Annotated in this window: 51 protein-coding genes and 1 pseudogene; 18 read left to right on the forward strand and 34 right to left on the reverse strand. The window is 66.2% G+C overall.

The window, feature by feature from the left end:
• Nucleotides 1-404 precede the first annotated feature (404 nt).
• Both LGN19_RS14685 and LGN19_RS14690 read right to left on the reverse strand, forming a co-directional pair.
• On the reverse strand, nt 405-611 hold the full coding sequence (locus tag LGN19_RS14685; protein ID WP_226215490.1) for a hypothetical protein: 207 nt from the start codon (nt 609-611) through the stop codon (nt 405-407).
• Nucleotides 612-648: 37 nt separating this feature from the next.
• Nucleotides 649-1,320 (reverse strand): epoxyqueuosine reductase QueH, encoded by a 672-nt coding sequence (locus LGN19_RS14690; protein WP_226215492.1) that lies wholly within the window; start codon nt 1,318-1,320, stop codon nt 649-651.
• Nucleotides 1,321-1,607: 287 nt separating this feature from the next.
• Between LGN19_RS14690 and LGN19_RS14700 the strand changes: the two are divergent.
• Nucleotides 1,608-1,793, forward strand: a pseudogene (locus tag LGN19_RS14700) (IS30 family transposase); the annotation flags it as partial.
• Nucleotides 1,794-1,820: 27 nt separating this feature from the next.
• Here LGN19_RS14700 and LGN19_RS14705 read toward each other — a convergent pair.
• Entirely contained in the window at nt 1,821-2,714 is an 894-nt protein-coding gene (locus tag LGN19_RS14705; RefSeq protein ID WP_226215493.1) for a LysR family transcriptional regulator, read from the reverse strand.
• Nucleotides 2,715-2,820: 106 nt separating this feature from the next.
• On the opposite strand from LGN19_RS14705, the gene LGN19_RS14710 reads away from it, so the two are divergent.
• Nucleotides 2,821-3,429: a short chain dehydrogenase gene (locus tag LGN19_RS14710; RefSeq protein ID WP_226215495.1), complete on the forward strand. Its 609-nt coding sequence runs from the start codon at nt 2,821-2,823 to the stop codon at nt 3,427-3,429.
• A 391-nt stretch (nt 3,430-3,820) separates the two neighbouring features.
• Here LGN19_RS14710 and LGN19_RS14715 read toward each other — a convergent pair whose 3' ends face one another.
• Nucleotides 3,821-4,903: a porin gene (locus tag LGN19_RS14715; RefSeq protein ID WP_413227209.1), complete on the reverse strand. Its 1,083-nt coding sequence runs from the start codon at nt 4,901-4,903 to the stop codon at nt 3,821-3,823.
• A 376-nt stretch (nt 4,904-5,279) separates the two neighbouring features.
• Nucleotides 5,280-5,993 carry a hypothetical protein gene (locus tag LGN19_RS14720; RefSeq protein ID WP_226215499.1) on the reverse strand — a complete coding sequence of 238 codons (714 nt, stop codon included), beginning with the start codon at nt 5,991-5,993 and terminating at the stop codon, nt 5,280-5,282.
• A gap of 236 nt (nt 5,994-6,229) precedes the next feature.
• Between LGN19_RS14720 and LGN19_RS14725 the strand changes: the two genes are divergently transcribed.
• Nucleotides 6,230-6,766 carry a TetR/AcrR family transcriptional regulator gene (locus LGN19_RS14725; protein ID WP_226215501.1) on the forward strand — a complete coding sequence of 179 codons (537 nt, stop codon included), beginning with the start codon at nt 6,230-6,232 and terminating at the stop codon, nt 6,764-6,766.
• A 430-nt stretch (nt 6,767-7,196) separates the two neighbouring features.
• On the opposite strand, the gene LGN19_RS14730 is transcribed toward LGN19_RS14725, so the two are convergent.
• Nucleotides 7,197-8,807: an MFS transporter gene (locus LGN19_RS14730; protein WP_226215502.1), complete on the reverse strand. Its 1,611-nt coding sequence runs from the start codon at nt 8,805-8,807 to the stop codon at nt 7,197-7,199.
• On the opposite strand from LGN19_RS14730, the gene LGN19_RS14735 reads away from it, so the two are divergent.
• Complete coding sequence (locus LGN19_RS14735; RefSeq protein ID WP_226215504.1) at nt 8,718-9,590, forward strand: LysR family transcriptional regulator; 873 nt, start codon at nt 8,718-8,720, stop codon at nt 9,588-9,590. The two genes, LGN19_RS14730 and LGN19_RS14735, sit on opposite strands and share 90 nt — an antisense overlap.
• A gap of 150 nt (nt 9,591-9,740) precedes the next feature.
• Here LGN19_RS14735 and LGN19_RS14740 read toward each other — a convergent pair whose 3' ends face one another.
• Nucleotides 9,741-10,664, reverse strand: coding sequence for a LysR family transcriptional regulator (locus LGN19_RS14740; RefSeq protein ID WP_175221007.1), 924 nt, complete (start codon nt 10,662-10,664; stop codon nt 9,741-9,743).
• Nucleotides 10,665-10,731: 67 nt separating this feature from the next.
• Between LGN19_RS14740 and LGN19_RS14745 the strand changes: the two genes are divergently transcribed.
• Nucleotides 10,732-11,349 (forward strand): LysE family translocator, encoded by a 618-nt coding sequence (locus LGN19_RS14745; protein ID WP_226215506.1) that lies wholly within the window; start codon nt 10,732-10,734, stop codon nt 11,347-11,349.
• A 64-nt stretch (nt 11,350-11,413) separates the two neighbouring features.
• Here the strand turns inward: LGN19_RS14745 and LGN19_RS14750 are convergent, their stop codons facing one another.
• A complete protein-coding gene (locus tag LGN19_RS14750) occupies nt 11,414-12,889 on the reverse strand; it encodes a coniferyl aldehyde dehydrogenase (RefSeq protein ID WP_226215508.1) in 1,476 nt (491 codons plus the stop codon).
• A 99-nt stretch (nt 12,890-12,988) separates the two neighbouring features.
• On the opposite strand from LGN19_RS14750, the gene LGN19_RS14755 reads away from it, so the two are divergent.
• Together LGN19_RS14755 and LGN19_RS14760 are read left to right on the forward strand one after the other, a co-directional pair.
• Nucleotides 12,989-13,642, forward strand: a complete 654-nt coding sequence (locus LGN19_RS14755; protein ID WP_226215510.1) for a TetR/AcrR family transcriptional regulator — start codon at nt 12,989-12,991, stop codon at nt 13,640-13,642.
• 132 nt (nt 13,643-13,774) lie between these two features.
• Nucleotides 13,775-14,458, forward strand: coding sequence for a type 1 glutamine amidotransferase domain-containing protein (locus tag LGN19_RS14760; RefSeq protein WP_174957694.1), 684 nt, complete (start codon nt 13,775-13,777; stop codon nt 14,456-14,458).
• Between the two features lie 255 nt (nt 14,459-14,713).
• On the opposite strand, the gene LGN19_RS14765 is transcribed toward LGN19_RS14760, so the two are convergent.
• The 3 genes from LGN19_RS14765 to LGN19_RS14775 form a co-directional block, all read right to left on the reverse strand.
• Nucleotides 14,714-15,958 carry a saccharopine dehydrogenase family protein gene (locus LGN19_RS14765; protein ID WP_226215512.1) on the reverse strand — a complete coding sequence of 415 codons (1,245 nt, stop codon included), beginning with the start codon at nt 15,956-15,958 and terminating at the stop codon, nt 14,714-14,716.
• 43 nt (nt 15,959-16,001) lie between these two features.
• The gene (locus LGN19_RS14770; protein WP_226215514.1) at nt 16,002-16,919 is read right to left on the reverse strand and encodes an acetoacetate decarboxylase family protein; all 918 of its coding nucleotides are present in this window, start codon (nt 16,917-16,919) and stop codon (nt 16,002-16,004) included.
• A gap of 173 nt (nt 16,920-17,092) precedes the next feature.
• Entirely contained in the window at nt 17,093-17,755 is a 663-nt protein-coding gene (locus LGN19_RS14775) for a glutathione S-transferase family protein (RefSeq protein WP_226215515.1), read from the reverse strand.
• 109 nt (nt 17,756-17,864) lie between these two features.
• On the opposite strand from LGN19_RS14775, the gene LGN19_RS14780 reads away from it, so the two are divergent.
• Nucleotides 17,865-18,845 (forward strand): helix-turn-helix transcriptional regulator, encoded by a 981-nt coding sequence (locus tag LGN19_RS14780; RefSeq protein WP_226215523.1) that lies wholly within the window; start codon nt 17,865-17,867, stop codon nt 18,843-18,845.
• A 169-nt stretch (nt 18,846-19,014) separates the two neighbouring features.
• Here LGN19_RS14780 and LGN19_RS14785 read toward each other — a convergent pair whose 3' ends face one another.
• Nucleotides 19,015-19,659, reverse strand: coding sequence for an HD domain-containing protein (locus tag LGN19_RS14785; protein ID WP_226215525.1), 645 nt, complete (start codon nt 19,657-19,659; stop codon nt 19,015-19,017).
• 169 nt (nt 19,660-19,828) lie between these two features.
• Here LGN19_RS14785 and LGN19_RS14790 point away from each other — a divergent pair, with 169 nt between their 5' ends.
• Nucleotides 19,829-20,236, forward strand: coding sequence for a DUF3224 domain-containing protein (locus tag LGN19_RS14790; RefSeq protein ID WP_226215527.1), 408 nt, complete (start codon nt 19,829-19,831; stop codon nt 20,234-20,236).
• Between the two features lie 210 nt (nt 20,237-20,446).
• Here the strand turns inward: LGN19_RS14790 and LGN19_RS14795 are convergent, their stop codons facing one another.
• Nucleotides 20,447-21,685 carry an SfnB family sulfur acquisition oxidoreductase gene (locus LGN19_RS14795; RefSeq protein ID WP_226215530.1) on the reverse strand — a complete coding sequence of 413 codons (1,239 nt, stop codon included), beginning with the start codon at nt 21,683-21,685 and terminating at the stop codon, nt 20,447-20,449.
• A 291-nt stretch (nt 21,686-21,976) separates the two neighbouring features.
• Here LGN19_RS14795 and LGN19_RS14800 point away from each other — a divergent pair, with 291 nt between their 5' ends.
• The 3 genes from LGN19_RS14800 (at nt 21,977) to LGN19_RS14810 (ending at nt 25,542) form a co-directional block, all read left to right on the forward strand.
• Nucleotides 21,977-23,248: an acyl-CoA dehydrogenase family protein gene (locus tag LGN19_RS14800; RefSeq protein WP_226215532.1), complete on the forward strand. Its 1,272-nt coding sequence runs from the start codon at nt 21,977-21,979 to the stop codon at nt 23,246-23,248.
• Nucleotides 23,245-24,645 carry an LLM class flavin-dependent oxidoreductase gene (locus tag LGN19_RS14805; RefSeq protein WP_226215534.1) on the forward strand — a complete coding sequence of 467 codons (1,401 nt, stop codon included), beginning with the start codon at nt 23,245-23,247 and terminating at the stop codon, nt 24,643-24,645. The genes LGN19_RS14800 and LGN19_RS14805 overlap by 4 nt, the downstream gene beginning before the upstream one ends.
• 387 nt (nt 24,646-25,032) lie before the next feature.
• Nucleotides 25,033-25,542, forward strand: coding sequence for an AAA family ATPase (locus tag LGN19_RS14810; RefSeq protein WP_226215536.1), 510 nt, complete (start codon nt 25,033-25,035; stop codon nt 25,540-25,542).
• Nucleotides 25,543-25,618: 76 nt separating this feature from the next.
• Here the strand turns inward: LGN19_RS14810 and LGN19_RS14815 are convergent, their stop codons facing one another.
• Nucleotides 25,619-27,049, reverse strand: a complete 1,431-nt coding sequence (locus LGN19_RS14815; protein WP_226215538.1) for an MFS transporter — start codon at nt 27,047-27,049, stop codon at nt 25,619-25,621.
• Nucleotides 27,050-27,393: 344 nt separating this feature from the next.
• On the opposite strand from LGN19_RS14815, the gene LGN19_RS14820 reads away from it, so the two are divergent.
• Genes LGN19_RS14820 through LGN19_RS14830 form a run of 3 tightly spaced genes read left to right on the forward strand, consistent with a single transcriptional unit; the run spans nt 27,394 to nt 30,082 of the window.
• On the forward strand, nt 27,394-28,386 hold the full coding sequence (locus LGN19_RS14820; protein ID WP_226215540.1) for an aliphatic sulfonate ABC transporter substrate-binding protein: 993 nt from the start codon (nt 27,394-27,396) through the stop codon (nt 28,384-28,386).
• A gap of 11 nt (nt 28,387-28,397) precedes the next feature.
• A complete protein-coding gene (locus tag LGN19_RS14825; RefSeq protein ID WP_175220978.1) occupies nt 28,398-29,249 on the forward strand; it encodes an ABC transporter permease in 852 nt (283 codons plus the stop codon).
• Nucleotides 29,246-30,082, forward strand: a complete 837-nt coding sequence (locus LGN19_RS14830) for an ABC transporter ATP-binding protein (protein ID WP_226215542.1) — start codon at nt 29,246-29,248, stop codon at nt 30,080-30,082. The genes LGN19_RS14825 and LGN19_RS14830 overlap by 4 nt, the downstream gene beginning before the upstream one ends.
• 198 nt (nt 30,083-30,280) lie before the next feature.
• Here the strand turns inward: LGN19_RS14830 and LGN19_RS14835 are convergent, their stop codons facing one another.
• The 20 genes from LGN19_RS14835 to LGN19_RS14935 form a co-directional block, all read right to left on the reverse strand.
• Entirely contained in the window at nt 30,281-30,811 is a 531-nt protein-coding gene (locus LGN19_RS14835; RefSeq protein WP_122950015.1) for an OsmC family protein, read from the reverse strand.
• Nucleotides 30,812-31,214: 403 nt separating this feature from the next.
• Entirely contained in the window at nt 31,215-32,558 is a 1,344-nt protein-coding gene (locus LGN19_RS14840) for an LLM class flavin-dependent oxidoreductase (RefSeq protein WP_226215544.1), read from the reverse strand.
• Nucleotides 32,559-32,605: 47 nt separating this feature from the next.
• Nucleotides 32,606-33,037, reverse strand: coding sequence for an ExbD/TolR family protein (locus LGN19_RS14845; protein WP_122950016.1), 432 nt, complete (start codon nt 33,035-33,037; stop codon nt 32,606-32,608).
• Nucleotides 33,038-33,049: 12 nt separating this feature from the next.
• Nucleotides 33,050-33,472 carry an ExbD/TolR family protein gene (locus tag LGN19_RS14850; RefSeq protein WP_174957679.1) on the reverse strand — a complete coding sequence of 141 codons (423 nt, stop codon included), beginning with the start codon at nt 33,470-33,472 and terminating at the stop codon, nt 33,050-33,052.
• 12 nt (nt 33,473-33,484) lie between these two features.
• Nucleotides 33,485-34,420, reverse strand: a complete 936-nt coding sequence (locus LGN19_RS14855) for a MotA/TolQ/ExbB proton channel family protein (RefSeq protein WP_226215546.1) — start codon at nt 34,418-34,420, stop codon at nt 33,485-33,487.
• A gap of 68 nt (nt 34,421-34,488) precedes the next feature.
• Nucleotides 34,489-35,184, reverse strand: coding sequence for an energy transducer TonB (locus LGN19_RS14860; protein ID WP_122950019.1), 696 nt, complete (start codon nt 35,182-35,184; stop codon nt 34,489-34,491).
• 74 nt (nt 35,185-35,258) lie between these two features.
• Complete coding sequence (locus tag LGN19_RS14865) at nt 35,259-36,299, reverse strand: LLM class flavin-dependent oxidoreductase (RefSeq protein ID WP_226215548.1); 1,041 nt, start codon at nt 36,297-36,299, stop codon at nt 35,259-35,261.
• 34 nt (nt 36,300-36,333) lie between these two features.
• Nucleotides 36,334-38,145 (reverse strand): amino acid ABC transporter permease/ATP-binding protein, encoded by a 1,812-nt coding sequence (locus LGN19_RS39585; RefSeq protein WP_264173044.1) that lies wholly within the window; start codon nt 38,143-38,145, stop codon nt 36,334-36,336.
• Between the two features lie 108 nt (nt 38,146-38,253).
• On the reverse strand, nt 38,254-39,255 hold the full coding sequence (locus LGN19_RS14880) for an LLM class flavin-dependent oxidoreductase (protein WP_226215550.1): 1,002 nt from the start codon (nt 39,253-39,255) through the stop codon (nt 38,254-38,256).
• A 151-nt stretch (nt 39,256-39,406) separates the two neighbouring features.
• Entirely contained in the window at nt 39,407-41,884 is a 2,478-nt protein-coding gene (locus LGN19_RS14885; protein ID WP_226215552.1) for a TonB-dependent receptor plug domain-containing protein, read from the reverse strand.
• Between the two features lie 119 nt (nt 41,885-42,003).
• Entirely contained in the window at nt 42,004-42,945 is a 942-nt protein-coding gene (locus tag LGN19_RS14890) for an ABC transporter substrate-binding protein (protein WP_226215554.1), read from the reverse strand.
• A gap of 36 nt (nt 42,946-42,981) precedes the next feature.
• Nucleotides 42,982-43,482, reverse strand: coding sequence for a GNAT family N-acetyltransferase (locus tag LGN19_RS14895; protein ID WP_226215594.1), 501 nt, complete (start codon nt 43,480-43,482; stop codon nt 42,982-42,984).
• Nucleotides 43,483-43,638: 156 nt separating this feature from the next.
• Nucleotides 43,639-44,007: a hypothetical protein gene (locus tag LGN19_RS14900; protein WP_226215556.1), complete on the reverse strand. Its 369-nt coding sequence runs from the start codon at nt 44,005-44,007 to the stop codon at nt 43,639-43,641.
• Between the two features lie 109 nt (nt 44,008-44,116).
• A complete protein-coding gene (locus LGN19_RS14905; protein ID WP_226215558.1) occupies nt 44,117-44,662 on the reverse strand; it encodes a GNAT family N-acetyltransferase in 546 nt (181 codons plus the stop codon).
• Between the two features lie 237 nt (nt 44,663-44,899).
• Nucleotides 44,900-45,781, reverse strand: coding sequence for an alpha/beta fold hydrolase (locus LGN19_RS14910; protein ID WP_122950058.1), 882 nt, complete (start codon nt 45,779-45,781; stop codon nt 44,900-44,902).
• A complete protein-coding gene (locus tag LGN19_RS14915) occupies nt 45,778-47,466 on the reverse strand; it encodes a dipeptide ABC transporter ATP-binding protein (RefSeq protein ID WP_226215560.1) in 1,689 nt (562 codons plus the stop codon). Before LGN19_RS14915 ends, LGN19_RS14910 begins: the two co-directional genes overlap by 4 nt.
• On the reverse strand, nt 47,463-48,296 hold the full coding sequence (locus LGN19_RS14920) for an ABC transporter permease (RefSeq protein ID WP_226215561.1): 834 nt from the start codon (nt 48,294-48,296) through the stop codon (nt 47,463-47,465). The genes LGN19_RS14915 and LGN19_RS14920 overlap by 4 nt, the downstream gene beginning before the upstream one ends.
• Complete coding sequence (locus tag LGN19_RS14925) at nt 48,293-49,294, reverse strand: ABC transporter permease (RefSeq protein ID WP_226215563.1); 1,002 nt, start codon at nt 49,292-49,294, stop codon at nt 48,293-48,295. Before LGN19_RS14925 ends, LGN19_RS14920 begins: the two co-directional genes overlap by 4 nt.
• A gap of 4 nt (nt 49,295-49,298) precedes the next feature.
• Entirely contained in the window at nt 49,299-50,927 is a 1,629-nt protein-coding gene (locus LGN19_RS14930; RefSeq protein WP_226215565.1) for an ABC transporter substrate-binding protein, read from the reverse strand.
• Entirely contained in the window at nt 50,927-52,168 is a 1,242-nt protein-coding gene (locus tag LGN19_RS14935; RefSeq protein WP_175220947.1) for an SfnB family sulfur acquisition oxidoreductase, read from the reverse strand. The genes LGN19_RS14930 and LGN19_RS14935 overlap by 1 nt, the downstream gene beginning before the upstream one ends.
• Before the next feature lie 390 nt (nt 52,169-52,558).
• Between LGN19_RS14935 and LGN19_RS14940 the strand changes: the two genes are divergently transcribed.
• The 3 genes from LGN19_RS14940 to LGN19_RS14950 all read left to right on the forward strand — a co-directional run.
• Nucleotides 52,559-54,850, forward strand: coding sequence for a TonB-dependent receptor (locus LGN19_RS14940; RefSeq protein WP_174957668.1), 2,292 nt, complete (start codon nt 52,559-52,561; stop codon nt 54,848-54,850).
• Nucleotides 54,851-54,860: 10 nt separating this feature from the next.
• Entirely contained in the window at nt 54,861-56,234 is a 1,374-nt protein-coding gene (locus LGN19_RS14945; protein ID WP_226215567.1) for an LLM class flavin-dependent oxidoreductase, read from the forward strand.
• A partial coding sequence (locus LGN19_RS14950) for an LLM class flavin-dependent oxidoreductase (RefSeq protein WP_226215569.1) occupies nt 56,231-57,200 on the forward strand: 970 nt, incomplete at its 3' end. The genes LGN19_RS14945 and LGN19_RS14950, both read left to right, overlap by 4 nt.

Here is a 57,200-nt window from a genome sequence, read left to right on the forward strand (position 1 = left end):
CTCAGAAATCTTTGAGATATCGGCATTCAAGACAAATTTTATGTCGAGCCATCCATGAATAAAAGTGAATATATTTCATCAAACCATTAATCATGTTCATGGTCCGGTGTGCAGGGTGGCCCGCTCGCCAACTCGCTCGTTTCGCACCTTCGCCGCCCGATGAAGGCCGGTACGCGGTCATACGACGCTTCATGCCCCAACGCTCTCGAGTCCAGGTGCATCTGCGTCAGGGGCCTTCCTTGCTTGCGGGGTTTGACCGCCCGGCGCTCAGCCAGGCAGAAAACCTGATGGCGCAGTCATGGAGCGAGCTTGCCGAACGCCCTGCGAGACAAGGAGGGTTCGCTTGCTTCGGATCGAAGCGAACGGCGAACCGCGAAATGACGCGCGCGTGAAAGCGGCGTCCCTCACTGCGGGGCCAAGGAACGACGAATGGCATGGCCGAAAACCGGTTCGACCGTGTGCTGAATCGCAGCAGATAAGGGGCGCAGGTCGTTTTCGAGTCGCTTCCGATGCGCCGGCGGAATGCCAAGTGCCTGCGCCATGGCGATCTGTGACTTGCGTCGGACGGCACGCGGCGTGACCAGGGTTGTGCGCGAGAATGGGATCTTCAAGCCGTTCTGCTTGTTGATCCGGGAACGGATGGCGAGCTCAGGATTCGATTGCGGAGTCGTCGTCGCCGTAGAACTTCACGCCCAGCTGAATGCGTTCCCGGCCGCTTTCCAGGCGATGCCGATTGGTGTCGCGTAGCGAGTAGACGCAGCCGCAATATTCTTGCTGGTAGAAGTTTTCTCGCTTGCTGATCTCGATCATGCGCGCCGAGCCGCCGCCTTTGCGCCAGTTGTATTCCCAGTACAGCATGTCGGGATAGTGCGAGGCCGCGCGCACACCGCAATCGTTGATCTGTTGCATGTTCTTCCACCGCGAGATGCCCAATGAACTGGTGATGACAGGGAAACCGTGCTCATGGGCATGCAATGCCGTGCGCTCGAAACGCATATCGAAGCACATGGTGCAGCGGATGCCGCGCTCCGGTTCGTTTTCCATTCCCTTGGAGCGCTCGAACCAGTTGTCACGGTCGTAGTCGGCATCGATAAATGGAATACCGAATTTCTCTGCAAACCGGATATTTTCCTGCTTGCGCAGTTCGTATTCCTTCAGCGGATGGATATTCGGGTTGTAGAAGAAGATCGTGAAGTCGATGCCGGACGCCTGCATGGCTTCCATGACTTCGCCCGAGCAAGGCGCGCAGCAGGAATGAAGCAGCACTTTCTTGTGCCCGCCTGGTAACGCCAATGGCGTGCGTTCGATTGTGGATGCCATGAGAAGTCTCGATGAAATACGCCCGCGTTCGCCGGACTGCGGAACCTAGAATTATGGTCGCCGGCCAAGGGAAATAAAAATGGAGATATTTCATGTTCCCATGAACGACGTTCATGGATCCCGCCAGGCCTTTTCGCTTGTTCGATAAATGCACGCAGGTAATCGATACCCCCGTCCGCCTCGCGAGCACCCTGAAAGATGTGTTTGCCAATGCCGTTCTCGCCCAGCCGTACCGGCACCACATCGAACCGGAATTTCTGTTTTACGTCTACGCCCGCATCCGGGCACGCGGCACGAACGAAAACACGAACGGGCTTCCGGGACAGCCCCTCCCGAAAGGAACCGATCTCTCTGCCTGCTCGCAAGCCACGCTCAACGCCATTGCCAGACGGCGCAACGAACGTCCACGCAAGACACTCAACCTCGATACACCGGCTGAACGGTGCCATCAAGCTGTTGCATCGTCCGGTTGAATCCACCGTCGACTACGCCCCCACCCGCTAGGACGCGTCCCGCGCCGCCACATGCTCTAGCAAATGCGCGACAAAGCGCGTCAGCTTCGGCAATGGCCGCCGATCATGCCGATACACGATATGAATCGGATGGGGCTCGGGCAAGTAGGCTTGCAACACCGGCACCAGCGCGCCACTCGCCAGATCGTGTGCCACCAGCACTTCAGGCTGCAACAACAACCCCGCACCCGCGATAGCCGCCATGCGCAGGCCATGACCATCGTCGCACGTAAAAACCGGATCCTTCGAAACCTGCGGCCCATCCCAGCCTTTGAGCTTCCACCCGTTACGGCCATTCCACACCGAGTGAGACAGGCAGTGATGCGCGCCCAGGTCCTGCGGCGTCTCCGGACGCCCATGCCGCGCGAGGTAACCGGGCGACGCACAGATCACCATCCGATACATGGCCAGCGGCTTCGCGATCAGATCGACATCGCCCAGCTCGCCAATACGAATCGCCAGATCGAACCCCTCGTCAACCAGATCGACGACGCGATTGCTCAACGCCAGCTCGATGCGCACGAGCGGGTACATCTGCTGGAAAGTCGCCGCCAAAGGCGCGATGACACAGGACCCGAAGGTAATCGGCGCACTGATCCGCAACGTGCCGGACGGCGATGCGCGCAACCGTTCGACCGACGTCTCGGCGATGCGCACATGTTCAAGCGCACGCCGGGCATCTTCGTAGAACACGCGCCCCGCATCCGTCAGGCTTTGCCGTCGCGTGGTGCGCTCCAGCATGCGCGCACCGAGGCGCTCCTCGAGTTCGCGCACATACTTGCCGACCATGACCGCCGATATGCCAAGCCGCTGCGCCGCCTCGGTGAAGTTGCCGCCTTCCACGACGGCAACGAAGGTTTCCATTGAACGCAGCTTGTCCATATTCCGAACTGGCGATTAGTAGTGTCGGAAATTAGAGCACATTTATCGCAATATTGGTTCGATGAACAATGGCTGCTCCAACCTGAAATCGAGAAGGAGTGGCTCCATGAAGATCGTTGTAATCGGCGCCGGTGGCGACGTAGGCCGTGCCGTGGCGGATGAGCTCGCGCGTGACGGAAAACACCACATCATTCGCGTGGGTCGCACGTCGGGTGACCATCAGGTCGACATCGCCCGTGACGAGAGCGTGAGCGCGCTGTTCGGAAAGATCGGGCAAGTCGACGCGATCATCGTGGCCGCGGGCAATGTCATCCTGGCTCCGATCGAAAAGATGACGGCGGCCGAATTCCACAAGGGATTGCAGGACAAGCTGCTGAGTCAGGTGCGCGTCGCGCTGGTTGGCCAGCACGCCCTGTCCGATGGCGGGTCGATCACGCTGACCTCGGGCATCGCGGTCGATGATCCGATTGCGCAAGGTGCCAATGCCGCAACGTCGAATGCCGGGATTGAAGGCTTCGTACGCGCTGCCGCATGCGATTTTCCACGCGGCATCCGGATCAATGCCGTGAGCCCGGCCATGCTGACGGAATCCATCGACCGGTTCGGTCCGTTTTTCCCCGGCTGTGAGAGCGTGCCGGCGGCACGCGTAGCAATGGCCTATCGACGCAGCGTGGAGGGGGTGCATAGCGGTCGCGTCTATCGGGTGGGTCACTGACGTAGACGGCTCGTGGCGCTTCGCGCTGCGTCTCAACCGATGGGTAAGCAGACATTGTGGGGGGGCCACAACTTCCAGCGTGGTGATCTGCCGGGAAGCGACACCGTCTCTGGCCCGTCAGCGGGTGAAGCCGATGTGTTGATCGAACGCGCTGCAGGCGTTGCGCCACCCGTGGACATCGGCAACGGTGAAAGCCGCGCTTTCCGCAACCGGCCAGCGAGACAATGCGACGATCACGTGCGTGGTTCTCGCACGTTGAAGCGCACCGTCAGTGGACTCGCGGTGTCCGCGCACCTTGCCTGAACGCCACGCGATGCCAGGACGCATTCGTGACATCGCCGCCAGCGTGATCGACTGGCGGCGATGTCACGGCATGTGTTTTCCGGACACGCTAGAAGAGGTGACGAACACCCGCGACGATGCCCACACTGCTGCCGGTTGGCTCATACAGCGCGCCATTCACCGTGAATCCGGTATGCATCAGCCCGTGGTTGTTCACACAGGCCGCGGCGCCATACAAGGTCGTGCGTTTCGACAGAAAGTAGTCCAGTCCGGCAGACGCCAGCAAAGAATGGTTCGCAGCGTCGTTGCTGTCCCGCATGTACCAAACGCCCACATCGGCGGACAGTGCCGGCGTGATCAGATATTCGCCCCCCGCCGAGTACACTTTCTCGTTGAAGGAGCCAGCGATCTTGTAGCTTGTGTACGATCCCTTGAGTGTTGCGCCACCCCAGCGATAGCTCGCGCCGAGCGTTCGACCGCTGAATTCGATCGTCGATGGAAATGGCGTCGACACGCTGGCTGACCCGCCGGGGTTTCCACTGAAGAGGGCCGCGTTCACGACCAGGTCTTTCCATTCGTATCGCACGCGAGCCGCATATTGGCGCCCTTTCTGAAATCCCTTCGGGTCGCCGCCCAGCGCAAGCAAGGCACTCGCCTGTATGCCGGCGATTGTCGGGCTCGTATAGGACACGGCATTGGCGACGAAAATGCCGGTCGCAAAAAAATTGCCCATGTAAATGCCTGCCTGACTCCCGAAGAACGACGCATGCCGCGCGTCCGTGTCGACGATCGCGAGTCCGAACGGCGAGTACTGCTGGCCGGCCTTGACGGTGCCGAAGTTTCCGGAGAGCCCCACGAACGCTTGCCGTCCGAAGAGATTCCCGTTCGAGTTGCCCAGCGCCCCATTGTTCGTGGTGAAACCGCTTTCCAGCGTGAAGATCGCCTTTGTACCGCCCCCCAGATCCTCGGTACCGGTGATGCCGAAGAGAGAACCCGAGATCCCGCCATCCGTTGCCGATACCTGATGCGGGCCGCTCGTCCCCCTTCCAGCGTCGAAGGTACGGCTCACGTACATGACGCCGGAGTCCACGACACCATACAGTGTGACGTTGCTTTGCGCATGCACTTCTGACGGCAGGCCCACTACTGCGATCGAGAGAGGGATCAGCAGCATTGGACGGAATGCTTGCATCTTGCTCATGTTTTAATGTCTCCTCCATTCATGCAGGACTACAAAATAATTGACTAACCATTGGCTCCCACGCGACGCTCGATGTATTGCGATCAAATGAGGTCGGACTGACAACCGCTTCGGCTGGCGTCCCCCGCGTGCTGCCAGGCATGCACGCCGACCGTCGGTTTTTCTCGACCCGCGGCGGATCTGGAACAGATGTCCGTCGCGACGCTGCCAGGGAATCGAATCGCCAATGGGTCGCGCATCGGCCGCGATCGGTTCACGGCATCCATGTCGCGGCGAGGCGGGAGCCAGTTTCCGCTGCTTTCCGATGCGCCACACGCGCGGCTCGCGCCGCACTTGCCCCCTCGGCGTGCGCGAACGGATGGGGTGGTCAGGTATTCACCGAAAGCGCCAACGGCATCAAGTCGTTGGCTTGCGTCCGCGAGAGAACGTATAGCTCAAACCAGTTGCACCACTCGACCATCAAGTGGTCCGAGTGGCCATGAACGAGCGCTTCCGGCGCGGTCGAGGGCCAAAAGATCTCCAGCCGCGCATCGAAGCCAGGAAGCGTATCCCTGAACTGGTGCAGCAAGTAACCCACGGTCACGCCATCGGACGTCTCGACTCGGCCCATCATGCGATGCGGCATATCGGGTGCCAGCTCGATCGGGATCCCGCTCCAGTCATCCAAATGACGGAGCTTCAAGAGGGCCGGCAACTTTGTATGGCCGGGTACTTCGAGAATGCCCACTCGCCCGTCCGGGAGCGGTAGCGCACCGAGATGCTCGGGGTGAGCACGGAGCATGGCAGGGCTGTTCGATCCGCCATAGCCCTCCCAGAACCAACTGATGAACTCCGCGCTGGTTCCCACCGAGACGTGCGCTTCGGCAACTGACGAACTGAAGCGACCTTGTGCACGCAGCGACCAATCCTTCTCGTTCGATTCGTGCTCCGCGATCTCCTTCGCGAACAGGCTGACCATGCCGTCTGCCCCGAGTTTCTCCATCAACAAGGCCATCATGTGGCGAGCCCTTTTTACCTCCATTCTGAGGATGTGCTCGCTGGCCACCTCCGTACCGGACTCGAAAAACGTCACTGCTTTCACTTGAACCTCCATAGCGTGGGTGAACGAGTTGCTATGTTTCCCGACTCGCCCCACTAACGCAAGTAAACTTGCGTTAGTGTTTACCGCATGCCTGCCGACCGTCGCCCGTCGTCGAGAGCGGACGGCCATGGCAAAGCGGGCCGTCGCCGAACGATGTGTAAAATCCGCTCATGCCAAAGTCAGCCGAACAAGAATCGCCGTCGCCACGTCGCCGCCTTGGCGGTCGCAGCGCACGCGTGCGCGAAGCCGTGGTCGCCGCCACGATTGCCCAATTGCAGGCATCGGGTTTCGAGGGGCTCAACATCGGCGCCATCGCCGCGCTCGCGGGCGTGCATGAGAGTTCGATCTATCGCCGCTGGAAGAGTAAGGAAGGGCTGATGATGGAGGCCGTCTTCGAGCTTTTCGCCGAGCACATCGCGATACCCGATCGGGGCTCGCTGCAGGCGGATCTCGTCGCGTTGCTGTCGGCAACCGTGCGCTACTTGCAAACGGGCGTCGGCAGGTCCGCGATTCAGTTTGTGCTGGCCACTTACAACGATGCGGCCGTGACGAGTGAACTGCACCGGCTTTGGACGAACCGCTTTGCGGCGGTTCAACAGGTGTTCGATCGCGCCGCGCAAGCGGGCGAGTGGCCGCAGGGGGCAGATCCGATGCCCCTGCTGCATTGCCTGATCGGCGCCGTTTATCTACGCACCCTGATCCTGCACGAGCGCGTCACGACCGATCAGATTCGAGAACTGACGCGTTGGATGCTTCGCGAGCGGAATGCCTGAGCATCGGGCACTCACCAAGGCCCGAGCATCCGGTTCATGCGAGCGCGCGGCGACACGCCCTCCGGTTTGATCGCGCGGGAATTGACCGCCGAAGGTTCAGCAATGGACACGTAACGCCGAAGCCGACCGCAGAGGTCTCGCAGCATTGAATGGCGAATCGGGTCGTCTACCGTCCTCGCGCAGGACGCAAAACGGTGAACCGACGTCACGCAGGCCGGACAACTGTCGAGCCACCACCGGCGGGCCTTGGCCGGCTTCGACCTGACGATCGCTTCCGCCCAGCATCCGACGGCAAACATGCCCGTGCAGATCCCCGTCCTGGCCCGGTCGCCGGCATCGAAGCGGCCCTGAGCCGCGTGATGGTCGAGGGTCGGCACATCGGATATCAACCGGCCCGAACCCGCCCCTGCTCCCCACTGCCTCACCCCCCTCAACGCTCCACTTCGGACAAGCGCGTGACCGTACTCGCCGCTCGCGCTCGAGTCCGCCCCGCCCCTCCCGCCCCCAGATTCCGCCAGGCCATCACCGCACCGACCACCAGCAGCAGAACCGACACGATCAGCGCCCGCGCCATCCCGTGAACGAACGCCACACCCCCTGCCTCGCGAACGAAGAAGCCAAACAACGCGACGCCCATCACGCCGCCCACCTGCCGGGCCGTGTTCAGCAACCCCGACGCCACACCTGACTGCGCACCGCTCACCGCCGCGAGCGCCGCATCCGTGATGGTCGGTATCGTCAGCGCGATGCCGCTGCCGGCCAGCAGCATCGGTATCGCGAGCAGCGCGTTGGAGTGCGCGGCGATGGCCGGCCACATCGCCAGATAGCCGACCGCGGAAATCGACAATCCGGCCGTCGCAAGCGTGCGCGCACCCAACCTCCCGGTCAGCCGCCCGGCAACGATGCTCATGGCCATCAGCACGCCCATCATCGGCAGAAACGCCACGCCCGTGCGCACGGGCGTCATATGCCAGACCGACTGAAACAGCAGGCTCAACGTAAAAACGATGCCGTAGAACACCAGATTCGCGATCGCACCGATCACGATCGAACTGCGGACGATCCGGTCCTGCCACAACGTGGCCGGCAACATCGCGTCCGGATTGCGCGCTTCCAGCCGGACGAACGCAATGCCCAACCCGACGCACAACGCGAACACACACACGATGATCGGACTGCGCCACCCCAGCGCACTGACCTCGGTCGACGCGAACGTAAGCGCCGCCAGCGCAAACGCACCGGTCAGTTGCCCGGGAAGATCCAGGTGCCGGCCGCGCTGCGCTGGCGTGTCGGGCGCAAACCGCCAGGTCATCCAGATACCGGCCATGCCGATCGGCACGTTGACCAGGAAAATGCTGCGCCAGCCGACTGCCGCGATGAGCAACCCGCCGGCCAGGGGCCCCGCCGCCAGCGCGATACCGCCGCCGGCGCCCCACCAGCCGATCGCGCGGCTGCGCGCCGCCGCGTCGTCGAATGCCAGGCGCAGCACGGCCAGCGAGTTCGGCACCAGCAGCGACGCGCCGATCCCCTGTACGAGACGCCACGCGATCAACGCGCCCATCGAATGCGCCATGCCGCAGCCGATCGACGACAGCGTGAAGATCGTGTAACCGGCCATGAATACGCGCTTTGCCCCCAGCCGGTCGCCGAGGGCACCTGCCATCAGCAGGGTCGCCGCGAACACGAGCGCATACGCGTTGACGACCCATTGCAGGTCGGTGACCGCTGCACCAAAGGCCGTTCGCAATGCATCGAGCGCGACATTGACGACGCTGACGTCGATCAGGACGACAGCAAAACCGAGGCACGCCGCCGTTTGAACCAGCCGCGGGTGAGGGGTGGAAGAGGTCTGCATCGGCAATCCTTCGCATTCGGAGGATTGAAGCGTAGAGGATTGCCTTCTGTGCGAATATTCCGCAAAACAGCACAGCAACCTGGAGAAAATGCACCGATGTTCGACTGGGAAAACCTGCGTTACTTTGTTGCCGTCGCACAGGCCGGGAGTCTTTCGGCGGCGGCCAGGCGGTTGAATGTCGACCATGCGACGGTCAGCCGTCGCTTGGGCGCACTCGAAACCGAATTGAAGGTGCGCGTGATCGACCGGTTGCCACGTGCGTGCCGGCCGACCGCCGCGGGCCGGCAGATGCTCGAATTCGCCGAGAAAATGGAGGAGCACGCATTTGCGATCGAGCGCCTCGCGCTCACGGAGCACCTGCCGATGCACGGCACCGTGACGATCAGCGTGCCGCCCGTACTCGCCAACAATTTCTTCGCGAATCATCTCCATGAATTCGCGCAATTGCATCCGGGCATTCGACTGTCGATGGCCAGCCAGGCGCAAAGCGTATCGCTCGCCCGTCGTGAAGCGGATATCGCCGTGCGCCTGTTCCGCCCCGAGGAACCGCAAAACGTGACGCGCAAGCTGGGCGAGATGGCTTTCGGGCTCTATGCGAGTCGCGACTATGCGCACGCGTCGACGCCCGACGATTGGCGCTTTATCTGCTACGACGCGCAATTCGCGGACATGCCGCATCAGAAGTGGCTCGCGTCGATCGCTCGAGGCCGCCGCATCGCCTGCGAAGTCAGCGATATCACGACGCAGCAGGTCGCGGCCCGCACGGGAATCGGCGTGGCAGGGCTTCCCGTGTTCATGGGCGACCGCGATCCCGGGTTGCGGCGCCTGCCGTTCGACGGGGAACCGTACTGCCGCGAAATCTGGCTGGTCGTGCATGCCGATCTCCGTCATTCGCCGTCGATTCGAGCGGCAATCGACTTCATCGGAGACGTGACGGGCAGGACCTTCGCACCGGCTTCCGCGCAGTAGCGACGGCCGTCACGGCCGCCCGCGATACCGGGCGCGGGCGCCCGATTGCCCGATCAGGCGCGCAGCGACGGCTCGTACCTGAAGTAACACAGGTTGAAGTACCAGTAAGGATCGGTTGTCGGAAGATCGTCGTTCGGCCGCCCCGCTCCTTCAAACCATCGTCCTCAACCATCCCAGCAAATCCGCCTGCGCACTCCCGGCCGCCACCGGTTCCGGCGTCAACAAGCAGTAATGCGAACCATCCTCGACGAACCCCAGCGGCGCGACCAGCACACCGCTTTCGAGGTCGTCGCGAACGAGGTGCCACGGGCCGATGGCGACACCGAGCCCCGCGACAGCCGCCTGCAGGCTGAAGTAGAAATGGTCGAACGTCTGCCCGCGCCCGCCTGCGACGGGCCGATTCGCCGCGACCGACCATTCCTGCCATGCGTCCGGCCGTGTCCGCGTATGCAATTGCGGCACGTCCGCCTTCAACGTCCGATTGCCGCGTCGCGCGGAAAACCACGCATCGACTTTATCCGGCCGGCACACCGGCCCCACCCGCTCTGCGAACAGACGCTCCGCGCGATACCCCGCCGGCCACGCAAAGTCATTGCGTCGAATCGCCATGTCGATGCCGCTGTCGAATGAAAACGGGCCGCCCGCGGCAGCCAGATGGATGTCGACGCCCGTATGTCGCGCCTGAAAATCCGGCCAGCGCGGAATCAGCCAGCGCATCAGCAGCGTCGGCTCGCACGACAGGACCCAGCGCCGCGCCCGGGCGGCCTCGGTGCGCAATTCGTGCGCGGCGTGACGCATCAGGCCCAGCCCGTCATGGACGGCCTGCGCCAGCTTGCGGCCCGCATCGGTCAGGAACACACGACGGCTGCGCCGCTGGAACAACGCGACACCCAGGTCGTCCTCGAGCAGTCGCACCGCGCGGCTGACCGCGCCATGAGTCAGGCACAGCTCGTCGGCGGCACGGCTGAAATTCTCGTGACGCGCCGCCGCCTCGAAGCAACGCAAGGCCATCAGCGACGGCAGGTTGGCGCGAACGGATTGTGAGTCAATCTCACCATTCTGGTCAGAAATCATCGCTTTTCCCGATGAAACATGACCCATAAGATTGCGTCATCCAGCCACCAATCGCAAGGACAAGACGATGACCGAACTGATAGTTGTAGTCACCATCACGCTGCTGGCCGTGATCAGCCCGGGCCCGGACTTCGCGATGGTCACGCGCAACAGCCTGATGCTGTCGCGCCGCTCGGGCGTGCTCACCGCGCTGGGGATCGGGCTGGGCGTGACGGTTCACGTGAGCTACACGCTGCTGGGCGTCGGCCTGCTGATCCGCCAGTCCCTGTGGCTCTTCAATGCTGTCAAGCTGATCGGCGCGATCTACCTGATCTACCTGGGTGTGAAGATGCTCATGACGAAGGCCGGCAACGGGCAACCCGACCCGCGTGTCGCACCGTTGTCCGACCTGGCCGCGCTGCGCACCGGCTTCCTGACCAATGCGCTGAACCCCAAGACCACGGTGTTCATCGTCAGCCTGTTCATGCAGGCCGTGCGGCCCGACACGCCGTTGCTCGTGCAGATCGGCTACGGCGCGTTCATCGCCGTCGCGCATGCCGGCTGGTTCAGCCTGGTGGCCCTGTGCTTTTCCGCGACGGCTGTCCGCGATCGCCTGCTGGCGCTGCGGCACTGGATCGACCGCACGTTCGGATGCCTGCTCGTGGGCTTCGGCATCGCGCTGGCCATCGCGCGCGGCGGGCGCTGATTCGGGCCGCCGCGCCGCGTGCCACTGAAACCGCCTTACGCGCTGACCCGCGCCACCGCCCGGCTCAGCGCTTCGCGCTCAATCCCGCACGCACGCCCTCGGGCTCCCGGCTGCGCCCGAGCAGCGCCGCGAGCGACAGATCCGCGAGCTTGCCGAACGGCGCGCGCAGCAGGCTCGGCAGGTTCCAGCGCCCGAGCACGAACACGCCCTTCGCATGGCTCATCGCGCGGAATCCCTCGATGCCGTGATACGCGCCCATCCCGCTCGGGCCAACCCCGCCGAACGGCAAGTCTTCCTGCGCGACGTGCAGGAGCGTGTTGTTGATACCGACATTGCCCGACGTGGTGCGTGCGAGCAACGACGCGCAGTCGCTGTCCCGCGCGCCGAAGTAATACAGCGCAAGCGGCCGCGGACGCGCATTCACGTAGTTGACGACTTCGTCGATCGTGCGATACGTGCGCACCGGCAGGATCGGCCCGAAGATCTCTTCCTGCATGACGGTCGTATCGTCGCCGGCCCCGACGATCAGCGTGGGCGCGAGCGTCCGCTTGCGGGTGGCCGCCTGCTGCGGATTCACGCCGGCCTCGATCACGCGCGCGCCTTTGCTGCGCGCTTCGTCGACGAGACTTTTCAGGCGATCGTAATGCCGGTCGCTGACGATCGACGTGTAGTCCGGGCTGGTCGGCCCGCCCGGATAGAAGCGCGCGACGGCCGCATCGTATTGCGTGACGAACGCATCGAGGTCGTCTTCATGCACCAGCGCATAGTCGGGCGCCACGCAGGTCTGCCCGCCGTTCGACAGCTTGCCGAACACGATGCTGGACATCGTCCGGTCATCGACGTGCCCCCTCGCGACGATCGCCGGGCTCTTGCCGCCGAGTTCGAGCGTCACCGGCACCAGATTGTCGCTGGCCGCCTTCATGACCTTGCGGCCCACCTGCGTGCTGCCGGTAAACAGCAGATGATCGAACGGCAAGCCGCTGAACGCGGCGCCGACTTCCGGGCCGCCGAGCACGACCGCGACTTCTTCGATCGGGAAAGTCTCCGCGAGCATCCGGCGCATCACCTCGCTGGTGCGCGGCGTCAGTTCCGACGGCTTGAGCATCGCGCGATTGCCTGCGGCCAGCGCGGTGGCCAGCGGGATGAACGTGAGCGAGAACGGGTAATTCCACGGCGCCATCACGCCGATGACACCCAACGGCTGGTATTCCACGTGCGCCTGCCCGGCGCGATAGAAGATGCCGACGTGCCGACGCTGCGGCTTCATGAAGCGCCGCAGGTTGCGCGTCAGGTAGTCGATCGCCTGGATCACGCCGACCAGTTCCATGATCGCGGTCTCGTGTCGCGAGCGATGCCCGAAATCGACGCTGACCGCCTCCTCCACTTCGCGCCGATACGCGAGCACCACGGCGCGCAGCCGCGCGAGCCGGGCCTTGCGCTGCTGCATGCTCGGCGGCCCTTCGCTGACAAACGCGTTGCGCTGGCGGGCCAGCAACACCGCCGGGTCGAAGCTCGAACTGGATTCTGCGGAAACGGCCATGGTGCACCTCACGAGGTTGCGTCGATGTTGACACTGTCAACTTGCATGCGACGGATCATAGGACCACAATGTGTTCCCTGTCAACATAGGAGCAACACGATGTCGTCGGTTGGGGATGCGGATGCCGGGCAAAAGGCTTATCACCACGGGGATCTGCGTCGCGCGATCATCGAAACCGCGCTCGACACGCTGCAGGAGCAGCAGGGCTGGCAGTTCACGCTGCGTGAAATCGCGCGGCGCGCGAACGTCAGCCACTCCGCGCCGTACCGGCATTTCCCGGACAAGGCCGCGTTGCTGCACGAGCTCGCGCTGATCGGCTTCGATCGCTTGCGCGACGATCTCGCCGCGTCCGTCGATCCCGCGGCGGATGCACCGGACGTGCTGCTCGCACTCGCGTATGCCCATCTCGCGTTCGGGCAGCGCAACCCGGATCTCTATCGACTGATGTTTGCCGCGGATGCCGGGGAACCGTCGGACATCCATCTCGATCCGCGCGTGCAGGCGCCCTTCCTGCTGGTGGTCGACATCCTGGAACACGGCCAGCGCGCCGGCACGATCCGCCCGCGTCCGGCGCTCGGCCAGGCGACCGCCTGCTGGGCGCATCTGCATGGCCTGACGATGCTGGCGATCGACGGGCGGCTGGTGCGCGAGAAGGTCGGCGATCACGCGATCGAAGATGCGCTGACCACCTTGCTGGACGGACTCGTGCTGCCCGCCAACCCTGCACGGCCGGCCAGGACAAAAAGGCCTTGACCTTCGACTTTGCTTAAAGGTTATGGTTTGCCTCGGCAGCGTATCGAGGTCATGGGTATGCGCAATGCCATCCGACAATCCGGCGGCGCGCCGACGACGTCCGCCCGTGGCCGATGAAAGGGAAACCGCATCATGAGCAAGCGCATCCTTCACGTCGTGAGCAACGTCGCGCACTACGCCGATCCGTCGCAACCGACCGGCCTGTGGCTGTCCGAACTGACCCATGCCCATCACATCTTCGCGGCGCGAGGCTATGAGCAGCAGCTCGTGAGCCCCAAGGGCGGCGTGTCCCCGCTGGAGCCGCGCTCGCTCAAATGGCCGCATGCCGACGCCGCCGCGAAAGCGTGGCGCGCCGACAAGGCCAACGCGGCGCTGCTGGCCACCACCGCACGCCCCGACGAGATCGATCCCGCCGATTTCGATGCGATCTACTTCACCGGCGGCCATGCGGTGATGTGGGACTACCCGGACGATGCGGGGCTGCAGCGGCTCACGCGCGAGATCTACGAGCACGGCGGCATCGTGTCGTCAGTCTGTCACGGCTACTGCGGGCTGCTGAACACGACGCTGTCGGACGGCTCGCTGCTGGTGGCCGGACGCCGGATCACCGGCTACTCGTGGGTGGAGGAAATCCTGGCCGGCGTCGCGAAGAAGGTGCCCTACAACGTCGAGCAGCAGATGCAGCAGCGTGGCGCGCGCTACGAGAAGGCGCTGCTGCCGTTCACGTCGAACGTCGTCGTCGACGGCCGCCTGGTGACCGGCCAGAATCCGCAATCGGCGAAGGCGACCGCCGAACAGGTCGTCGCGCTGCTGTGATGGGATGCGCCGGCGCGCCGCTAGGCCGGGGCGACCGACGGCGCACCACCGCTTCGTCGCGATCGGCGGCGGCAGTGGCCGCCTCGCCGCGATCCGCCGAATTCCAAGGCAGGATTCGCGACAGCATCCGGTACTCCCCGGCCGGATCGCATCCGGCCACCTACTCCGTCGTGACTGTCGGTTGTCTTCTGACGTTGATTCGCAATCCGATCTTTATCGGCTTCGTGTCGCATGGCCAGCGGACGGCACGCGCGCTCAAGTCACGTCGAAACGCAACCCCGCATGGCGCACCAGACGCTCGATATAGCGCTCGTCGAACATCGTCGCGGGCGTCCAGAAGCCACCGCCGCGTCCGGTCTTGACGCCGTCGCCGGCGCAATCCAGTGCGAGACTGATCGCGGCCTGGCCGAGCATCTTGCCGGTGGAGCCGTAGCCCGGATCGCGGTCGCCGGTGACTTTCACGCGCAAGGTCTTCCCGTCGTCGGTACGGCCAAAGAAACGCAAGTCGTAGCGGCCAGCCAGTTGGGCCGCGGCGCTCGGCCCCTCGCCGGGCTTCGGCAGCAGGAAGCGCTCCATCAGGCTGCGCACCGGCTTGATGAGGACGCCCACCATGAACGCGCCAAGGCCGGCCACCATCGTCACCGCGGTCAGGCGGCCCTTGAGTCCCGTGCCCGTCATCACCGCTTCGTCATACGTGAAGCGGTTGCCGTACGCGTTGCCGGCCAGCGCATTGGAGCGATGCACGACACGCTCGTTGATCGCCGCCATCACGAATGGCGCGATCCACGCGTCGAAGTCGCGATCGAATGCGGCGGATCGCACCGCATGCTGGCGCATCGTGAAACCATGCCCCTTCGGGCACAGCGAATAAGGATCGAGCAGTTCCCTGCGCAACGCGGGATCGGCCGCGGCTTCCCGGACGACGTTGATCACGCTCGCCACCGTGCCGCCCGACGCGCCGCCCTTCAGCGTCCTGACGCGCATCTTCACCTGCGTGGCCGGTACGCCCCACTGTTGTCGCGCCTGTTGCTGCAGGAAGAACACGCCCATGTCCGACGGCACCGAATCGAAGCCGCAGCAATGGACGATGCGCGCGCCGGATTGCCGGGCCGCCGGCTCGTACTTGTCGATCATCCGTTTGATCCACTGCGTCTCGCCCGTGAGGTCGCAGTAGTCGGTGCCGGTTTCCGCGCAGATCCTGACCAGCGGCTCTCCGTAAAGCGCGTAGGGGCCGACGGTGGACACGACCACCCGCGTCTGCGCGCAGAGCGCACGCAGCTGCGCTTCGTCGGCCGCATCCGCAACGATGATCGGTACCGACTGCCCGGCCGCGCCCAGTGAATCCCGGACCTGCCTGAGCTTCGCTTCGGACCGGCCGGCCATGGCCCAGCGCAGCGTCTCGCCGGAGCCCGGCAGGTACTCGGACAGGTAGCGGGCCAGGATCTGCCCGACGAAACTGGTGGCGCCAAATACGACGAGATCGTGGGCCGGCTGGGTCATGGGCGATTCCTTCGGCGCGGGCGTGCCGCGGGGTTGCGTGGCGTCAGCGTTGCTTTCCGGGTTCATCGAAGGCCTTCAAGGCGGTCGGCAGGTTCAGGACCATTTGCGCATCCTTCACCACGTCGAGCCGCAGGATGGTGGATGCGCCAAGCCCGTCGAGCAGCTCGCTCAGCGGGCCGCCATGCCGCACGAGCTCGACATTGCGCGGCAACAGGCGCTGGGCGAACGATAGCGCATTCGTCTGCACCGATGTCCGATGCCATTCGCCGTCGATGCGATTGATCATCGTCGACGTGCTCATGTGCGACTGCGACGCGACCCGGGTCAGTTCGGGCATTGGCACGCTCAGGCTCAGGTCCGGCCGGCCGCCCGGGCCGGCAATGCGGGCGCCGGCGGTGGCGCCGAGGCTCACGTCGATCTCGGCGAGCCACTTGGGCAGCTGATAGCCAAGCACGCCGCGCACCCGCGCGATTTCCGTGGTGACCGGCAGCGCCAGCACGTGTGCGAAGAAGCTCCGGCGGCGCATCGAATCGATCAGCTCGAGCGCGTGCGACCCTGTCGCACCGGGCCGGCGGATGACCACCGCGACGGACACCTCGTCATACGGATCGTTGTCGCACACCGAATACGAGAAGAAGGTCAGCGCGACCAGCCCGTATCCGGGGAATGCGCGCAGCGGCTCGAGCGGCACCGGCAGCGTGGCCCGCAGGCGTTCGAGCGGCGCCAGGAACAGCAGCTGAATGCTGCTGGAACGGTAGTAGAAATTCGGCGCCCAGGTCGGGCCGACCCGTGACGCGACCTGACGCTTCGGAATCCGACGGAAAAAATCGATGTTCCCCGCCGCGGGATCGCGTGCCACCTCGTCGAGGTCAGGATTCATCCGGAACCGGTCGTAATACCCGCCTTCGGGCACGTCGACCTTGTGCGGCCCGAATTCGACCTGTGTAAACCGCCTGTCCATGTTCGTTGCCTCTCGTCGATGATCGACCGTGGCAGGCAACACCCGAAGCCTGCTGACTCACCGTCGTCAGCAAGCACTCTAAGATTTAAGTCAACTTCAAGGTCAAGGCCACGAGTAGAGGGGTACGTCGGATTGTGTCGGCAAGGCTGGCCGGCACGCGCTCCCGAACGCAGCTAGTCGAGCTCGCGAAGAAAATCGGGGACCGCCTCTCCGATCGACGCAAGATAGCCGGCCATCGCGCCGGCGACCTTGCGCACCGCGGGACGCGCCGTCATCCGCTCACGCCACGCGAGCAGGCGGGGCGTTTCGTCCGTCATCGGTGCGCCCTTGCGCGCGCCGAACAACTGCGCCATGTAGAACGCGATGTCGGTGTAGGAATACGTGTCGGCCAGAAACGCGCGATCCGCAAGCACGTGCTCCATGCGCCGATAGTAGTGCGCCGCTTCGGCGCGCGCGGCCTGTGCCGCCGGATCGTCCGGCGTCGCTTCCAGCCCCATCAGCCGGACGACGTGCGGAAAATAGATTTCGTCGCTGCAGTGTTCGAGCTGACGCGCGATCGCGCGCGCCGCCGGATGCGCGGGCCATAGCGCGGGGTCCGGCCTCAGATCCTCGAGATACTCGAAGATCTGCGTGGAATCGAAGAGTTCCAGATCGCCGTCCATCAGCACCGGCACCTGCCGCTTCGGGTTGATGCGCAGCACATCCGGATGCCTGGGATCGTAGCCGCGCGACTGGCTGAACGGCGCCATTACCAGCGCGAAGTCGATGCCCTTCTCGTGCGCCGCAATCTCGACCTTCGCTCCGAACATGCTCAGCGGCCCGGAAATGATCTTCATGGTTCGTTCCTCCGTGATGTCGTGTCGATGAAACGGATCGGTCATGCGGCACAGCATAAGTCCGATAACATGACATCCCATGTCAGGTATTCCGGGGAACGTGTCGCCGATGAAAGCGAGCCGCCTGTTGTCGATCATGATGATGCTGCAAGCGCGCGGCCGGATGACCGCACCGGCGCTGGCCGACGCGCTGGAGGTGTCCGAGCGCACGATCCTGCGCGATATCGACCAGCTCTCCACGGCCGGCGTGCCGATCTGGGGCGATCGCGGCCGCAACGGCGGCTTTCAGTTGAGCGACGGCTGGCGTACCGATCTCACGGGGCTCACCGAGCATGAAGCGCACGCGCTGATTCTGGCGGGCTTGCCCGGGCCCGCGAGCGAACTGGGCCTCGACGGCATGGCGACCTCCGCGCGGCTGAAAATGATCGCGAGCCTGCCGCCCGGCTCGCGCGAACATGCCGACCGCGTCGCCAGCCGGCTGCATGTCGACACCGTGGATTGGTACCGGGCCCAGGAAACGCCGGCCTTCCTGCGTGAAGTCGCCGACGCGGTGTGGGGGGCGTACCGGATCGACGTGAAGTATCGGAGCTGGCGCGGCGTGTCCCGCCGCGCACTCGAGCCGCTCGGCCTGGTGCTCAAGGGGGGTGCCTGGTACCTGATCGCCCGGGTGGTCGGCAAGCCCGGCGCACTCACGTTCCGGCTCGCGAATATCCTCGAACTCGACACATCACGCCGCCGCTTCAAGCGCCCCGCGCGATTCGACCTGGCAACGCACTGGCGCGACGCGATGACCCGGTACGAGACCGAGCTCAATCGGCTGACCGCCCATATCGCCGTGTCGCCGCGCGGTGAAACCTGGCTGGCCAACGCGCGGATCAAGACCATGCCTGCTGCGCAGGATGCCGGCAGCGCGGAAGTGCCGCCGGGATGGAAAGCGTTCCTGATGCCCATCGAATCTATCGAGCACGGCGCGCGGACGCTGCTGGGGTACGGCGCACACGTGAAAATCCTCGGGCCGCAAGCGCTCAGGGATCAATTCATCGAAGCGTTGTCGCAGGTGAAAGCGCTTTATCAGGCAGGCGACGATTGAAGCGTTGCCTGTTGCGCCGATGAGGCTCCGGTGATTCGAAACAATGGAACCCTTGCGTCTTCGTCAAGTTTGAAGCCGCTCCGTTCAATGTCTCGCGTCACGCAACCGTCATCCGTATCGAGCAATGTGTGTCAGCCAGCAACGGTATCCGGGGGCCCCGTCAGCACATTCAGATCTCGTCGGAGAACTCGTCGAGAAAGCGCTGCAATCGATCGCGGCGAATGATCGCCAGACGGGTACCGGTGACGGTCTGGAATCCGGTTGAAAGCCTCAGCAGCTTCGTGCGGAAGTGATCGATCGCGAATCGCGTGTCGTCGAGTTCCCGCTCCGATGCGTGCGGATCGGCCGGGTCATACAGTGCGCTGCCCATCCGGCCCGCGACATAGAAACAGCGCGCGACGCCCACCATGCCGATCGCATCGAGCCGGTCGGCATCCTGCAGCACTTTTGCTTCCAGCGTCATCGGCGCGACACAGGCGGAAAAACTGTGCGCCTCGACCGCATGCGCGACCGCGTCGATCTTCGCGCCCGGCCAATCCAGCGACTTCAGCACCTGCCGGGCCTTTTCCGCCGACAACCGCGATGCCTGCGCGCGCAGCGGGGAACTCTTCTCCACCGCGACGCAGTCGTGCAGCAGTGTCGCCGCCAACAGCACCTCGGCGTCTCCGCCCTCCTGCGCGTGGATCGCGGCCGCGTTCTTCCACACGCGTTGCAGATGCGACGTGTCGTGAGCGCCGTCGCCATCGACGTCGCTCCAATGCGCCAGCAAGGCGTTGGCCAGATCCTGAAAGGGGGAGAACGCGGGGATGGTCATCGGGGAAGGCGGTCGAGGTCGGGATGCCGATTATCGCCGCAAGCGCCGGGCAGCACGCCATCCACCGGCCGATCCGCGTTGATTCGGACGTCTCGCGAGAAAACCGTTGCATCCGCCCGACCCCGGATGGCTTATAGTGCGGCATACCAATTCGACGAGGAGCGCTGCAATGACACTGCTGGCCAACGGTCCGTTTGAAGTGAAGCTGAATCCGGAATCCCTGAGTACCGTCGCGGAACAGACCGGGCTCGGCCGCATGTCGCTGGACAAGCAGTATCACGGCGACCTGGAGGCCGTCAGTCACGGCGAGATGCTCGCGTTTCGAAGCAGCATCCCGGGCTCGGCGGGCTATGTGGCCATGGAAACCGTGCGAGGCGTGCTGGGCGGCCGCCACGGCAGTTTTGTCCTGCAGCACAGTTCCACCATGACCCGCGGCCAGCCGCAGCAGTCGATCACCGTCGTGCCCGATTCCGGAACGGGAGCATTGCAGGGGCTTTCCGGCGCGATGATCATCACCATCGACAATGGCCGGCATTCGTACCGCTTCGACTACACGCTGCCGGACTCGCCTCAGTAGGCCGACTGGCGGGGATACGGCTGCTTCGGCGTGCCGCGGCGCAGGTGAATGCCGCGCTCCCGTCCCCCAACGCAGCATTCACCTGCGCGATACCCGGCGATTGCACTTCGACGGAGGCATTGCCGGGTTCGCGCATGATCGTGCGGATGCGTTCGACCGCGGCGACGCGCTCAACCCTCGCCGCCCCGTCACGCCACGATCGCAACGGGTTCAATTCCACGCATGGCGCGCCGGCCGCACGCCGTTCAGGTAGTAGTTGCCGACGAGGTGATATTTCCAGCGCACCGGGTCGTGCAGCGTATGCGTGCGCGCGTTGCGCCAGTGCCGGTCGAGGTTGTGCTCGGCCAGCGTCGACTGCGTGCCGGCCAGCTCGAACAGCTTCTCGCCCGCGAGCAGCGCGACCTCCGTCGTCAGCACCTTCGCCTCGCCCACCGCCACCGATGCGCGTGCGACATCGTCCTCGGTCACGTTGCCACGCGCCGCGATCTCGTCGAGCGTCCGCGCGGCGCGCTCCAGCAGCGCCTCCGCCGCATGCAGCTGAATGTGCAGATGGCCGATCTCGCGGATCGTCAACGGATCGTCGGCCGCCCGCTCGACGCCGCTGTCGACCCATGGCCGCGTGCGCGTGCGCACGAACGCCAGCGTATCGTCGAGCGCGGCCTTCGCGATGCCCGCGTCGATCGCCGCCTGGATGATCTGCGACAGCGGGCCGTTCAGCGTCGGCAGATCCGACACGCGCTGGGCCGGCAGCACGTGCGACGCGGGCACCCGCACGTTGTCGAGCACGACGGTGCCGCTCGCGGTGGTCCGCTGCCCGAACCCCGACCAGTCGTCGATCACGGTCAACCCCGGCGCCGGCTGGCGAATGTACGCGAGCCACGCGCGGCGCTCGTCGTCGAGGCCGAGCACCGGCACATAATGCGCGAACAGCGCGCCGGTCGAATAGAACTTGGTGCCGTCGACGACGTAATCGTCGCCGTCACGGCGCACACGCGTCTTCAGGTCGAGCACGTGCTTCGTGCCCTTCTCCGAAAAACCGTTGCCGAACCGCTTGCCGCTCAGCACTTCCGAGAAGAGGTGGCGCTTCTGCGCGTCGGTGCCGGTCAGCGCGATCACGTCGACCAACCCGAAGTGATTCTGCGGCAACTGCCCGAGCGACGGATCGGCCGCCGCGACGATCTTCACCACCTCCGTCAGCGTCACATGCGATACGCCCGCGCCGCCATAGGCCTTCGGCACGGTGATGGCCCACAGCCCCGACTGCGAGAACCATTCGATCTCGTCACGGGGCAGCCGGCGCTCCCGGTCGCGCTCGGCAGCCCCTTGCGCAAGCCGCTGCGCCAACGCATGCGCGGCCGCGATGGCCTGCGCGTCGTCGGCGATCACGCGGGCCACCTGCGGTGGCGTATCGGCCGGCCGTTCGTGAATCGTGGCGCTCGTCTCTGACATCGGGCTCTCCTGCTGATTGACGGAAACATTCAATCTAGCAGCGCGCCGCGTGCCGGCAAACCGAGCGATTCGCACAACGATATTCCTTCGCATGACAAACGATGCGGCACGTGGCCCGCCACAAACCGCGCGTCAGCGACGATATCGACGCCCCGGCATCGATGCCACGCCGCCGCGCCCGCGTAATGCCCGGTGGCGATAACGATGTGCGAATCCGTTATTGGATCGTCCACGCGGTGCTTCCTATACTGGCCTGCCGGCATCGACGGCCCCGCCTCTCAAGGACCCTGCATGACTTCGTCTCCCGCAGCAATCGAACTCTCCACCGGCACCGACTATGACGCGCTTGCCGGCCGCTTCAGGCCGATCTTCGAACGCATCGCGGCCGGCACCGCGGAACGCGAAAGCCGCCGCGAACTGCCGCACGAGGCGATCGGCTGGCTGAAGGCCGCCGGCTTCGGCGCCGTGCGGCTGCCGGTGCGCGACGGCGGCGCCGGCGCGTCGCTGCCGCAGCTGTTCCAGCTGCTGACCGAGCTCGCTGCCGCCGATTCCAATCTGCCGCAGGCATTGCGCGGGCACTTCGCGTTCGTCGAGGACTGGCTGAACGCGCCGCCCGACGCCGATCGCCAGACGTGGTTCGACCGCTTCGCGAGCGGCCAGCTCGTGGGCAATGCGTGGACCGAAACCGGCGACGTGGCGCTCGGCCAGACCCTCACGAAGGTGTCGGAGAAGCATGGCCGGCTCGTACTGAACGGCCGGAAGTTCTACAGCACCGGCAGCCTGTTCGCCGACTGGATCGACGTGTTCGCGCAACGCGCGGACGACGGCAGCGACGTGATCGTCGCCGTCGCGACCGCGCAGCCCGGCGTGATCCGCGAAGACGACTGGGACGGCTTCGGCCAGACCACGACCGGCAGCGGCACCACGCGCTTCGAGGACGCGACGGTCGACGCACGGGACGTGATCGACTTCGCGCGACGCTTCAAGTACCAGACCGCGTTCTACCAGCTCTTCCACGTCGCGACGCTGGCCGGCATCGGCCACGCGATCGTGCGCGATGCGGGCGACCTGGTGCGCCGCCGCACCCGCGTGTACAGCCACGGCAACGCGCCGCGCGCGGCCGACGACGCCCAGTTGCAGCAAGTGATCGGCGAGATCGCGTCGTGGGCCTATGCGGCCGACGCGCTCGCGCTGCGCGCCGCGCAGCCGCTGCAACGGGCCTACGAAGCGCACTTCGGCGGCGACGCAGCCGCCGAGCACGATGCGAACGTCGCGGCCGAGATCGAATCCGCGCAGAGCCAGCTCGTCGTGTCGGAACTCGTGCTGCGCGCGGCGACGCGCCTGTTCGACGCGCTCGGCGCGTCCGCGACCCGCAGCACGACGGCGCTCGACCGCCATTGGCGCAACGCGCGCACCGTGTCGTCGCACAATCCGCTCGTCTACAAGGCGCGGATCGTCGGCGACTGGGTCATCAACGGGCGCACGCCGCCGTTCGTCTGGCAGATCGGCAACGGCCCGGGTGCGAGCACGAGCACGCATGCAGAGACAGGAGCCGCGCAATGAGCAAGACCATCCGCTTCAATGCGTTCGAGATGAACTGCGTCGGCCACCAGTCGCCCGGGCTGTGGGCCCATCCGCGCGACCGGTCATGGCAGTACAAGGACCTCGACTACTGGACCGACCTCGCCCGCGTGCTCGAACGCGGCATCTTCGACGCGATCTTCATCGCGGACGTGATCGGCTACTACGACGTCTACAAAGGCAGCAACTACCACGCGCTGCACCAGGCCGCGCAGATCCCGGTGAATGATCCGCTGCAGCTCGCCGCGCCGATCGCGATGGCGACCGAGCATCTCGGCATCGGCATCACCGCATCGACGACGTTCGAACATCCGTACACGTTCGCGCGCCGGCTGTCGACCGCCGACCATCACACGAAGGGCCGGCTCGCTTGGAACATCGTCACGTCCTACCTCGAAAGCGGCGCGAAGAACGTCGGCGATCACGGTTTGCGCACGCACGACGACCGCTATGCGGTCGCGGCCGAATACGTCGAGGTGCTGTACAAGCTGTTCGAGGGCAGCTGGGAAGACGGCGCGGTGGTGCGCGATCGCGACGGCCGCGTGTTCACGCATCCGGAGAAGGTGCACGAGATCGGCCACAAGGGCCGCTTCTTCGACGTGCCCGGCTACCACCTGTGCGAACCGTCACCGCAGCGCACGCCGGTGCTGTTCCAGGCCGGCGCGTCCGGCCCCGGCAAGACGTTCGCCGCGCAACACGCGGAATGCGTGTTCGTCGCCGCGCCGACCCGCCCGCAGCTCGCGCGCTATGTGGCCGACGTGCGCGCACAGGCCGCCGCCGCGGGGCGCGACGCGAGCAAGGTATTGATCTACAACCTCGTCACCGTGATCGTCGACGAAACCGACGAGAAGGCGCAGGCCAAGTTCGATGAATATCGCAAGTACGTGTCGTATGACGGCTCGCTGGTGTTCATGTCCGGCTGGACCGGTATCGACTTCGGCCAGTACGCGCCGAACGATCCCGTCCGGCGCGTCGAAACGAATGCGATCGTGTCGGCGGTCGAGCACCTGGCGGGCGGCGACACCGCATGGACGATCGAGGAACTGGCGGCCTGGGGCGGCATCGGCGGCCTGGGCCCGGTCTTCGTCGGCTCGGCGGCAACCGTCGCGGACATCCTGCAGGAATGGGTCGCCGCCACCGACGTGGACGGCTTCAACCTCGCGTATGCGGTTGCGCACGAAACCTTCGAGGATGTCGTGCGTTATCTCGTTCCCGAACTGCAGCGGCGCGGCGTGTATCCGACCGGCTATGCGCCGGGCACGCTGCGCGAAAAGCTGTTCGGCGGATCGGCACGGCTGCCGGACGAACATCCGGCCGCGCAGTTCCGCGATATCGAGCAGGTGAAGCGCGATGCCGAGCACGTGGCGGCCTACGCGTGACGGTAATGTGACGGCTGGCCGGCCCGCGTGCGGGCCGGCTTCATGACGCCCGGCGGCCCGGTGCGCCAGGCCGCTCGTTCGACACGCCGCGCGAGCAAGCGTCCCCCTCCGTCCAGCCAAGGCCCGGTGCACCAACCAAGCCCGTTCTGCTCCCGCACGGGCACGCCGGGATGGTGAATCCAGTCCGGTCCGGGCGATGCAGGCCAAAGTCTCGTTCGCCAACCCGTGCGCCGCTTGCCCAGCGACCGCCTTGCATGGTTGCATGCCGCCGTCTGCCGAAATTGACGCAGACCAGCGGCTGTTTGCATTTGAAGCCGCATGCAAAATGACGGCGTTGGCCCGGCATTGGGCATGGACCAACGAACGTCGACAAGAAAGGGCACGCTCATGTTGATCACTTTCAGCGGCTTACCCGGCACCGGGAAAAGTACGATCGCAAGCCGGCTGGCCGTTCGCCTGGAGGCGGTTTATCTTCGGATCGACTCCATCGAGCAAGCGATCCGGACGTCGGGCGTTCTAGCCGAGGGCGCTGAAATGGGCGGCGCCGGCTATGCGGTCTGCTACCGCGTGGCCGCTGACAATCTGGCGATCGGAACCACCGTCGTCGCCGATTCCGTCAATCCGCTCAAGGTGACGCGAGACGCATACAGGAACATCGCGGCGCGCATAGGTGTTCCCGTGCTCGAGATCGAGATCGTCTGTTCCGATCGGCAGCAGCATCGACAACGTGTCGAAACACGGCAGTCCACCACTGCGGGGCTCGTGTTGCCCACATGGCAGGAAGTCGTTGATCGCGATTACGACGCGTGGGATCGCCCGCACCTCGAGATCGATACAGCGTTCACGTCCGTCGAGCAATGCATCGATCAGATCCTTCGCGCGTTGCCGGTGGCATGAACAGGTTGCGTGAAGCCGCGATCCACTTTTCCGATGCCGGAACGCGGGAAACCGGTGGTTACGCTTCCGGTTGCGTTCAGGCAATGCCCTCGTCGTCGTCGATTTCCCGCGCCGTCGGCTCGTAGCGCACGATCAACAGGAATACGATCGGCGTAGCGGCACTGATCGCGACGACCCAGAACATGTCCGTGCCGAGCCGAGCCTGCAGGATCGGCAGCACGAACAGCGCCAGCGCCTGACCGATGCCGCACAGCGACCGCCCGAAGCCCACGCCGGTACCACGGATCGTTGCCGGATACGACAGCGTCGGATAGATCATCATCTGCGCGCCGGGCCCGAACCCTTCGGCGAACAGCCACGTGCCGAGCATCAACAGCACGAAGCCGATCGCGAGTGCGCCATGCGGATGCCCCGCCAGCGCGAGCGCCACGAGCGCGACGAACTGGAGCGCGAAACCGGCGATCGCGACATGACGCGACGCATGGCGATGGGCCAGGCGCATGCCCAGCAAGCCGCCGGTGAACGCAAACAGCACGTTCAGCGCCAGCGACGCCGCGATCGTTTCGAATACGCCCGCGCCGAGAAACTGCGACAGGATCGACGGCAGGAAGAATGCGATCGCCGTGTATTCGAACGGGATGCACAGATTCATCACGCTGGCGACGATCGTGCGCCCCAGGTACGGGCGCTGGAACAGCACGCGAATGCGCACGGGCGGCTGGCTCGGCGCGCGCGGAGCGTCCTTCGCTTCATGTGCGTGAATCCCGTACGACTCGCGCAGAATCCTCGCGGCATTGGTCAAATCCCCCTGGTTTGCGGCCCACAGCGGCGATTCGTTCATGAAGCGGTTCCTGAACAGGATGATGACGAGGGCGGGCACCGCGCCGAAGATCAGCGACGCGCGCCAAAGCCATCCCGCATGCTCGGCAGGCAGCAGGAAATACAGTCCGAAGATCAGCAGGAAGCAGACCGAGGACGCCACGTACCACATCGGGCACCACGCCGCGAGCCGCGACGCCTTGTTGCCGCGACCGTTGAACTTCGAGAATTCCGCGAGAAACGCCATCGCGACGGGCAGGTCGATGCCGACACCGAGCCCCATCACGAAGCGCGCACCGATCAGCACCCAGACGTTCGGCGCGAGCCCGGCCGCGATCGCCGCGACCACGAAAAACAGCATGTCGGCCATGAACACCTGATAGCGGCCGATCCTGTCGGTCAGCCATCCGCCGATCAGGCTGCCGAAGATCGTGCCGATCATGATCGCCGACCCGACCAGGCCGGTCAGCGCGGGCGTCAGCCCGAACTCGCGCGCCACGTCGTCGATCCCGTAGGACAGCGTCGTCAGATCGTACGCATCGAGAAACACGCCGCCGAGCGCCAGCAGCACGATCATCCGGGCATGGCTGACCGAGCTGTCCACCGTGTTGATCAGGCGCGCGACGTCGCTTGCCGAGCGGATGGGCGACGACACCGGGGGCACGGCGTTCAGATCGATCGAACTCATCGCATTCCTTAGTTTTCTGCCAAGTAGCCAGCAATGTCCACATGAAGCCGCAAACCGGACGTGCTCATGCGTGACCCGCGAGAATCCGCTGCGACGGCGATCCTCCCGACATGCGATGCCGTCACGTTCCGGCAGCAGGCATTCTGTTCTCCCGATCCGGTTATCCCAAGCGATTTAAATCGATAAATTAATCGGCCCGCGTCATAAAGTTGCTCGCCGCGCGCTTAGCAGCAACGCACATGTTCAATCGCGGATTTCTTCGTTCGCGGATCGCCGCTGCTTCGTTACATTAGCCGGTCACCCTGCCTGTTCGCGGCACCTTGCCGCCCTTCCGGAGAATCCCGATGAAGCTGTCCTGGTCCCGCGCATGGCAAGCCGCGACCGTCGTCGTTGCCGCGTTCGCCAGCCTCGTGTCGGTGCACGCACGCGCGGCGACGCCCGCTGAGATCCGCGTCGACTACGCGTACTACTCGCCGGAGAGCCTGGTGATCCGCCACTTCGGCTGGCTCGAAGACGAATTCAAGGCCGACCGCACGTCGATCCGCTGGGTGCTGAGCCTGGGCAGCAATCGCGCACTCGAATACCTGAACAGCGGTGCGGTCGATTTCGGTTCCGCCGCGGGCCTCGCGTCGGTGCTCGCGCGTGCGAACGGCAACCCGATCCATACGGTCTACGTGTTCTCCCGCCCCGAGTGGACCGCACTCGTGGTCCGCAAGGATTCGCCGATCCGCTCGCTCGCGGACCTGAAGGGCAAGAAAATCGCCGCGACGCGCGGCACCGATCCGTTCCTGTTCACGCTACGCGCGCTGCATACGGTCGGCCTGACTCGCGACGACGTCGAGATCGTCAACCTGCAGCATCCCGACGGGCGCACCGCGCTCGCGAACGGCCAGGTCGATGCGTGGGCCGGCCTCGATCCGCACATGGCCGCGGCGCAGCTCGACGACGGCGCGCGCCTGCTCCATCGCAACGTTGCGTTCAACACCTATGGTTTTCTGAATGTCCGCGACGCATTCGCCAGCCAGTACCCGCAGGCAGTCACGCGTGTCCTGAAGGTCTACGATCGCGCACGCCAATGGATCGTCGCGCATCCGGCCGATACCGCGCAGATCGTCGCCGACGAATCGAAGGTTTCGCTGCCGGTGGCGAAACTGCAGCTGCAACGCAACGACTTCAGCCATCCCGTTCCCGGCGATACCCAACGCGAGGCGCTGAAGGCCGCGGCGCCAATCCTGACGGCCGAACAGCTGACCAAGCCCGGCGTCGATCCCGCGAAGATCGTCGATGCGCTGATCGATCCGTCGTTCGCGCGCCCGCTCGTCGACGCTTCGCGCTGAGACGGCCGACCATGACCGACACCGCTGCCCGAGACACCGCGCTCGCGCGTCGCCGCCCCGCTTCGCCACGCGCCGGCCGGCGCGATCCGCTTCGCCGATGGCGGATCGCGGGCCTCGCGCTGCCGTTCGCGGTGCTCGCGGTGCTGGAGGTCGTCGTGCGGCAGGGCTGGCTGCCGGACCATCTCGTCCCGGCGCCGAGCGAGATTTTCGACACGCTCGTCCATATGGGCATCACGCGCGTGGCACGCCATGTCGGCGCGAGTACGCTGCGGGTCGCGGCAGGCTTTGCGGCCGGCGCCACACTCGCGCTCGTGGTCGGCGCGGCGATGGGCCTGAGCCGCCGGATCGACGCGCTCCTCGAGCCGACGTTCCAGGCGCTGCGCGCGATTCCGTCGCTCGCGTGGGTACCGGTGCTGTTGCTGTGGCTCGGCATCGATGAAGCGCCGAAGATCACGTTGATCGCCATCGGCGCGTTCTTCCCGGTCCACCTCGCGGTGGTCGCCGGCATTCGCGACGTCGACCGCAAGCTCGTCGAGCTTGGCGCGGTGTACCGGCTCGGCCCGCTCGCGCTGTTCCGGCGCATCCTGCTGCCGGCCGCGCTGCCGCAGATCGTCACCGGCTTGCGCACCGGCCTCAGTCTCGCGTGGATGTTCATGGTCGCCGCGGAGTTGATCGCGGCCACGCGTGGCCTCGGTTTCCTGCTGAGCGACGGCCGGGAAACCGGGCGCCCCGATCTCGTGTTCGGTGCCATCCTGCTGCTGGCGCTGCTCGGCAAGCTGACCGACGGCGCGATGGCGCGCATCGAGTCGCACTGGCTCGGCTGGCGCGACGCGTTCGACCCCTCACGCAAGGTGTCGACATGAGCACGCCTCCTTCCGCACACGCGGCGGCGGGCGCTGCTACCCCGCTGCTCGACCTGCGCATCGCCCGCAAGCTATACGGCAATCGCACGATCCTTGCCGACGTTCCGCTGCAGGTCGCGCGCGGCGAGATCGTCTGCGTGGTCGGCCCGAGCGGTTGCGGGAAGAGCACGCTGCTGCGGATCGTCGCCGGCCTCGACACGGATTTCCGCGGCAGCGTGACAGTGGGCGGCATCGCGCTCGACGGCCCGTCCCCGCGCGTCGGCGTGATCTTTCAGGAGCCGCGACTGCTGCCGTGGCTGTCGATCGCGGACAACGTCGGCTTTGCGGCCGGCCCGCGCGGCGGGCGCGAGCCCGCAGTCGCCCGGCTGCTCGACGAAGTCGGCCTGGCCGGCGTCGCCCGGCAACTGCCGGCCACGCTGTCGGGCGGGATGGCCCAGCGCGCGGCGATCGCGCGCGGGCTGTTCGGCGAGCCGGACCTGCTGCTGCTCGACGAACCGTTCAGCGCGGTCGATGCGATGACCCGGATGCGGTTGCAGACGCTGCTGCTCGATGTCGTCGAGCGGCACCGGATGGCCGCGATCGTCGTCACGCACGATCTGGACGAAGCGCTGTATCTGGGCGATCGCGTGCTGATGCTCGCGCCCAACCCGGGCCGCATCGACGACGCGATCCACGTCGAGGTCGCCCGGCCGCGCGATCGGCGCGACCCGACGCTGGCCGTGCTGCGCGCGCGGCTGCTCGATGCGTTCCAGCATTTTCAGGATCGTGCCGACGACGCGAAGCGCCGCCCGCGTGGTTATCCAACCTCCGAAGCCGGAATCCGCGCCGGCTGATTCGTCACCGGCGTCTCTCGACCCCGATCCGGTACGCGTTCGGCGCCGGGACGACGCCTCCGCCATGTCGTGCCAGTGCGACAAGCATCTCCGTCACATCGACGCCCCAACAGGGTGCGCGGGTATCGCGCGTGCCCGCTCACGCCGCAGCGACGTTAAGTGCCGCAACGCACCGGTGCACCGGCGCACCGGCGCACTTCAACCATGCGTATGTCGCAACTCGCCGTCGATGGTCTGCGGCAGTCTCAGCAGGTTGAAGATCGGGCACACGGCCTCGACCGCCTCATGGAGTGCACGAATCGACTCCGGCGGTTCGGGCGACACGATATCGAGCGTATAGCGCAGATTGTGCGGAAACACCGGCACATGCTCGAAACCCGGTTGCTGCGCGAGCGGATGCTGGTCGCCGGTCACCTCGACTTCGACGGAGTCGATCTTCAGGCCGCGCTCCGCGGCCTGAATCAGCGTGATGTGCGTCAGGCAACTGCCCAGCACGCCGAGCTGCAACTCCGGCGATGCCGGCCCGAGGTTGTAGCCCGCGAAATCAGGCGGACTGTCGCTGATCACCTGGAAATCGCGAATGCGGATCTCCCGCACGCCGCTGCGGCCAAGTGCGCGCACGTTCGCTTTCAGCGGGGTCGCCTTGAAATCCGGATTGCCGCGGGCGGCGTCCTTTTTCGCGAGCCAGGCGTCGCGCTTCTGTTCGAGATAGTCGTTCAGTGTCGTCATGATCGGGCCGGTACGGTCGCAATGATTGGCCTCGCATGCGGTGGCCAAGGGAGAGGGGTCTTGATGCTATTCCGTTCCGCGACAGCCACGAAACGATCTTTTCAGCAAAGCAATTCTCGGCGCGTGATGTCGCATTGCGACGTGCGCGTTCGCTTCAGGGATCGACGGCGGCCCTTCACGCCCCCGCGAGTTATCCACAATTTCCGTGCATAACCCTGTGGAGAACCCTCGAGCAATCGCGCTGCGGCCGGCTTCGGCCGGCATCGCTGCGCCGCCGGCATCTACGCGGCCGTCGCCGGCTCCCGGGCGCCGGACATCGACGATTTCGCGCCGGGCTCGCGATCGTCCGGATGTCGTCATTCACCGGATCGGTGCACGGATCGCTTCGATGTCGGCAGCCGGGTCATGACACGGCGTATCGGTTGAGCGGATACGACACCCCGAGATGGTCGCGCAAGGTCGTGCCGTGGTAGTCCGCGCGGAACAGGCCGCGTTGCCGGAGGATCGGCACGACCTGTTCGACGAATTCGGCAAATGCCGTGGGCGTGCCGCCGCCGACAATGAAACCGTCCGTCGCGCGCGCCTCGAACCATTCCTGCAAGCCATCCGCGATGTGCGCAGGCGTGCCGATGAATCGCGGGCGCGGCGCAGCCGATTCGAGTGCGACCTGGCGCAAGGTCAGGCCACGCTCGCGCGCGTGGCGCTTGATTTCGTCCGTCCCGCTGCGGAAGCTGTTGCTGCCGAGGTCGCCGAGCTCCGGAAAGGGATCGTCGAGCGGGTACTGGCCGAAATCGTGATGCTCGAAGAACCGGCCGAGATGGTTGAGCGCACTGTCGATCGTGATCAGCTTCAGGCTGTCCTGATACTGCCGTTCCGCATCGTCGGCCGACGTGCCCACGATCACGCCGATTCCCTGGAATATCTTCAGGTCGTCGGGATCGCGGCCCTGCCCGGTTACCTGACCCTTGAGATCCGCATAGAACGCCTGCGCTTGTGCCAGCGTGTAATGGTGCGTAAACACGGCATCCGCATGCTTCGCCGCGAGCTGCTTGCCCGCGTCGGACGCACCGGCCTGAAACAGGATCGGACGAGCCTGCGGCGTACGTCCGACGTTCAACGGCCCCTCGACCGAGAAATACTTTCCCTTGTGATCGAGCGTATGGAGCTTTTCCGGATCGAAGAAGACCCCACTCGCGCGATCGCGCACGAATGCGTCTTCCTCCCACGAATCCCAGAGGCCTTTCGTGACGTCGAGATACTCGTCGGCGATCCGGTAGCGTTCATCGTGCTCCGGATGTTCCGTGCGCGAGAAATTTCGGGCAGACCCTTCGAGCGGCGACGTCACCACATTCCACGCCGCGCGCCCGCGGCTCAGGTGGTCGAGGCTCGCAAACTGCCGGGCCACGGTAAACGGCTCGCTGTAGGACGTCGACAAGGTCCCGACCAACCCCACCCGTTCGGTCACGGCCGACAGCGCCGCCAGCAGCGTGAGCGGCTCGAACCGGTTCAGGAAGTGCGGAATCGACTTCGCGTTGATGTGCAGGCCGTCGGCCACGAACACGAAATCGAACTTGCCGGCCTCGGCCTGGCGGGCCACGTCCTTGGCGAAGTCCGGGTTGATGCTCGCGTCGATCACCGCGTCGGGATGGCGCCACCCGGCGTAGTGACCGCCCGGCCCGTGGATCGTCGCGCCGAGGTGAATTTGCCTGGAACGCCCGTTGTGCGTCAATGTGCTTGCGTCGCTCATGTCGAATGGAAAGTAGTGACTCGGTTGGGGGACGGTCTCTCGACGGCTCACTGCGTGAACTGCTCGTTGCCGATCAGACCGATCTTCGTCGCGCCTTCGCGCTGGGCCGACGCCAGCACCTCGGCTACCGCGCGGTAAGGCGCCGCCTTGTCCGGACGCAACCGGATCTCGTCCTGGTCGGCTTCGGCCACGACTTCACGGAACCTCGCCGCGAGCCCTGCCGGCCCGTTCACGGGTGCGCCGTTCCAGTTGACCGATCCGTCCGCGCCGATGTCGATCTGTACCACCTGGGGCGGATGTGGCGGCGGCGGCGGGTTCCCCACCGGCAGGTTCATCTTCACCGAATGCATCTGGATCGGGATCGTGATGATCAACATGATCAGCAGCACCAGCATGACGTCGATCAACGGCGTGGTGTTGATGTCCACCATCACGTCCGGCTCGTCCTTGCTCCCTGCGGAGCCTGCGTTCATACCCATCGTTCGAACTCCTTAACCCCCGCGTGCGGGCGGCTCCGTGATGAAGGCGACCTTGACGACACCGGCCCGCTCGCATGCCGTGACGACCTGGCCGATGTACTGGTACGGCGTCGCCTGGTCGCCGCGCACATGCACGTCCGGTTGCGGCGTCTGCGACGAAATCTCTTTCAGGCGCGACACCAGCGTATGAAGGTCCACATGCTCGGTGCCCCAGAAGAGGTCGCCCTGCCGGTTCACCGCGATCTCGATGCTCTTCGGCTGCGTCTGCAGCGGCTGGACCCGCTCCGCCGGCAGCTGAACCTGAATCGTGTGCGTCACCACCGGGATCGTGATGAGGAAGATGATCAGCAACACCAGCATCACGTCCACGAGCGGCGTCGTGTTGATCGCCGAGATCACCTCGTCGTTGTCGTCACCGCCAACGCTGATTGCCATGGCCGACTCCGCTCAGGGTTGCACGGCAAGCGCCTGCGGCGCCTGGGCCGCTTGCGGCGCAATACGGCCCGCGGTCCGTCTGCCGCCCGCGAGCAATACCGTGTGCAGTTGCGCGCCGAAGTTGCGCACACGTTCCATCACGGACTTGTTGCGGCGCACGAGGAAGTTGTAGCCGAGCACCGCCGGCACGGCCACGGCCAGACCGATCGCGGTCATGATCAGCGCCTCGCCCACCGGCCCCGCGACCTTGTCGATCGACGCCTGGCCCGCGATGCCGATGGCCGTCAACGCGTGATAGATCCCCCACACCGTACCGAACAGCCCGACAAACGGCGCGGTGGAACCCACCGTACCCAGAAACGCCAGGCCGTCCTGCAGGCGGTTCGAGACGTTGGTAATCGAACGCTCGATGTTCAACTCGATCCAGGTATTGCGGTCGACCGAATCGAGCAGCGCCGTGTCGTGGTGCTCCCCCGCCTCGATCGCGTTTTCGGCGATGAAGCGAAACGGCGATGCATCGTCGAGCTGGGCCGTGCCCTCGGCCAGCGTCGGCGCGTTCCAGACCTGCTCGTCGGCCGACTTCGCGCGGCTGTTCGCACGCGCCTGCTCGATGAACTTGGTCACCATGACATACCAGCTGCCGAGCGACATGACCACGAGCAGAGCCAGGACGAAGCGGGCGACGAAGTCGCCGTTCGACCACAGGGCGCCCAGGCCGTACGGGTTCTCGACGGTGGCCGACGTCGCGGGTTCGGGCGGCGGCAGCGGGCGTTCCGATCCATTTGCAGCAGCGGGTGCCGTCACGGTCGGCGATGCACCGGATGCTGTCTGTACCTGTGTCGCGGCCTTCTCCTGTGCAAGCACAGTGTGCGGGGAAACCAGCACGCCTCCCGCGCCAGCGGCGATCATCAGGCTTGCCGCCAGTGCGGCACGAAAATGCTTTTTCATAAGGACTCCATATGCATGTTGGATCGATTCGGGATGTGGGTGGCGCCCGCCGCCTCGCCGGGCCCGCCTCAGTTCAGGTTGAAGGAAAACGGTACCCGCACGCGCACGGATTGCCCCTGGGCAATGCAGTTGAAGCGCTTGACCGCGTTGAGCGCCGCACGATTGAGCACCGGATCCGCCGGCTGCGCGACCCGCAGGTTCGTGACGCGGCCATCCGGGTCGACGGTGAATTCGACGGTAACGTCACCCGTGATGTTGTTGTCCTGCGCCTCCTGCGGATAGACGATCGACGCGCGAACCTCGTCCGAATTCGGGCAGACCACGCCAATCTCGTGGTTCACCGGCTTGGCAACCGGTACCGGCACGGGCGCGGGTGGGGCTTCGTGCACCGGTGCGGTCGGGACCGGCGTGTCCTGATGCGTGATGGTGGCCGGCGGCGGCGCCTGCACGTGCACCTCGGGCGGCGGCACGAACGGCGGCGGCGGCGCCGTCACCCGTGGCTTCGACACGACCTTTTCGACCGGTTTCGGCGGCGGCGGAGGAGGCGGCGGTTTCACCGGCACGATGATGCGCGCCTCGATCGGTTGCTGGACGATCTGGACGACCCGGGTCGCCAGGCCGTTCACGAGCGCCCATATCAGGACGAGGTGCAACGCGATCGCGATCGCGATGCCGCTGAAGCGACGCACCGGGTGGGTCTTTTTTTTGCCGAACTCGCGCGGACGGCCGATTGCCGCGAGCCGGGATGGAGAAGCGGTTGTCATGTTCAATCCAGGACCAATTGGGTCAGGCGTCCGGCGCGGTGTTCGCATTCGCCGGACCGCATACGCGCCGCCGGTCAAGCCGCAACCTGTTCGCGCCGGTCGGCAGGACGCCAGCCGAGTGCCGGTGCGATACGCGTCACGAAATCATCGAGAATCTGCCGATAATTCTCGAACGGCAGGTCGTAAGGCAATTCGATGCGCAGTTCCCGCACCTGTCCGAGCACCGGATCGGCCAGCAGCCGCGCGACGATCTCGTCCGAGGTGCCGACGAGATCCGGCGCGAACAGCGTGCGCCGCTCGCCCTGTGGCGCTAGCGTGCGGGCATGACGCGCGGCCGCAAACGCGACATAGCGTTCGCGCTCCTTCGCGCTTGCTCCGTCGGTCGGTACGATGACGCGCCCCAGCGCGATACGCGGCGCCTGGGCTTCCTGCCAATGGCCGCGATACAGCGCCAGTTGCTGCAACTGGGCGTCGAGATAGCTGTCGGTGCCCTCGCCCGTGGTCACATTGCCGATCAGCAGGTTGAATCCGTTCCTCGCGGCCCATTCGATCGACCGCCTGGACCCGCCCCCGTACCAGAGCCGCCCCGTCAAGCCGGGCGCAAAGGGGCCCACGCGCGGCCGGACCCGGCCCGCGGCCGATTCCACGAACGTCTCCTCGTCGCCGAGCCAGTCGCCGGCAAGATTGCGGCGCAGCCGGGTCACCCGCGCGTGCGAGAAATCGACCAGTTCGGGATCGGTGTCGAACAGGCGTTCGCCCAGCAGCGCCCCGTGATTCGGCGCGCCTGCGCTGAGCCCGACGTGGAGCCGCCCGTGCGAGAGCACATCGACGGTTGCGAGGTCCTCGGCCAGCCGGAATGGATTCTCGTATCCCATCTGGATGACCGCCGCGCCCAATCCGATTCGGGTCGTGCGCTGGCTCGCCGCCGCGAGAAACGTGGCGGCCGACGATACGGCGCGCTCGAGATGGCGTTGCCGTACCCACGCGCTGTCGTAACCGAGCGCCTCGCCGGTGTGGAACAGGTCGAGCGTCCGCTCGAATCCCGCTGCCGCGTCTTCGTCGGGGTAATTTCCCGGTGTCAGGAAGGCAATATGATCAATGCGTACGTTGCTCACTTTCGTATCCTTCGTCATTGGCCCTAGTGCACGACTACGACAGCACTTTGGACAGGAACTCGCGCGTCCGCGGATGCGACGGCGCCGCGAGCACCGCCGACGGCGGCCCCGACTCCACGATGCGCCCGCCATCCATGAACACGACCGTATCGGCCACCTCCCGCGCGAAACCGATCTCGTGCGTCACGACGATCAGCGTGGTTCCGGAGCGGGCAAGCTGACGAATCACGTCGAGCACTTCGTTGACGAGCTCCGGGTCGAGCGCGGAAGTCGGTTCGTCGAACAGCAACACCTTGGGCTTGAGGGCCAGCGCACGGGCAATCGCCACGCGCTGCTGCTGCCCGCCGGACAGCTGACGCGGCCATGCGTCGACCTTGTCCGCGAGGCCGACGCGGGCCAGCAGCGCACGTGCCTCGTCTTCGGCCTGGGCGCGCGGCAAACCGGCGGCCACCGGCGCCTCGACGACGTTCTCGAGAACGGTCAAATGCGGGAACAGGTTGAAGCTCTGGAACACCATCCCCACCTCGGCACGCCGGCGCAGGATGTCCTTTTCCTTGAGTTCGTAAAGCGTGCGCCCGTCGCGCCGATAGCCGACCAGTTCGCCGTCGATATCGATGAAGCCGTCGTCCACCCGCTCGAGATGGTTGATGGTGCGCAACAGGGTCGACTTGCCCGAACCCGACTGCCCGAGAATGACGGTGACGCTGCCCGACGGAATGGATAGCGACACGTTGTCGAGCACCTTGAGCGTCCCGAAACGCTTCGACACGCGATGAATCCCGACGGCCGCGCCGACGCGCTGCTGCGCCCACCCGGTTTCCTCCGCATTCGATGCGCCGTCGTGGCTCCGTCGATCGATCGCCCCCGACGACCGTCGAACCGGCGCGTTGCCGACAAGACGGCCTTGACGCAGGAAACCGGACAGAAACGGCGCGGCGCCACGGTCTCGGGTTGCACCGCGAGCGTAGTAGCGTTCGATATGAACCTGGATCGCCGACAGGACGGTGAGGATCACCAAATACCAGACGGTGGCGACCATCAGCATCGGAATCACTTCCAGATTGCGGTGGTAAATGATCTGAACCGTATAGAACAGGTCCGGCATTGCGAGGATATAGACAACCGCCGTCCCCTTCGCGAGACCGATCACATCGTTGAACGCGGCGGGCAGGATCGCCCGCATCGCCTGCGGCAGCACGATGCGCCAGGTCTGCCGCGAGCGCGGCATGCCGAGCGCGGCCGCGGCCTCGCGTTGCCCGGGATCGACCGCCAGAATGCCGCCGCGAATCGCCTCCGCGGCGAACGCGGCCTGGGCCAGCGTCAACCCCAGCACGGCCGCCATGAACGGCGTGATCAGGTCCGTGGTCGGGCCCTGCAGGAATACGACGTGGGTGAACGGGATGCCCAGCCTGACCGTGTCGTACAGATAGCCGAGATTGTTCAGCAACAGCAGCAGCACGATCGTCGGGATCGAGCGGAACAGCCAGATGTATGCCCACGAGCAAGACGACAGCAGCGGCGAACGCGAGAGTCGCGCCAGCGCGAGCGGAATGGCCAGCGCGAAGCCCAGCACCGCACCGAGCGCCGTCAGCAGCAGCGTCTGCCCCAGCCCCGCCAGAACGGCCTCCGAGAAGAACCACCGGGCAAACACGGGCCAGCCCCAGTGCGGGTTGCCCAGCACCGAATGCAGGACGAACACGATCAGCGCGATCGTGGCAATCGTGCCTGCCGTTCGCGCCGGATACCGGGCCGGCACGATCCGGTCGTGCGCGTAGTCCGGCGCTGCCAGCGACGTATTGTCCGGAACGAAATGCGCGCTGCCGGCCATCCTGGAAATATCGTTCATCACGCTGCCTTTACGCATTTCTGGTCGATCCGTCACGCAGTCTCTGCGGTTGCATGGCGGCTTGCGCGGCGCGGCAAGTCGTCATCATGAAAGGACGATCGGCAGCCGTCAGGCCGCGACCTGCTGCTCGACGCCGGCCAGCGCCTCGATCGATGCCAGGCGCTTCGCGTAGTCCGCCACCGGGTTGTCGATGACGAATTCGTCGATCCCGAAGCGCTCGTGCAGCGCATCCAGCTCCCGACGCACCTCTCCCGGCGTCCCGGCAATGACCCGGGGATGCAGTTCGTCGACCCGGAAATCGGTGACGCCGATCTGCCGCGCGAAATCGGTCGCCGCTTCGCGGCTTGGCAGATTGACGCCCTGCCCGTTCCCGAATCGCAGCTTGAAGATTTTCAGCGTCCCGACCTGGCGCTTCGCCTCCTCGGACGAGTGCGCGGCCACCGCGAACAGTGCAAGCAGCGGCGCGTGGCCGGTCGCCTTGCGATAGACATCGATCGACCGCTCGAGATTGGCGACGTCACCGTTGAAGTGGCCTGCATGGCAAAACTGCCAGCCGTGGCGCGCGGCCAGCTCGGCGCTCTCCGGGTTACCGCCCAGCAGGATGCGCTGCGGCGGCTCCGGCGGGTTCGGCCCGGCAACCGCACCGGCCAGCGGATGATCCGCAGGCACGCCCGCGCCGAGGAACGCATCCAGTTCGCCGAGTTGCGCGGCGAAATCCGGCTTCCTCGCCGTGTCGTGAAACCATTGCAGCGCGCGCGTCGAAAGCGGCAGGCCACCGGGCGCCTTGCCGACCCCCAGGTCGATCCGCCCCGGCGCGAGCGAAGCCAGCACCCGGAACGATTCGGCCACTTTGTACGGACTGTAGTGCTGGAGCATCACGCCGCCCGAACCCACTCGAATCCGCGTGGTATGCGCGAGCAAATGCGACACGACAATCTCGGGCGCCGAACTGGCGAGACCCGCGGCGCCATGGTGCTCCGCGATCCAGTAGCGCTTGTAGCCGAGCGCATCGGCGCGCCTGGCAAGCGCGATCGTGAAATTCAACGCGTCATGCGCGCTCGATCCTTCTGCAATCGGGCTCTTATCGAGAATCGACAGGGAATAGGACATGGAACTCAACCTTGCTAGAACGCAATCTCACCCGCTTCATGAGGTCTTCAAGCGGTGAGCATTGCAGCTGAGAATGCCGAGCAGATTTCCATTATGGAGAACGCGTCATCCGCTCGTTACGGTCATTTCTGCTATGCATATCGACCGTGGATCAGAACAGATAGCGGGCCCGAAGATAATAGAAACCGCCATTGACACCGATCGTGCTGCCGCCGCTGTACTGCGCGCCTTCCAGCTGCGCTTCATACGGCAGCTTGGTCGGACGCACGTCGAACAGGTTCTGTGCACCGGCCGCGATCTGGAATGACTTGGTCACGTCATAGCGCACCTCGACATCCGTGATGTACCGCGCGGCGTCCTCGAAATGAACGAATTGCGAGGTCGAGAACGCGTTCGGCCCGACGATGTACGTCGCTTCGCCGGAAGTCTTGCCATAGCGCGTCTCGTGCAGCGTGATTGCCCACTTGTCGAGATGCCAGGTGCCCCCGACGATGATCTTGTTTTTCGGCGTCGTCGTGGAAAGCGAGGCGATCTGCTGCCCGTTCAGCGAGGGCTTGCCGTTCGACCCATTGGCGATATGGGTAACGGAGGTCGTGTTCAGGTTCACCCCGAAATCCCAGTCGACCTGGCCATACCGTCCGAAACTCGTGTGATACGTACCCGCCAGGTCGATCCCCCGCGTCCGCGTGTTGGCGCCGTTGGTGAAGTAGCTCGCACTGACCGCCGACGCCGGCACCGATCCCGGCACCGTCAGGCCCGCGCCTTCGAGCGCGGCAATGGCGGAAGCGCCCGATGCCGTGCCGCCGAGCACGATCCGGTTCCGGATATTGATCTGGTAGGCATCGATCGTCAGTTGCAGATCGCGCACCGGATTGAGCACCAGCCCGAAGTTGTAGCTGGTCGACTCTTCAGGCTTCAGTGCCTGGGCGCCGATCAGGCGTGCGCCTGGCGATGTCGTCGCCAGGATGCCGCCGACGGACGCGGGCGACGTCGTCACGCTGGTATAGGATTCCTGCGCCAGCGACGGCGCACGAAAACCGGAACTCACGCTGCCGCGCACCGCCACCGCCGGCGAGAACTGGTAGCGCGTGGAAACCTTGCCGTTGGTCGTATCGCCGACGTCGTTGTAGTGCTCGTAGCGACCGGCGAGCGCCACCTGCCATTTCGGCGTCAGGTAAGTCGACAGATCGACATACGTGCCGATCACGTTCCGCGAGATGTCGCTCGCGCTCACCGGAGCCAGGCCCGGCAACGCGGCCGAACCGCCGTAGAGCCACGACGCCTGGTCTCCGCCGCGGATCGTGTAGGTTTCGCGACGCTGCTCGACGCCCACCGCGACGTTCAGCGGCGCAGGCAGCAGCGGCACGTTGAACGCCCGCGACAAATCGAGGTTGTTCGTCAGCTGGGTATTGCCGACGGACGACAGATGGAAGGTGGTCGGCGTGGATCCCTGTGCGGCGTACAACCCCGTGTTGGCGGAATTGCGCATCCCGAACACGTTGTAATCGCCACCGTAGGTCGTGCTCAGGTCCCACGCCCAGCCGAACAGGTTCTTTCCCTTGACCCCGGCCGTGATCGAATAATCGTTCTCGTTGATCGTTTCGACCGGTACGAACCCGTTCGGGTAGACCTGCGGCAGAACCGAAGGCGGGCGGTAGTTCTGGTACGCATCGCCGTTGCGGTGCGCATAGGTACCGAAGCCGTACAGCTCGACATCGTCGCCGAGGTAGTAGCCTGCATTGAAGCCGACCGTTTCGCGCGAGCTCGCCGGGTCGCCCAGGATCGGGTTGTAGTAGCCCTGCCCTTGAGGAAACCGCCCGAAGTAATCGTCAGGACCGGTGCGGATCGTATGATTCTGCCGGTCGAATCCGGCACTCAGGTCCAGGAAGCCCTTGTCGCCGAGATTCAGGCCGATGGTGGCGGACTCACTCGTCTTGAAACCGTCACCCGAATAAGTCTGCCCGTTGGTCGAGTCAAGTTCGCCGCCGCGCGCGTTGCGCTTCAGAATGATGTTGATCACACCGGCAATGGCATCGGAACCATACTGCGCGGATGCACCGTCCCGCAGCACTTCGATATGGTCGATCAAGCCGACCGGAATGGTATCGATGTCCACGCCGGTCGAACCCTGGTTCAGGCCCGGATCGAGCGTGATGTTCGCGGTCGTATGGCGGCGCTTGCCGTTCACCAGCACGAGCACGTGGTCGGGAGAGAGGCCATGCAGCGACAGCGTGTCGGTCAGTACGCCGGTATCGCCCGAGTACGTGGTTTTCGTGATCGACGGCGACAGTTTCACCAGCGCATCGCGCAGGTTGGCCTGCCCGGTCGCGCGCAACTGATCGCCCCCGATCACGTCGATCGGCGTCAGGCTTTTGCTGGCACGGGTCTCGGTACGCGAACCCGTGATCACCACCCGGTCCTGCACCTTCACCGGGCTCTCCGAAACCGGCGCAGCCGCCGGCACCGGCGCGGTCGCACTGCTTGCAGGCACCGCGACCGCTGCGGCCCCGTCGTCCTTCACGCCTTCCTGCGCCCAGGCCGCACCATGAAATACGCCTGCCGCAACCGCAACCGACATCACCGTTCTGCGCGTCTTCAGCGAAACCCCTTCGCCCCGAATGTGCTGCATGATTTCTCCGCTCATTGTCGATGAGATGCTGCCCGTGCGACAGCCACATCATCAGGAATACGTATCATTGTCAGGAAACGATGGCATGTGATGGACGACCTTCAGCCCGTCACGCCGCTTCAGAGATCCGGCAGCCCCGGGGGATTCGTCGCGGCTCTTTCGATCGCCTCGCTGCCCAGATTCCAGCGCTCCAGCACCTGTCGATACTTGCCGTTCCGAATCAGGTCATTGATCGCGTAAGTCACCGGATCCGCGAGACCACTTCCCTTGCGGGTGGTGACCGCCACTTCGGCCGTGCGCGGCCATCCGCCGCTGACCGTGCCGACCAGTCGTATCTTCGCGCCCTGGCTCTCCTGGTAGGCCAGGCCGGCATTGACGCTGAAAATCGCATCGACGCGCCCTGATACGAGTGCCAGCATCCGCACCGACGGATCGTCGTAATACAGCACGTGAATCGGCTTCAAGCCATGCGCGACGTTCTCCTTGTCCCAGGCCAGCAGGATCTTCTCCTGGTTGGTCCCCGAGTCGCCGATGATGCGCAGTCCGGCGATATCCTTCGGTTCGCGAATCTGCCTGATCGAACTGCCCTGCTCGACGTAGAAGCCCAGCACGTCGCGACGATAGGTCGAGAAGTCGAATTTCTGCTTGCGCGCCTCGGTCACGGTCACGTTCGACAGCACGGCGTCCACCTTTCCGGACGCCACGGCGAGCGGCCAGTCCGCCCACGCGAGCGGCACGAGCCTGAGCTTCAGGCCGAGTTCGTCCGCGACCAGTTGCGCAAGATCCGGGTCGGCCCCGACGATGGTCTTCGCATCCGTCGCGAACGCGCTGATCGGCGGTGCCGCCACCGCGATCCCGACCGTCAGCACGCCCTTTTCGACGAACCGGAAGTTCCCCGGAATCAGCTTGATCGCTTCCGCGGCCGGCGTGGCCCGAGGGCGGTCATGCTGATCCGGGCTCAGGTTGAACGACGTCGCCGACTGCGCCATGCCGCCCCACCCCAATACCATCGCGGCAAACGCGCAAGACAAGGCCGAGAAGATCCCGCGACGACGATTCATCTTTCGATACCCCATTGAAGTGTTCATTCGTTTGGTTCAGAACGGCCTGCCCAACGGGCCATCCGGTTTCAGATCCCGCAGCGAATCGGTACGCCCCGGTGCGAGCAGATCCTTCGCAAAAGGCAACCGCCAATGCACCTCCGTCGCGATCGCCCGATCGTAAAGCGGCTCGTAGCCTGCGCCGAGATAGAGGCTCGCGGCTTCCGGTTGACGAAATCCGGTCGTGAGGTAGACCCTGCGATACCCGTGCCGCAACGCGCGCGACTCGAGTTCTGCGACGATACGGCGTGCCAGACCTTGACGACGCACACTGGAATGCACCCAGATGCGCTTGAGCTCGGCCGTCGTTTCGTCGTAGCGCTGATAGGCGCCACCGCCGACGACTTCATGCTCCCGTCGAATCAGGATAAAAGCGCCTTCGGGCGGTGCAAACAATTCCACCGGGTGCGTCAGGAGTTCATCCCGCACGACTTGCGGCGACATGGCGTGAAAATCCTGGTAGCGCGTGGAATACTCGATCGACAATTCATCAAACAACGGCTTGGCAATCGGGTCGAGCGGGGAGGTGTCGATTACTTCATCAGTCACTGATACGTCAGATGCATTGATTCATCTGCCTCAATTTTTCCCATATGAATGTTTCGTTCGACACGTGTACATCGGTGTATCGATTCATGTCATGGTGCGCGACAATCATTCACGCGAAAACCAAGCATTTTCGAAATCGTTATTCACACAAAAAATATAATCAGGATTACATATCGTAAACAACAAAAATACCAAGTAACGCCGAGGTAACTGTCTCTCACTTGAAACTGATTGGCATGCGATAGATAACGTCCCGAAAAGATGAAACAGGGAATGGCCGCGCTCGCGTTCGTATCCAGTCGGCACCTGCTGCTGAAAATGCGCCGCCAGCCGGCAGTCGTATCGGCATCGATACGCCGGCACCGCAGGTGTGACCATCATCGGATCGGGGCGCGCGGCGAAGCCCATCGCCACGCAAACGCCCGGCGCGCTGTTCGCGCCGGCGCCCACTTCTGTGTCCGACGAACGATGCACACGACAAGCTCGACCACGTCGCCCGGTCCGGCCGGATGATCGCTTCCGAGTCACGGGCGCCGCACGATCATCGCGCACCGGCACGTGCATCGCTTCCCGAAGCGTCGAGTCATTCACGATTGCCCGGATGCACGGCTTGCACCGGAAGCAGATGTTTTTCGAACAGCACGCCAGGAGGCGCGTCCTCGCCGAAATCGTGCGACGACAGCAGCGTATAGCCGGAGGACCGATACAGCCCGACCGCTTCGGGTTGTCGTGGCCCGGTCCCCAGATGGATGCGCGTGTAGCCCTGTCGGGCGGCCTGCGCCTCGAGTTCGGCGAGGACCTGCCGCGCCAATCCCTGGCGACGGTGAATCCGGCTGACCCAGATGCGCTTGAACTCCGCGGTACCCGGCGAGTGATGGCGCATGAAGGCACCGCCCGCGATCGCCTGCCCGTGCCTCAACAGCAGCAGGAACGCACCCTGTGGCGGTGCAAACGCCTCGGCCGGATAGCGCACCAGCTCCCTGCCAAGCTCTTCTTCCGGAATATAAGCGGCGTAACGGCTGCTGTATTCGTACGCCAGCTCGTCAAACAGCGGCCGGGCAAGCGGATCCTTTGCAGACACGTAGACAAAACGATCACGCTGATCCAACGAAGTTGCGACTTCAGACATCGACTGCCTCCTCACGAACCGTCGCCCCGTCCCGGAACCGGCGGGGTCATGTCCCGCAGGCGCCGCAGATCGGCGTAACATCCCGCGCGACCTGCCCCGCCGTCGGGAGCGAAAATGGTGAAAATCGGCTGATGGCCGCGCCGCCAGCCGATACGCATGAACCATGCAGGCAACGGCGGGATTCCGGCATGCCAGCCGAATCCTGCTTACCCCGCGCATCCTCCCGCTCGCCGTCGCTCATGCCGACGCGGCCGGGTGCGCGACGCGTTCGAGCAATGCAAGCAACGCGACATTCACCGCGTCGGGCTGCTCCAGCATCAGCTGATGGCCGCACGCGTGGAGAACGTCGAACGTCGCGTCCGGCAACGCATCGGCCAGCGCATGCCCGCCCGCCGGCGGCGTCAGGCCGTCGGCATCGCCGGCCAGCACCGTCACCGGCAAGTCGAGCGCGGCCAGCCGCGCGGCATCGGGCCACGGCGCATCGCGCAAAACGGCCTGGAACGTCGTCATCCGGTTGCCGCGTGCGATACGCGACTCGTACGCGACGAGCGCCGGATCCGCATCCGGATGCCACGCAAGCCGCCGGAACCGCCGTGCAAACACCGGCTTGATCCATTCGAGCAACCAGCCCGGTAACGGCGACTGCCGCGACACGGGGCGCGCGAGCTGCGTGCCAAGCAACAGGGCGCCACTCACCTCGTGCAGTCGCCCTAGGCCGGCCAGCCGTTCGAGCAGCGCGAGCGTGCTGCCGGTGCCCAGCGAATGGGCGACCAGCACGTTGTGCGTGCCCTTGTAGCGGTGGAACAGCGCGAGATAGTCGCGTAACGTTTCTTCGCCGTGGTACGCGCCGCCACCCGCATGCGGCCGCGGGCTGTCGCCGTGGCCGAGGAAATCCCAGGCGACGAGCCCGTAGCCGGCGTCGCCGAACGTCCGCCACTGGCGACGCCACTGGTTCTTGTTGCCGCCCCCGCCGTGCGCGAAGAACACGACGGTGCCCGCATGCGGCGAGCCCGGCGGGGCCGCGCGATGCGCGACGCTCAGCGTGCGCGTGGCACGCACCTCGACCGGCGTGCCGGTCACGACGGCCGAACCGGCCGCGTGGGTCGATACGGAACTCATGGCTGCTCCTCGTCGATGGGTTGCGCGTGCCGTGCGCGTTCCGCTGCGGCCGCACGCGGCGGCAATACCGGCATCGCATCGATCAGCTCGCGCGTGTAAGGATGGCGTGGCCGGCCGAAAATCTGGGCGGTGTCGCCGAGCTCCACCACCTGCCCCGCCCGCATCACCGCGATCCGGTCGCAGATCTGCGCGGCCACGCGCAGGTCATGCGTGACGAACACGATCGCCATCGCGCGCCGGCGCTGTACCGCCGCGAGCAGCTCGAGCACCTGCGCCTGCACGGACACGTCGAGGCCCGACACCATCTCGTCGGCAACGAGAATCGACGGATCGAGCGCCAGCGCGCGCGCAAGGCTGATGCGCTGCCGCTGGCCGCCGGAAAACTGGTGCGGATAGCGGTCGAGCGCTTCCGGCGGCAGGCCGACCAGCGTCATCAGCTCAGCCGCGTGCCGATAGGCGGCAGCCGGTTCGACACCATGCGCGAGCGGGCCCGTTGCGACGATCCGCGCGATCGTCTGGCGCGTGTTCAGCGATGCGTACGGGTCCTGGAACACCATCTGGATCTCGCGCCGCAGCGGGCGCAGCGCCCTTTCCGTCAGGCGCGCGAGATCGTGTTCCCCGCGCAGCACGATGCGGCCCGAATCCACACGCGCGAGCCGCAGCAGCGCGCGCGCGAGCGTCGACTTGCCGGAGCCCGATTCGCCGACGATGCCGAGCGTTTCGCCCGCATGCAGCGTGAAGCCGACATCGACCAGCGCATCGACGCCGCGCCGGCCGCGTGCGGGCACGAACGGCAGCGCACGGCGCGCCGCATAGCGCTTGTGGAGGCCGTGCACGTCGAGCAACGGCACGCCGCTGCGGATGACGACGCGCGGTGTGACCCGGCCTTGCGGCACGGCCGCGAGCAGCGCCTGCGTATAGGGGTGACGCGGCGCGCGCAGCACGTCGGCCGCCCGGCCGCTCTCGACCAGTTCCCCGTCGCGCAGCACCGCGACGCGATCCGCGATTTGCGCGACCACGCCGAAGTCGTGCGTGATCAGCAGCACGCCGGCGCGGGTCGCGCGGGCCGCCCGTGCGATCAGCGCGAGCACGCGCGCCTGTGTCGTCACGTCGAGCGCGGTCGTCGGTTCGTCCGCGATCAGCAGCGCCGGTTCGAGCGCCAACGCCATCGCGATCATCACGCGCTGCCGCTGCCCGCCGGACAGCGCATCGGGATAGCTGTGCCGCAACCGCTCCGGGTCCGGCAACCCGACGTCCTGCAACAAAGCGGTCACGCGCGCGGCGCGGGCCGCGGCCTCGCCACGGCCGGTCAGCACGCGATGCACGCGCAGCACCTCGTCGATCTGCGCGCCGACCGTCATCAGCGGATTCAGCGCGGCCTGCGGGTCCTGGAAGATCGTCGACACCTCGCGTCCGCGCACCGCGCGCCACGCCGCGTCGGTGCATCGAGACAGGTCCCGGCCGCGCAGCACGATCCGTCCGCCGGCATGCCGGACGCCGCGCGGCAACAGGCCCGCGAGCGACGCCGCGAGCAGCGATTTGCCCGATCCGGACGCGCCGACCACGCACAGCACTTCTCCCGAAGCGACCGTCAGCGACACGTCGCTCACCGCGTCGCGACGCTCCGCGCCGGGCGGCAACGCGAGCGTCAGCCGCTCGACCGACAGCAGCGGCGCGCCGTTCATCGCGCGCGCTCCGTGACGGCCGACGCATGACGCACCCCCTCGCCGACGCGATTGACCGCCAGCGCGGTCGCGACGATCGCGAGGCCGGGCCAGATGCTCAGCCACCATGCGTCGCGAATCACGTTGCGGGCCGCGCCGATCATGAATCCCCAGCTCATCTGCGACGGATCGCCGAGCCCGAGGAACGACAGTGCCGACTCGGTCAGGATCGCCGTCGCGACCATCAGCGCGGCCAGCACCGCGAGCGGCGGCCACACGTGCGGCAGGATCTGGCGCCACACCAGCACCCCCGGCGACTCGCCGGCAAGCCGGGCCGCCAGGACGAACTCCCGGTGCACCAGCCCGAGGAACTCGCCGCGCACGAGCCGCGCGATCGCGGGCCACGACACGGCGGCGATCGCGACGATGGTCGACTCGAGCGACGCGCCGAGCACGGCCGCGATCGTGACGGCCACCGCGAATTGCGGCACGGTCTGGAACAGCGTCGTGATGCCCATCAGCACGCGGTCGACCCACCCGCCGCGCCAGCCGGCAAGCGCGCCGATCGATACGCCGAGCGCGAACGTCGCGACCGTCGCCGCCAGGCCGACGAACAGCGACACGCGCGTGCTCCACAGGATCCCGACCAGCACGTCGCGCCCGAGCATGTCGGTGCCGAGCGGATGGCTCGCGCGCAGCAGCGGCCGCATCAACGGCTCGGCACCCATGCTCCACGGCGAAGGCAGCCACAGCGGCGCGGTCAGCGCGGCGAGCGCGGCCACCGCGAGCAACAGCATGCCGGCAGGCGCCCCCGGCGTGCGCGCGAACCTGCGCAGGAAGCGGCTCGTCATCGCGCCTCCGGCAACTGGAGGCGCGGATCGACGAGCCCGTACAGCAGGTCCGTCAGCGCATTGAACACGACGACCAGCGCCGCGACGACGGCCAGCAACCCGAGCAGCACCGGATAGTCGCGCTGCAGCAGCGCGTCGTACATCAGCCCGCCGAGCCCCGGCCATGCGAACACGATCTCGGTGACGAGCGCGCCGCCGGCGAGCTGCCCGAGCTGCAGGCCGCCAAGCGTGACGACGGGCAGCAGCGCGTTGCGCAGGATGTGGCGAATCATCACGCGCGGCTCGGACGCGCCCTTCGCGCGCGCGGTCCGGACGAAGTCGCGCTCGATCACCTCGAGCATCGCCGCCCGCGTCAGCTGCACGTAGATCGCCGCGTAGACGAGCCCGAGCGTGCCCGCCGGCAGCGCGAGATGCGCGGCCACGTCGAGCACGTGGCGCCATCCGGTGTAGCCTGCGCCGACGCTTTCCATGCCGAACGACGGCAGCCAGCCGAGTACGACCGAGAACGCGATCACGCTCATCAGCGACAACCAGAACAGCGGCGTCGCGTAGACGATCACCGACAGCGCGCCGATCGCGCGCGACACGCGGCGCGCCCATGCGCCGTCGCGCGACTCGCACCAGGCGGCGACGGCGCCCGCCGTCACGCCGACCGCGACCGACACCGCGAACGCGGCCGCCATCAGCAGCAGCGTCGCGGGCAGCCGCTCGACGACGAGCTGCAGCACGGGCAACTGGTTCCGGTACGAGAAGCCGAAGTCGACGTGCGCGAGCCCGCGCAGATACAGCGCGAACTGCTCGACGAGCGGCCGGCTCAACCCGAGCTGCATGCGCAGCCGCTCGACATACGCGGCGTCGCCGGAGCCCGCATCGCCGGCGAGCACCAGCGCGGGATCGCCGGGCGCGAGCCGGACCAGGAAGAAGTTGACGATCAGGACGCCCAGCACGACCGCCACACCCCTGAGCATCGTCGACGACACACGCAGCACCGTTTTCATCGCATCACCCGATCCAGGTGTCCTCGAGGCTGTCGTTCACGCTGGTGGCCGTGCGCAGCAGGTTGTGGACATTGCGCCGGTACACCGTCGGGTTGACCATCTCGAAGATGTTCGCGATCGCCGCGTCGTTCGCGAGCGTGGCCTGGATCTGCGCATAGAGCCTGCGACGCGCGGCCGGGTCGATCGCTTGCGCGGCGTCATCCCACAGCGCGTCGGCCTTCGGGTTGCGATAGCCCTCGACGTTGCCGAACGGCGAGCCCTTCGAAATGCCATCGATCCGGTACAGCGGCGCGACGCCGAAATCGGGGTCCGCGTTCTGGAACAGGAAGTTGTAGCTCAGGTCGAAATCCCAGTTCGCGACGCGCGCATACCAGCCGGCCGCGTCGGTCGTCTGCACGCGCACGCGAAACCCGGCCTGGCCGAGCGCCTGCTGCGTATATTCGGCCACGCGCTCCCATGCGCCGCCCTTCTCACCGTTGAGCAACACGAGCGGATACTTGCCGACGTCCACGCCGGACTGCCGGATCAGCGCGCGCGCCCGCTCCGGGTCGTGCGGGAAGCGCGGCACGTCCGGATCGTAGAACGGCGACGACGATACGAACGGCCCGTTCGCCACTTTCCCGTAGCCGAAAAAGATCCGGTCGACGATGAACTGGCGATCGAGTGCCTGCAGCACCGCCTGTCGCACGAGCACGTTGTCGAACGGCGGCTTGCGCTGGTTCAGTTCGAGAAACGCCATGCCGGTGAACAGCTCCCATCCCTGCGTCGTCAGCTCGACGCCCGGCAGTTTCGACAGCCGTGCGAGGTCCGCATAGTCGACGTCGCCCGCGCGCAGCGCATGCACCTGCCCGCGCTCGAACGCGATCGAGCGCGCAGCCGAGTCGGGCACGATATTGAATACGATCCCGTCGAGATACGGCAGCCCTTTCTTCCAGTAGTCCGGATTGCGCGCCAGCCGGATGTACGCACCGCGCTTCCATTCGCGAAACACGAACGGCCCGGTGCCGACCGGATGCTGGTTCGCCGGATTGCCGCGCGGGTCCTTGCCCTGGTACAGGTGCGCCGGCAGGATCGGCAGCAAGCCGCTGCCGAGCAGGTTGATCAGCCCCGCGTACGGTGTCTTCAGGCGGATCGTCACCTGCAGCGGGCCGCTCGCGTCGATCGACGCGATGTACTTGTCGAACGTCACCTTCGTGCGCGGCAGCGCCTGCGGTGCGATCTCCTTCAGCGTGACGACCACGTCCTGCGCGCCGAACGGCTGCCCGTCGTGCCAGCGCACGCCGGGCTGCAGGTCGAACGTGTAGCGCAGCCCGTCCGCGGAACCGTTCCAGCTGCGCGCGAGCACGGGCACCGCCTTCAGCTGCGGATCGAACACGAGCAGGCCCTGGAAGATCTTGCCGCCGACATACTGCGACGCGACGTGCGGCGTCAGCGCGTTGACGAGCGAGGGCGGCTCCGGCTGCGCGAACAGCGACAGCGTGCCGCCGCGCACCGGCGTCGCGGCGGCGCTCGCCGCGAATGCGTGCGGAGCGCCGCCGAGTGCCGCTGCAGCCCACGCGGAGGCGATCAGGTAACGGCGTCGCGCGGGGTCCGGCAACGCAAGCGGCGACGGCGTCGAAAGCGTGTCGTCCATCACAGGTACCCGTGGCGCGGCGGATTGACGTGGTTGAGCACGTAGTTGCCGATCGCGTGGTATTTCCAGCGGACCGGATCGTGCAGCGTGTGAGTGCGCGCGTTGCGCCAGTGACGGTCGAGGTTGTACTCGCTCAGCACCGAGCGCGTGCCCGACAGCTCGAACAGCTTGTTGGTCGCCTGGATCGCGAGTTCGGTACTGAGCACCTTCGCTGCCGCAACCTGCACCGACGCCTGCGCCACCTGCGCATCGTCAAGCTCGGCGGGCAGTGCGTCGAGCTGCGCGGCCGCGCGGTCGAGCAGCGCTTCGGTCGCGAGCAGACGGATCTGCACGTCCGCGACGTCGCGAATCACATAAGGGTCGTCGGACGCGCGCGCGATACCGCTGTCGCCCCACGGGCGGCTGCGCGTGCGCACGAAGTCGATCGTGTCGGCGAGCGCCGCGCGCGCGATGCCGACGTCGATGTTCGCGTGCAGATACTGCGATACCGGGCCCGCGAGCGTCGGCCGCTCGAACGCGGCCTGGATCGAGACGACGTCGCCCGCGTCGACCTCGACGCCGGCGAGCGTGAGCGTGCCGCTCGCCGTCGTGCGTTGCCCGAAGCCGCTCCAGTCGTCGACGATCTCGAGGCCCGGCCGATCGCGTTCGACGAGCGCCTGCACGTAACGGCCGTCATCGTCGAGCGCGAGCACCGCGATCCAGTCGGCGAACAGCGCGCCCGTCGAGTAGAACTTCTGGCCGTCGAGCACCAGGCGTCCGTTGCGCCGGGTCAGCCGCGTGGCGATCTCGAGCGCGTTCCTGGTGCCGCGCTCCGATGCCGCGTGACCGATGCGCGCGCCGTCGAGCGCGAGGCCGAAGAACTTGCGACGCTGCGCGTCGTCGCCGGTCAGCCGGATCACGTCGAGCGCGTGGAAATGATTCTTCGGCAACTGGCCGATCGACGGGTCCGCCTGCGCGATGGTCCGCACGACCTCGCCGAGTGTCGCCAGCGCTACGTCCGCGCCGCCGAACGCGCGCGGCACGGTGATCCCCCACAGGCCGCTGCCCGAGAACAGGTCGAGTTCCGCGAACGGCAAGCGCCGCTCGCGGTCGCGCAGCGCCGCGTCGCGCGCCAGTTCATCGGCGAGCCGGCGCGCGGTTTCGAGCGCATGCGCGTCATCGGCGATGCGGCTTGCGGGCGGACGGGAAGCAAGCGGGGACGACACCTGGGCCGGTGTGTCGGCGGACGTGAAAGCGTTCATGAAGATCCTCGTGGACAGATGCATGGCCTGAGTCGAGAGCAAGCACCGTGCCATTACCGTCCTGTCGGCCCGGGCGGGCGCCGCGCGGTGCGCGACGCGCTGGATTTCCAGCGAGATGCCGCAAATGCAGCACACCGCCCGGCGCGCGACGCGCGTGCTGGATTTCCAGCAAAGCGGCCGGAACACGCGCGTTCATCCAGCCGGCCCGCCCCGTCCTTTTTGCACGAATTCGTTGCGCGACACGCCTGCCCGCGCATTGGCACGGCTGTTGCAAGTGGCCTGTCCACGCGCCGCCGATCCGCGACGCAATCAACCGGAAGCGCCACGCCGCGCACCGGGGCATAGGCATAACAAGCGCATCGATTTGGGGAACTACGGATGAAATACACGATGTTGAAGGCCTCCATCGGCGCGTCGGCGCTGCTGGCCGCCGCGCAGGGGCTCCATGCGCAGGAACAGCCGGCCGTGCCCGGGCAGCAGGCCGCGCCTGCCGTCGCGGCGTCGGCCGTGCCGCGCGCAACCCCGAACGCACCGGTCGCGGAGGCGCAACTCAAGGACGTCGTCGTCACCGCCGAGCGGCGCCGGCAATCGGCGCAACGCGTCGGTGCGTCGGTGTCGGTCATCTCCGGCAACGAATTGAAGACGCTGAACGTCGACACGGTGAATGACCTGCAGCATGCGACGTCCAACGTCGAAGTCGAACCGGCATTCGGCGGCGGCCAGCCGCAGTTCCGGATCCGCGGCGTCGGCTTCAACGACTACACGTCCAACAACGCGTCGACGGTCGGCATCAACGTCGACGACGTGGCGTACGCACTGCCGATCCAGACCCAGGGGCAGCTGTTCGACATCGCGCGCGTCGAGGTGCTGCGCGGCCCGCAAGGCACGCTGTACGGCCGCAACACGACGGGCGGCACCGTCAACTTCATCACGAACCAGCCCACCCGCGATTTCGAGGCGGGCGTGAGCGCCGAATACGGCACGCACAACCTGCTGACGACCGAAGGCTACGTGTCCGGCCCGCTGAGCGACCGCGTGCGCGGCCGCTTCGCGTTCACGACGCAGGACTTCGGCGCGTGGCAGAACGATCGCGCGACCAACCAGACGCTCGGCAATCACGACAGCGCCGCGGCGCGCGGCCAGCTCGACTGGGACGTCACGCGCGACTTCAAGCTGCATTTCGGCGCGCACGGCGGCTTCGACAAATCCGACAACGAGGGGCTGTACCTGTTCACGCCGTACACGTCGGCCAAGACCGGCGAGGTCATCCCGGCCGATGCCGACCACACGAAGACCGGCTGGGGCGTGAGCCCCGCGTTTTCGCGCGCGACGGGCCTGTCGACCGACGCGAAGCCCGGGCGCAACAACGTGAACGGCGGCGTCGACCTGACCGCGACGTGGAATCTCGGCCCGGTCGAACTGAAGAGCATCACCGCGTACAACTACCTGCACCGCCGCGAGTATTCGGACTGGGATGCCACCCGCTATCACGATTCCGACGAGTATTTCGACGACACCGTCAACGAAGTCACGCAGGAACTGCGCGCGGCCTCGCGCGGCGACACGCGGCTGCGCTGGGTCACCGGCCTGTTCTACTCGCACGACGACCTCGACGAGAAGTTCTATTCCGACTTCAGCGACCGGCTCGGCTTCATCGCGCTGACGCGCTACCGCCAGTCGGTCGATACGCTCGGCGTGTATGGCCAGGCGACCTACGACATCACGAAGCGGTTGCGCGGCATCGTCGGGCTGCGCCAGGAACACGAGAAGCGCGAGCTGCGCGGCTTCGCGTCGGGGATGCTGACGCCGTCGTTCGTGCCGTTCGCGGGCTTCCAGGGCGGCGACGCGAACCAGTCGCTGACATCGAACGGCACATCCGGCAAGATCGGCCTCGAATTCGATCTCGCGCCGGCGACGATGCTGTACGCAACCGTCAGCCGCGGCTACAAGTCCGGCGGCTTCACGGCACACAACACCAGCAATTCGAATGCGCTCGCGCCGTTCAAGCCGGAATCGCTCACCGCATACGAGGTCGGCTTCAAGAGCGACCTCACGCGCTCGCTGCGCTGGAACGTTTCCGCGTTCCACTACGACTACCGTGACCAGCAAGTGCTGTCCGCGACGTTCGACCCGAACTCGCAATCGCTGATCGGCACGTTCGTCAACGCGCCGAAATCCCGCATCGACGGTTTCGAGACCGACCTGAAATGGCAACCGGTGCGCGGGCTCGAGATCTCGCAATACGTGGGCTACAAGGGCGGCAAGTACACGTCGCCGTTCGTCACGTACAACACGCAGGCATCGGCTGCCAGCGGCCACAACGTGTTCACCGACTACAACGGCACCGCGCTCAGCTTTCCGCGCCTCAGCTATGGCGGGCAGGTCGCGTACAGCTGGCTCGCCGGCGGCTACCGGCTGCGCGCGGAAACCAACTACAGCTATCGCGACGCGTATTCGCAGTTGCTGCTGCTCGGCCCGAACTACACCGTCGACGCGTACTGGCTGTTCAACGCGAGCCTGACCGTCACGTCGCCCGACCGGCACTGGGACGTCGCGCTGTGGGCGCGCAACCTGTTCAACCGCCAGTACGACCTGACGAAAAACTTCTTCCTGCCCGGCACGAACGTCGCCGCCGCCGGCCAGCCACGCACCGTCGGGGTGCGCGTGACCTACACGTATTGAGGAGGATCGGATGACGCGCCGTACCGACCAGATGAAACTCAACGCGATGCTGAACGGCACCGGCAGCCACGTGGTCGGCTGGCGCCATCCGCTCGCGCAACCGAACGGCAATCGCGATTTCGCGCACTTCCGGCGCATGGCGCAGACGGCCGAGCGCGGCAAGCTCGACGCGCTGTTCGTCGCGGACGTCGTCGCGACGCAGGGCAGCCATGTCGACTCGCTGCGCCGCAGCGCGCGCGCGGAGACCTTCGAACCGCTCACGCTGCTCGCCGCGCTCGCGGCCGTGACGCACCGCATCGGCCTGATCGCGACCGCGACGACGACCTACAACGCGCCGTACCACATCGCCCGCAAGTTCGCGTCGCTCGATCACCTGAGCGGCGGCCGCGCGGGCTGGAATCTCGTGACCTCGGTGGTGCCCGACGAAGCGGCGAACTTCGGCGCGGCGCCGCATCTCGCGCACGCCGACCGCTACGTCCGCGCCGACGAGTTCCAGCGCGTCGTCGCGGGACTGTGGGACAGCTGGGAAGACGACGCGTTCGTCGAAGACAAGGCCACCGGCCTGCATTTCGATCACTGCAAGCTGCACGTGCTCCATCATCGCGGCGCCCATTTCAGCGTGCGCGGCCCCCTGAACGTCGCGCGCGCGCCGCAGGGGCATCCGGTGCTCGTGCAGGCCGGTTCGTCGGAGGCCGGACGCGAGCTGGCCGCGCGCTGTGCGGAAGTGATCTTTACCGCGCAGCATCGGCTCGACGACGCGCAGGCGTTCTACGCGGACGTCAAGGGCCGCCTCGCGCGCTACGGCCGCCAGCCGGACCACCTGAAGATCCTGCCGGGCGTCATGCCGATCGTCGGCGCGACCGAGGCCGACGCGCGCGACAAGCTGCGCGCGCTGCAGGACCTGATCGATCCCGTGCTCGGGCTGCGCCTGCTCGCCGACAACGCCGGCGACTTCGACCTGTCGGGCTATCCGCTCGACGGGCCGCTGCCTGACCTGCCGGCCAGCAATCGCAGCAAGAGCCGCCAGCAGTTGATCGTCGATCTCGCGCGCCGCGAGCACCTGACGATCCGCCAGCTCTATGAACGGTTCGCGAGCGCGGGCATCGTCACCGGCACGCCGAAAGCCATCGCGGACCACTTCGAGGCCTGGTTCCGGTCGTTCGGCGCGGACGGATTCAACGTCGCGTTCGCGTGGGCGCCCGGCGGGCTCGACGATTTCGTCGACCTGGTCGTCCCCGAGCTGCAGCGGCGCGGGCTGTTCCGCACCGAATACGAAGGGCCGACGCTGCGCGACCAGCTCGGCCTGCCGCGCCCGCCGTTCGTGCGGCCGCCATCGTCGGTGCGTGGCGACACGGCGACCCCGGTCGCGGGAGCGGCAGCATGACCCGGCGCATCCGTCTTGGCGTGCTGACACGCGTCTATGCGCCCGAAGCGTCAACGCACGTGCTCCACGACACGCTCGAGCTGATCGAGGCCGCGGAAGCGCTCGGGTTCGACAGTGCGTGGGTGGCCCAACATCACTTCGGCAGCGAAACGGGCCGCCTGCCGTCGCCGCTCGTGCTGCTCGCGGCCGCCGCGCGCCGCACACAGCGCATCGCGCTCGGCACCGGCGTGCTCGTGCTGCCGCTCGAATCGCCGCTGCGCGTCGCCGAGGATGCGGCCGTGCTCGACGCGCTGTCGGGCGGCCGCGTGCAGCTCGGTGTCGGCGCCGGTTTCGAACCGGAGGTGTTCCGCGCATTCGGCCGCGATTTCGACGCGCGCGCGACACTGCAGGCCGACGCGCTCGCCACGCTGCGCCGCGCACTCGACGGCGCACCGCTCGGCAACGCGGACCTGACGCTGCAGCCGCCGGCGCCGACCCTCGCGGCGCGGCTCTGGCAGGCGACCGGCGACGCCGACGCGGTCGCCCGCAACGGGCACGGGCTGATCGTCGCGCGCTTGCGTCCCGACCCGGGCGGCGAAGCCGCGCTGATCGCGCGTTATCGCGCTGCGTGGCGGCATCCGTCCGCGCCCCGTGTCGCGCTCGTGCGCGCGATCGTGCCCGGCGCCGACGCCGCCAGCGTCGAGTCGGTGCTCGCGCCCGACATCCTGCGCTACGCCGCGCGCCTCGCGCATGCCGCCGGCACGCCGCCGGCTGGGCCGGCCGACGTCGCCGGCCTGCTCGACCGTTTCGGCGTGCTGCGCGGCACGCCGGAGGACATCGCGGCCGCACTGGACGCCGATTCCGCCTTGACGGATGCGACCGAACTCATCGTCCAGGTGCAGACCGCGAGCACCTCGCATCGCGACGCGCTGCGGCGCATCGAGGTCCTCGCCCGCACCATCGGGCCGGGGGGGGGGGGGGGGCGGC

It is taken from the genome of Burkholderia sp. AU30198, from assembly GCF_020419825.1.
In the GTDB taxonomy this organism is placed as follows: domain Bacteria; phylum Pseudomonadota; class Gammaproteobacteria; order Burkholderiales; family Burkholderiaceae; genus Burkholderia.

What these genes read in the sequence shown, in the direction of transcription:
- LGN19_RS14690 (WP_226215492.1), bottom strand. Translation starts at nt 1,320, where the DNA reads ATGGCATCCACAATCGAACGCACGCCATTGGCGTTACCAGGCGGGCAC.
- LGN19_RS14705 (WP_226215493.1), bottom strand. Translation starts at nt 2,714, where the DNA reads ATGGACAAGCTGCGTTCAATGGAAACCTTCGTTGCCGTCGTGGAAGGC.
- LGN19_RS14710 (WP_226215495.1), top strand. Translation starts at nt 2,821, where the DNA reads ATGAAGATCGTTGTAATCGGCGCCGGTGGCGACGTAGGCCGTGCCGTG.
- LGN19_RS14715 (WP_413227209.1), bottom strand. Translation starts at nt 4,903, where the DNA reads ATGCAAGCATTCCGTCCAATGCTGCTGATCCCTCTCTCGATCGCAGTA.
- LGN19_RS14735 (WP_226215504.1), top strand. Translation starts at nt 8,718, where the DNA reads ATGTTCGACTGGGAAAACCTGCGTTACTTTGTTGCCGTCGCACAGGCC.
- LGN19_RS14730 (WP_226215502.1), bottom strand. Translation starts at nt 8,807, where the DNA reads ATGGTCGACATTCAACCGCCTGGCCGCCGCCGAAAGACTCCCGGCCTG.
- LGN19_RS14740 (WP_175221007.1), bottom strand. Translation starts at nt 10,664, where the DNA reads ATGATTTCTGACCAGAATGGTGAGATTGACTCACAATCCGTTCGCGCC.
- LGN19_RS14745 (WP_226215506.1), top strand. Translation starts at nt 10,732, where the DNA reads ATGACCGAACTGATAGTTGTAGTCACCATCACGCTGCTGGCCGTGATC.
- LGN19_RS14750 (WP_226215508.1), bottom strand. Translation starts at nt 12,889, where the DNA reads ATGGCCGTTTCCGCAGAATCCAGTTCGAGCTTCGACCCGGCGGTGTTG.
- LGN19_RS14755 (WP_226215510.1), top strand. Translation starts at nt 12,989, where the DNA reads ATGTCGTCGGTTGGGGATGCGGATGCCGGGCAAAAGGCTTATCACCAC.
- LGN19_RS14760 (WP_174957694.1), top strand. Translation starts at nt 13,775, where the DNA reads ATGAGCAAGCGCATCCTTCACGTCGTGAGCAACGTCGCGCACTACGCC.
- LGN19_RS14765 (WP_226215512.1), bottom strand. Translation starts at nt 15,958, where the DNA reads ATGACCCAGCCGGCCCACGATCTCGTCGTATTTGGCGCCACCAGTTTC.
- LGN19_RS14770 (WP_226215514.1), bottom strand. Translation starts at nt 16,919, where the DNA reads ATGGACAGGCGGTTTACACAGGTCGAATTCGGGCCGCACAAGGTCGAC.
- LGN19_RS14775 (WP_226215515.1), bottom strand. Translation starts at nt 17,755, where the DNA reads ATGAAGATCATTTCCGGGCCGCTGAGCATGTTCGGAGCGAAGGTCGAG.
- LGN19_RS14780 (WP_226215523.1), top strand. Translation starts at nt 17,865, where the DNA reads ATGAAAGCGAGCCGCCTGTTGTCGATCATGATGATGCTGCAAGCGCGC.
- LGN19_RS14785 (WP_226215525.1), bottom strand. Translation starts at nt 19,659, where the DNA reads ATGACCATCCCCGCGTTCTCCCCCTTTCAGGATCTGGCCAACGCCTTG.
- LGN19_RS14790 (WP_226215527.1), top strand. Translation starts at nt 19,829, where the DNA reads ATGACACTGCTGGCCAACGGTCCGTTTGAAGTGAAGCTGAATCCGGAA.
- LGN19_RS14795 (WP_226215530.1), bottom strand. Translation starts at nt 21,685, where the DNA reads ATGTCAGAGACGAGCGCCACGATTCACGAACGGCCGGCCGATACGCCA.
- LGN19_RS14800 (WP_226215532.1), top strand. Translation starts at nt 21,977, where the DNA reads ATGACTTCGTCTCCCGCAGCAATCGAACTCTCCACCGGCACCGACTAT.
- LGN19_RS14805 (WP_226215534.1), top strand. Translation starts at nt 23,245, where the DNA reads ATGAGCAAGACCATCCGCTTCAATGCGTTCGAGATGAACTGCGTCGGC.
- LGN19_RS14810 (WP_226215536.1), top strand. Translation starts at nt 25,033, where the DNA reads ATGTTGATCACTTTCAGCGGCTTACCCGGCACCGGGAAAAGTACGATC.
- LGN19_RS14815 (WP_226215538.1), bottom strand. Translation starts at nt 27,049, where the DNA reads ATGAGTTCGATCGATCTGAACGCCGTGCCCCCGGTGTCGTCGCCCATC.
- LGN19_RS14820 (WP_226215540.1), top strand. Translation starts at nt 27,394, where the DNA reads ATGAAGCTGTCCTGGTCCCGCGCATGGCAAGCCGCGACCGTCGTCGTT.
- LGN19_RS14825 (WP_175220978.1), top strand. Translation starts at nt 28,398, where the DNA reads ATGACCGACACCGCTGCCCGAGACACCGCGCTCGCGCGTCGCCGCCCC.
- LGN19_RS14830 (WP_226215542.1), top strand. Translation starts at nt 29,246, where the DNA reads ATGAGCACGCCTCCTTCCGCACACGCGGCGGCGGGCGCTGCTACCCCG.
- LGN19_RS14835 (WP_122950015.1), bottom strand. Translation starts at nt 30,811, where the DNA reads ATGACGACACTGAACGACTATCTCGAACAGAAGCGCGACGCCTGGCTC.
- LGN19_RS14840 (WP_226215544.1), bottom strand. Translation starts at nt 32,558, where the DNA reads ATGAGCGACGCAAGCACATTGACGCACAACGGGCGTTCCAGGCAAATT.
- LGN19_RS14845 (WP_122950016.1), bottom strand. Translation starts at nt 33,037, where the DNA reads ATGGGTATGAACGCAGGCTCCGCAGGGAGCAAGGACGAGCCGGACGTG.
- LGN19_RS14850 (WP_174957679.1), bottom strand. Translation starts at nt 33,472, where the DNA reads ATGGCAATCAGCGTTGGCGGTGACGACAACGACGAGGTGATCTCGGCG.
- LGN19_RS14855 (WP_226215546.1), bottom strand. Translation starts at nt 34,420, where the DNA reads ATGAAAAAGCATTTTCGTGCCGCACTGGCGGCAAGCCTGATGATCGCC.
- LGN19_RS14860 (WP_122950019.1), bottom strand. Translation starts at nt 35,184, where the DNA reads ATGACAACCGCTTCTCCATCCCGGCTCGCGGCAATCGGCCGTCCGCGC.
- LGN19_RS39585 (WP_264173044.1), bottom strand. Translation starts at nt 38,145, where the DNA reads ATGAACGATATTTCCAGGATGGCCGGCAGCGCGCATTTCGTTCCGGAC.
- LGN19_RS14880 (WP_226215550.1), bottom strand. Translation starts at nt 39,255, where the DNA reads ATGTCCTATTCCCTGTCGATTCTCGATAAGAGCCCGATTGCAGAAGGA.
- LGN19_RS14885 (WP_226215552.1), bottom strand. Translation starts at nt 41,884, where the DNA reads ATGCAGCACATTCGGGGCGAAGGGGTTTCGCTGAAGACGCGCAGAACG.
- LGN19_RS14890 (WP_226215554.1), bottom strand. Translation starts at nt 42,945, where the DNA reads ATGAATCGTCGTCGCGGGATCTTCTCGGCCTTGTCTTGCGCGTTTGCC.
- LGN19_RS14905 (WP_226215558.1), bottom strand. Translation starts at nt 44,662, where the DNA reads ATGTCTGAAGTCGCAACTTCGTTGGATCAGCGTGATCGTTTTGTCTAC.
- LGN19_RS14910 (WP_122950058.1), bottom strand. Translation starts at nt 45,781, where the DNA reads ATGAGTTCCGTATCGACCCACGCGGCCGGTTCGGCCGTCGTGACCGGC.
- LGN19_RS14915 (WP_226215560.1), bottom strand. Translation starts at nt 47,466, where the DNA reads ATGAACGGCGCGCCGCTGCTGTCGGTCGAGCGGCTGACGCTCGCGTTG.
- LGN19_RS14920 (WP_226215561.1), bottom strand. Translation starts at nt 48,296, where the DNA reads ATGACGAGCCGCTTCCTGCGCAGGTTCGCGCGCACGCCGGGGGCGCCT.
- LGN19_RS14925 (WP_226215563.1), bottom strand. Translation starts at nt 49,294, where the DNA reads ATGAAAACGGTGCTGCGTGTGTCGTCGACGATGCTCAGGGGTGTGGCG.
- LGN19_RS14930 (WP_226215565.1), bottom strand. Translation starts at nt 50,927, where the DNA reads ATGGACGACACGCTTTCGACGCCGTCGCCGCTTGCGTTGCCGGACCCC.
- LGN19_RS14935 (WP_175220947.1), bottom strand. Translation starts at nt 52,168, where the DNA reads ATGAACGCTTTCACGTCCGCCGACACACCGGCCCAGGTGTCGTCCCCG.
- LGN19_RS14940 (WP_174957668.1), top strand. Translation starts at nt 52,559, where the DNA reads ATGTTGAAGGCCTCCATCGGCGCGTCGGCGCTGCTGGCCGCCGCGCAG.
- LGN19_RS14945 (WP_226215567.1), top strand. Translation starts at nt 54,861, where the DNA reads ATGACGCGCCGTACCGACCAGATGAAACTCAACGCGATGCTGAACGGC.